The 53,953-nt window shown below is 39.5% G+C and carries 38 protein-coding genes and 3 pseudogenes; 7 read left to right on the plus strand and 34 right to left on the minus strand.

Annotated elements, in window-relative coordinates:
* The coding region (locus tag FTU80_RS11925) for a BapA prefix-like domain-containing protein (RefSeq protein WP_180085245.1) at positions 1 to 2,290 on the minus strand (2,290 nt) is incomplete at its 3' end.
* Between the two features lie 499 nt (positions 2,291 to 2,789).
* Positions 2,790 to 3,986, minus strand: coding sequence for a peptide antibiotic transporter SbmA (sbmA, locus tag FTU80_RS11930; protein WP_180085247.1), 1,197 nt, complete (start codon positions 3,984 to 3,986; stop codon positions 2,790 to 2,792).
* Between the two features lie 459 nt (positions 3,987 to 4,445).
* Here sbmA and FTU80_RS11935 point away from each other — a divergent pair, with 459 nt between their 5' ends.
* Entirely contained in the window at positions 4,446 to 4,640 is a 195-nt protein-coding gene (locus tag FTU80_RS11935; RefSeq protein ID WP_078193067.1) for a hypothetical protein, read from the plus strand.
* Positions 4,641 to 4,924: 284 nt separating this feature from the next.
* Here the strand turns inward: FTU80_RS11935 and FTU80_RS11940 are convergent, their stop codons facing one another.
* From FTU80_RS11940 to FTU80_RS11995, 13 genes are all read right to left on the minus strand, one after another.
* Positions 4,925 to 5,977, minus strand: coding sequence for an AbrB family transcriptional regulator (locus FTU80_RS11940; RefSeq protein WP_180085250.1), 1,053 nt, complete (start codon positions 5,975 to 5,977; stop codon positions 4,925 to 4,927).
* Positions 5,978 to 6,023: 46 nt separating this feature from the next.
* Entirely contained in the window at positions 6,024 to 7,523 is a 1,500-nt protein-coding gene (locus FTU80_RS11945) for a tripartite tricarboxylate transporter permease (RefSeq protein ID WP_180024037.1), read from the minus strand.
* A gap of 13 nt (positions 7,524 to 7,536) precedes the next feature.
* Entirely contained in the window at positions 7,537 to 7,983 is a 447-nt protein-coding gene (locus tag FTU80_RS11950) for a tripartite tricarboxylate transporter TctB family protein (RefSeq protein WP_180085252.1), read from the minus strand.
* Positions 7,984 to 8,037: 54 nt separating this feature from the next.
* A complete protein-coding gene (locus FTU80_RS11955) occupies positions 8,038 to 9,093 on the minus strand; it encodes a tripartite tricarboxylate transporter substrate binding protein (protein WP_180077340.1) in 1,056 nt (351 codons plus the stop codon).
* 35 nt (positions 9,094 to 9,128) lie between these two features.
* Complete coding sequence (tcuB, locus tag FTU80_RS11960) at positions 9,129 to 10,280, minus strand: tricarballylate utilization 4Fe-4S protein TcuB (protein ID WP_180085254.1); 1,152 nt, start codon at positions 10,278 to 10,280, stop codon at positions 9,129 to 9,131.
* A 3-nt stretch (positions 10,281 to 10,283) separates the two neighbouring features.
* Positions 10,284 to 11,678: an FAD-dependent tricarballylate dehydrogenase TcuA gene (gene tcuA, locus FTU80_RS11965; RefSeq protein ID WP_180024033.1), complete on the minus strand. Its 1,395-nt coding sequence runs from the start codon at positions 11,676 to 11,678 to the stop codon at positions 10,284 to 10,286.
* A 99-nt stretch (positions 11,679 to 11,777) separates the two neighbouring features.
* Positions 11,778 to 12,710 (minus strand): LysR family transcriptional regulator, encoded by a 933-nt coding sequence (locus FTU80_RS11970; RefSeq protein WP_180085256.1) that lies wholly within the window; start codon positions 12,708 to 12,710, stop codon positions 11,778 to 11,780.
* 345 nt (positions 12,711 to 13,055) lie between these two features.
* Positions 13,056 to 14,060 (minus strand): cytochrome d ubiquinol oxidase subunit II, encoded by a 1,005-nt coding sequence (cydB, locus tag FTU80_RS11975; RefSeq protein ID WP_078193076.1) that lies wholly within the window; start codon positions 14,058 to 14,060, stop codon positions 13,056 to 13,058.
* Complete coding sequence (locus tag FTU80_RS11980) at positions 14,053 to 15,483, minus strand: cytochrome ubiquinol oxidase subunit I (RefSeq protein WP_180085258.1); 1,431 nt, start codon at positions 15,481 to 15,483, stop codon at positions 14,053 to 14,055. Before FTU80_RS11980 ends, cydB begins: the two co-directional genes overlap by 8 nt.
* A gap of 259 nt (positions 15,484 to 15,742) precedes the next feature.
* The gene (locus FTU80_RS16440; protein WP_257221509.1) at positions 15,743 to 16,156 is read right to left on the minus strand and encodes a DUF2946 domain-containing protein; all 414 of its coding nucleotides are present in this window, start codon (positions 16,154 to 16,156) and stop codon (positions 15,743 to 15,745) included.
* A gap of 205 nt (positions 16,157 to 16,361) precedes the next feature.
* Entirely contained in the window at positions 16,362 to 17,234 is an 873-nt protein-coding gene (locus FTU80_RS11985) for an MBL fold metallo-hydrolase (protein WP_180085260.1), read from the minus strand.
* A 2-nt stretch (positions 17,235 to 17,236) separates the two neighbouring features.
* A complete protein-coding gene (locus FTU80_RS11990; RefSeq protein WP_078193079.1) occupies positions 17,237 to 17,653 on the minus strand; it encodes a DUF6691 family protein in 417 nt (138 codons plus the stop codon).
* Between the two features lies 1 nt (position 17,654).
* Positions 17,655 to 18,071 (minus strand): YeeE/YedE family protein, encoded by a 417-nt coding sequence (locus tag FTU80_RS11995; RefSeq protein ID WP_180085263.1) that lies wholly within the window; start codon positions 18,069 to 18,071, stop codon positions 17,655 to 17,657.
* 125 nt (positions 18,072 to 18,196) lie between these two features.
* Here FTU80_RS11995 and FTU80_RS12000 point away from each other — a divergent pair, with 125 nt between their 5' ends.
* Positions 18,197 to 18,508, plus strand: coding sequence for a metalloregulator ArsR/SmtB family transcription factor (locus FTU80_RS12000; RefSeq protein WP_120367942.1), 312 nt, complete (start codon positions 18,197 to 18,199; stop codon positions 18,506 to 18,508).
* A 40-nt stretch (positions 18,509 to 18,548) separates the two neighbouring features.
* Here the strand turns inward: FTU80_RS12000 and FTU80_RS12005 are convergent, their stop codons facing one another.
* The 4 genes from FTU80_RS12005 to dsbD all read right to left on the minus strand — a co-directional run bounded on the left by FTU80_RS12005 (position 18,549) and on the right by dsbD (position 22,538).
* Positions 18,549 to 18,911, minus strand: coding sequence for a YidH family protein (locus FTU80_RS12005; protein ID WP_180085265.1), 363 nt, complete (start codon positions 18,909 to 18,911; stop codon positions 18,549 to 18,551).
* Between the two features lie 88 nt (positions 18,912 to 18,999).
* Positions 19,000 to 19,752, minus strand: a complete 753-nt coding sequence (gene dsbG / locus FTU80_RS12010; RefSeq protein WP_180085267.1) for a thiol:disulfide interchange protein DsbG — start codon at positions 19,750 to 19,752, stop codon at positions 19,000 to 19,002.
* Between the two features lie 21 nt (positions 19,753 to 19,773).
* Complete coding sequence (locus tag FTU80_RS12015) at positions 19,774 to 20,616, minus strand: TlpA disulfide reductase family protein (protein WP_180085269.1); 843 nt, start codon at positions 20,614 to 20,616, stop codon at positions 19,774 to 19,776.
* Positions 20,613 to 22,538: a protein-disulfide reductase DsbD gene (gene dsbD, locus FTU80_RS12020; protein ID WP_257221507.1), complete on the minus strand. Its 1,926-nt coding sequence runs from the start codon at positions 22,536 to 22,538 to the stop codon at positions 20,613 to 20,615. The genes FTU80_RS12015 and dsbD overlap by 4 nt, the downstream gene beginning before the upstream one ends.
* Before the next feature lie 167 nt (positions 22,539 to 22,705).
* On the opposite strand from dsbD, the gene FTU80_RS12025 reads away from it, so the two are divergent.
* The 3 genes from FTU80_RS12025 to FTU80_RS12035 all read left to right on the plus strand — a co-directional run bounded on the left by FTU80_RS12025 (position 22,706) and on the right by FTU80_RS12035 (position 26,224).
* On the plus strand, positions 22,706 to 23,395 hold the full coding sequence (locus FTU80_RS12025) for a response regulator transcription factor (protein WP_180085274.1): 690 nt from the start codon (positions 22,706 to 22,708) through the stop codon (positions 23,393 to 23,395).
* On the plus strand, positions 23,374 to 24,735 hold the full coding sequence (locus FTU80_RS12030) for an ATP-binding protein (RefSeq protein ID WP_180085276.1): 1,362 nt from the start codon (positions 23,374 to 23,376) through the stop codon (positions 24,733 to 24,735). The genes FTU80_RS12025 and FTU80_RS12030 overlap by 22 nt, the downstream gene beginning before the upstream one ends.
* Positions 24,736 to 25,492: 757 nt before the next feature.
* Positions 25,493 to 26,224, plus strand: coding sequence for a Fic family protein (locus FTU80_RS12035; protein WP_180085278.1), 732 nt, complete (start codon positions 25,493 to 25,495; stop codon positions 26,222 to 26,224).
* Positions 26,225 to 26,337: 113 nt separating this feature from the next.
* On the opposite strand, the pseudogene FTU80_RS12040 reads toward FTU80_RS12035, so the two are convergent.
* From FTU80_RS12040 to FTU80_RS16325, 8 genes and pseudogenes are all read right to left on the minus strand, one after another.
* Positions 26,338 to 27,057 (minus strand): annotated as a pseudogene (locus tag FTU80_RS12040) (IS5 family transposase); the annotation flags it as partial.
* A gap of 99 nt (positions 27,058 to 27,156) precedes the next feature.
* On the minus strand, positions 27,157 to 27,621 hold the full coding sequence (locus FTU80_RS12045) for an SMI1/KNR4 family protein (protein ID WP_180085280.1): 465 nt from the start codon (positions 27,619 to 27,621) through the stop codon (positions 27,157 to 27,159).
* A 102-nt stretch (positions 27,622 to 27,723) separates the two neighbouring features.
* A complete protein-coding gene (locus FTU80_RS12050) occupies positions 27,724 to 28,077 on the minus strand; it encodes a hypothetical protein (protein ID WP_180085282.1) in 354 nt (117 codons plus the stop codon).
* Between the two features lie 2 nt (positions 28,078 to 28,079).
* A pseudogene (locus FTU80_RS12055) lies at positions 28,080 to 30,596 on the minus strand (hemagglutinin repeat-containing protein); the annotation flags it as partial.
* Positions 30,485 to 30,829, minus strand: a pseudogene (locus FTU80_RS12060) (transposase). The pseudogenes FTU80_RS12060 and FTU80_RS12055, both read right to left, overlap by 112 nt.
* Positions 30,830 to 30,962: 133 nt before the next feature.
* Positions 30,963 to 31,334: a hypothetical protein gene (locus FTU80_RS12065; protein ID WP_180085284.1), complete on the minus strand. Its 372-nt coding sequence runs from the start codon at positions 31,332 to 31,334 to the stop codon at positions 30,963 to 30,965.
* Positions 31,327 to 31,584, minus strand: a complete 258-nt coding sequence (locus FTU80_RS12070) for a hypothetical protein (protein WP_218949043.1) — start codon at positions 31,582 to 31,584, stop codon at positions 31,327 to 31,329. Before FTU80_RS12070 ends, FTU80_RS12065 begins: the two co-directional genes overlap by 8 nt.
* Positions 31,585 to 31,608: 24 nt before the next feature.
* A complete protein-coding gene (locus FTU80_RS16325) occupies positions 31,609 to 32,364 on the minus strand; it encodes a VENN motif pre-toxin domain-containing protein (protein WP_373685222.1) in 756 nt (251 codons plus the stop codon).
* Between the two features lie 88 nt (positions 32,365 to 32,452).
* On the opposite strand from FTU80_RS16325, the gene FTU80_RS12080 reads away from it, so the two are divergent.
* Positions 32,453 to 32,998 (plus strand): RNA 2'-phosphotransferase, encoded by a 546-nt coding sequence (locus FTU80_RS12080; RefSeq protein ID WP_180085286.1) that lies wholly within the window; start codon positions 32,453 to 32,455, stop codon positions 32,996 to 32,998.
* A 17-nt stretch (positions 32,999 to 33,015) separates the two neighbouring features.
* Here FTU80_RS12080 and FTU80_RS12085 read toward each other — a convergent pair whose 3' ends face one another.
* The 3 genes from FTU80_RS12085 to FTU80_RS12095 form a co-directional block, all read right to left on the minus strand.
* Positions 33,016 to 33,369: an SMI1/KNR4 family protein gene (locus FTU80_RS12085; RefSeq protein WP_180085289.1), complete on the minus strand. Its 354-nt coding sequence runs from the start codon at positions 33,367 to 33,369 to the stop codon at positions 33,016 to 33,018.
* Entirely contained in the window at positions 33,369 to 46,211 is a 12,843-nt protein-coding gene (locus tag FTU80_RS12090) for a hemagglutinin repeat-containing protein (protein WP_180085292.1), read from the minus strand. Before FTU80_RS12090 ends, FTU80_RS12085 begins: the two co-directional genes overlap by 1 nt.
* A 63-nt stretch (positions 46,212 to 46,274) precedes the next feature.
* Positions 46,275 to 48,011 carry a ShlB/FhaC/HecB family hemolysin secretion/activation protein gene (locus tag FTU80_RS12095; protein WP_180085294.1) on the minus strand — a complete coding sequence of 579 codons (1,737 nt, stop codon included), beginning with the start codon at positions 48,009 to 48,011 and terminating at the stop codon, positions 46,275 to 46,277.
* 522 nt (positions 48,012 to 48,533) lie between these two features.
* Between FTU80_RS12095 and FTU80_RS12100 the strand changes: the two genes are divergently transcribed.
* The gene (locus tag FTU80_RS12100) at positions 48,534 to 49,496 is read left to right on the plus strand and encodes a hypothetical protein (RefSeq protein ID WP_180085296.1); all 963 of its coding nucleotides are present in this window, start codon (positions 48,534 to 48,536) and stop codon (positions 49,494 to 49,496) included.
* Here the strand turns inward: FTU80_RS12100 and FTU80_RS12105 are convergent.
* The 4 genes from FTU80_RS12105 to FTU80_RS12120 all read right to left on the minus strand — a co-directional run.
* On the minus strand, positions 49,383 to 49,700 hold the full coding sequence (locus tag FTU80_RS12105; protein ID WP_180085298.1) for an MmoB/DmpM family protein: 318 nt from the start codon (positions 49,698 to 49,700) through the stop codon (positions 49,383 to 49,385). The genes FTU80_RS12100 and FTU80_RS12105 overlap by 114 nt on opposite strands.
* A 906-nt stretch (positions 49,701 to 50,606) precedes the next feature.
* Positions 50,607 to 50,969, minus strand: coding sequence for a hypothetical protein (locus tag FTU80_RS12110; RefSeq protein WP_180085300.1), 363 nt, complete (start codon positions 50,967 to 50,969; stop codon positions 50,607 to 50,609).
* Between the two features lie 139 nt (positions 50,970 to 51,108).
* Complete coding sequence (locus FTU80_RS12115; protein WP_257221508.1) at positions 51,109 to 51,984, minus strand: OmpA family protein; 876 nt, start codon at positions 51,982 to 51,984, stop codon at positions 51,109 to 51,111.
* Positions 51,985 to 52,011: 27 nt separating this feature from the next.
* Positions 52,012 to 53,953 (minus strand): YadA-like family protein (locus FTU80_RS12120; protein WP_180085302.1); only part of this gene is annotated, 1,942 nt, incomplete at its 5' end.

Raw genomic sequence — 53,953 nt, forward strand, 5'->3', positions numbered from 1 at the left:
CTAAATCCACTGGATTTTCTGTGCTGTCATCGACTCCATTTTCATTGGCATCGTTCACCGCTGGAATGGTGATATCCATCAACGCATCAATACGGTCTTGGAAACCATCTTTGGCATCTTGTACTGCTGCAGGCGCTGATGGCAAAGCATTCACCGCGTCTTGTGCCGCATCTTTGGCATCTTGTGCCGCTTTGAGTGCATCTTCAAGTTCGGCTTTTTCGGCTGGGGTAATTAAGCCGTTTGCATTGGCTTCTTCTAATGCATCTTCTGCTGCTTGGTACGCATCTTCTGCGGCTTTTACTGCCGCTTCTGCATCGGCAATTTGCGCATCAACGGTATCATCAATGCCATTACCATCTGCATCGGTCACAGGTGGAATCACGATATCCGTTAAGGCATCAATGCGATCTTGCAGTGCATCTTTGTCCGCGCTGTCTGGCAAGGCATCCACTGCATTTTGTGCTGCATCTTTAGCATCTTGCGCATCTTTTAAGGCATCTTCTAAAGCTGCTTTTTCTTCAGGTGTGATTAAGCCATCTGCATTCGCATCAGTGAGTGCATCTTCTGCTGCTTGATAGGCATCTTCTGCTGCTTCAACAAGATCTGTGGCTAAATCAACTGGATTTTCTGTGCTGTCATCAACTCCGTTTTCATTGGCATCGTTGACTGCTGGAATAGTGATATCCGTCAACGCATCAATACGGTCTTGGAAGCCATCTTTGGCATCTTGCACGGCTGCAGGTGCCGACGGTAAAGCATCGACCGCATCTTGCGCTGCGTCTTTGGCGTCTTGTGCCGCTTTGAGGGCTTCTTCAAGTTCGGCTTTTTCGGTTGGGGTGATTAAGCCGTTTGCATTGGCTTCTTCTAATGCATCTTCTGCGGCTTGGTACGCATCTTCCGCGGCTTTTACTGCCGCTTCTGCATCGGCAATTTGCGCATCAACGGTATCATCAATGCCATTGCCATCGGTATCGGTGACCGCTGGAATCTCGATATCCGTTAAGGCATCAATGCGATCTTGCAGTGCATCTTTGTCCGCGCTGTCTGGCAAGGCATCCACTGCATTTTGTGCTGCATCTTTAGCATCTTGTGCATCTTTTAAGGCATCTTCTAAAGCTGCTTTTTCTTCAGGTGTGATTAAGCCATCTGCATTCGCATCAGTGAGTGCATCTTCTGCTGCTTGATAGGCATCTTCTGCTGCTTCAACAAGATCTGTGGCTAAATCAACTGGATTTTCTGTGCTGTCATCAACTCCGTTTTCATTGGCATCGTTGACTGCTGGAATAGTGATATCCGTCAACGCATCAATACGGTCTTGGAAGCCATCTTTGGCATCTTGAACGGCTGCTGGTGCAGACGGTAAAGCATTCACCGCGTCTTGCGCTGCGTCTTTGGCGTCTTGTGCCGCTTTGAGTGCTTCTTCAAGTTCGGCTTTTTCGGTTGGCGTAATTAAGCCGTTTGCATTGGCTTCTTCTAATGCATCTTCTGCTGCTTGATACGCATCTTCCGCCGCTTTCACTGCCGCTTCTGCATCGGCAATTTGAGCATCCACCGTATCATCAATGCCATTACCATTTGCATCGGTCACAGGTGGAATCACGATATCCGTTAAGTTATCGAGACGATCTTGTAAGTCGTCTTTTTCAGTACTGTCTTTTAATGCGTCAACAGCTTTCTGAGCAGCATCCTCAGCGGCTTTGGCATCGGCAAGTGCTTGCTCAAGCTTGGTCTTTTCTTCAGGGGTAATTAATCCATCCGCTTGTGCATCGGTCAAAGCATCCTTTGCGGCTTTATTTGCATCTTCTGCTGCTTTTACCGCTTTTTCTGCCGCATCGAGTGCTTGATTTGAGTCGCCCGAACCCGATGAACTATCTGAATCATTATTTGCCCAAGCTAAAATGCCTCCAGCAGTAACTAAAGGAACTAACCACGTCCATAAACCAACTGTTGAATCTGAATAGAGTAAAGGATTAATTTCATCGATCGGATTATAGTTAATTTCAAATAATCCAGCTTCATTTGGATTTGTTTCTAATAGATATAATTTATCATCTTCTTCTAGTACAACATTGTTTTCATTTAGATTATCTGTAAAGTAATTCTCAATTATTAGTTGCTGTCCGTCTTTCATTTTTATAATTAAAGTATTTCCACTTCTCTCCATACTTAAAACATTTTCTTTTGAAGTATGTATAACAACAACAGAAGCCTCCTTTAATGAAATATTACTCGTTTGTATGTTTTCTAAAACAGAATGATGTTCTTTTGATACAACTTGGACTTGTAACATGATAATTACCCTCTGGCTTATTTATAAATATATGTTTTAAATAATTTTTTAAATCACATGCTTTATCTAGCTAATAAAAAGGCATGTGAATGGACATATAACAGTTCAGCAAAGTTAAAAAAAATATTAAAGTTTTTTTCTTTATCGCATTGTTAAGATGCTTCACGCCAAACAGAAAGAATGAATTTGCACACAAATACACACCAATACCCCAAAAATGTGATTTTGTTTGCACCTCAAATGTAAAAAAAAGCAAATAAAATGTGATAAAGTTCAACAAAAATGTAATTTTTATAAATTAATCATCGATATGGATACAATATACATACGTAAAATTACCAAAATTACATAATAAGTACTTTTATTTACATTTTTTTATAAAATCATGAAATAAGATCTAACCTCTTTAATTTATTGATTTTATTTATTTGTAATTCTCATTAATTAAAACCATAAAAAAAACCTGTAATTAATTACAGGTCATTTTTAAGATTAAAAATTAATTATTAATTGTTTTTTCAAATGCTTTTAAACGTTTGTAAATAGAAATCAGTTCAATAATGGTTGTCCACGAGGAAATCAGGTATTGGAAAGAATCACGTACACGCCCAAAGACATTTAAAATTTGCATTAATATACCGAGCGTGATTGTTCCCGCTGCAATACTTGGAAACAATACAAAGAACCCATAAATATTATCAAGCTGCATATACCAAATACGAACGAGGTTGAAATAAGCATAGTGAAAATACAGTCTAAAATAATTAAATCGGACTTTACCAAATAATTCTTTTAATGTGAGAGGGTCTGCTCGATCTGCATAATCTTCACCATAAACTAATTCTTTACGATACGCTGCTTCGACTTTTTGATTATTAAACTCCAAACCCGGTAGTTTATAACCCACAAGCATTAAAATAACCGTCCCTAATACTGCCCAAAGGACTGCCGCCCAAACTAATGCATAGGTGATTTCCCCCACGACAGGTAATTTCTTTACATGTGTTGATAAAGTTAACAACACCGGTAGAAATGCAATTAAGGTCATCACCGATTCAACCAAGCTAACCCCAAGTCCTTCTGTGGTTCTCGCAAAACGCATCGTATCTTCTTGAATACGCTGTGAGGCACCTTCGATGGTTCTCAGTTTTTTCCAATGTGCAGTATAAAAGTCATTCATAGCGGTACGCCAACGAAAAACATAATGACTAACGAAAAACAGGTTCAATACCGCCAGTGTGACATATACCATGGCCACATAGAGAAAAGTCAGCGTCTCTGAATATAGCGTCGCCACTTCGCCCCCACCACCTGAAAGCATCTTCTGGATCAGATCATAGAATGGGTTATACCAAGCATTGATTACGACATTACATTCCACACTAAACCAAACATTAAACAGGATAAATGCGGTTCCCCACACAGACCATCGTTGCCAAGGATTATCTGATTTAATCTTCCAAAAGGCTGCAAAGAGTGCCGTTGCTACAAAAAACCAAGCATAGAACCATAAAAATTTGGGGCTCCAAAATCGGCTAATACCAATAGGCAGCTCTGCTTGATGATAATTTGCAGGTAAACCAAACATCGTCCCCCAACTATTGCCACCGCTATACCACAAGACAATATTGATCACGAACCATATAAGGAATGATCCAAAAAACCATTTTGGATTTGGAAAAAAAGATTTAAACATTGGTCCTACATTTCCCTGAATCTTTGTTTTTAGATTGAGTTGCTGATAATAAGTTTTATTTCATTAATTTTCTTGTTCAGATTGAATATTTAACGCTGTTTAATCTGAAATTTAACAATCAAATACAAGACGACACATCTTTCGGTTAGCTTAAGGATGAAAACTGAAGTTCACCTTAAATTCATTATTGATCATGCCCTTTTGATGATCTGGTCATTGTTTGTGGAACAAAAAACACATCTTAGGACATATAATTACTGTTAAAAAGTTTTTCATATTTTAAAATTTTTTTTGATATCAACAGATTAAAAAACCTTAATTTATTTAACCATTATTTAAACTTAAGTTATGGAAAATTCTAAAATATTTTCTGCGATGGAGCTCACATCATTTACAAAACATGTTTCTTCACCAATAATATGCTAAGTTCAATTAACAACCTATGCTTGGGGAAGTAAAATGGAAAGTGCAATTGTTGAATTACTCAAACCAATTACATTAAATAAAGAAAATTGCAGTCCTTTGGTTTTTGAAACTGGTACCGTTCTAAAAGTGATTATGCAAACGCCAGAAGGTTTGTTGGTAAGCAATGATGATAAATTTAACTTTATGATTTCATTCAAAGATAAGAATGATGTTTGGCGCGAAATTTAATTTTGACGTTAAATCTTTAAATCTTCGAATTTTGCATAATAATGAAATTTAAAATTTACTGATTTAAAACGGCATTAAAATAATAAGGGACTGACGAGAGCAGTCCTGAATCAAATTGATCTCACTTACTCATCTTCACTTTCAAACCATCATTTAAGACCGTTTTCTCAACTATCTTTCATTAATCTCATATTTTTCTAACTTCTACTCCGCTGTATTTAAATGCCAAGCTATAGAAAGTATTCTTTTTAATTCATCTGAATCAAAGATTGAATTGGGGATAATTAAGGCTTATCTGTTGTTTTAAAAAATATTTTTTTGCTCAATTGATAAAAATAATTGGTCGTCAATATCACAAAAATCAGGCGTGATAGTTGAAATGCAACCACGATAGGCACAGCTAATCCAAGGGCTTTTGCCATTAAAGACATTTCTGCAATGCCGCCGGGAGATAAGCCTAAAACTAAAATCTTCCCATTAGCATGACTGATATACATCAAGAACAATGCAAACAGGATGGATAATCCTAATGCCAATAAATTAAAAATGGTCGTCATAGCGATAAATTTTTTATGGCTTTTTAAGAAGCTAAAAGGAAACTTTGTCCCTAATGACCAGCCTATACATATTTGTCCAAACGCCGTAAACCACGTCGGAAATTTTAGTTCCAATACTCCGAAAAATGAAAGTAATCCCACTATAACTAATGGTCCGAGAACCCATGCATTTAATACGTTGAATTTTTGAAATATTTTCGCTATCAAACAGGCCAAAGCAAATAAAAGAAAAATTTGGACAATTCCAAAGTGATCAATGATGTGTGGGTCTAGACTCACCCAATGAATATCAAATAATGCTGCTAAAACGATTGGTACAAGCACCACAAGTGCCACGATTCTCAAACTATGCGCAGCAACAACTTTATCCACTTGCGCATGATGATGTTCTGCGATATTCACCATTTCACTGGCACTGCCGATTGCAGAAGAAAACCACGCCGTTGCCCAATCTAAACCATTGATACGATATTGTAATCCTGCGATAAGTGTTCCCAAAATCAATGACCATAAGATGCCGAGTACGATAAAGATCCAATAGGCAGAAATAGCATGGACTAGCGCTGGGGTAAAATATAGTCCCAAAACCATACCAATAATGACTTGTCCCACTTTACGCCAATGCGGTGAACATGTGAGTGGTTGGCCTATACAACCAAACAATAAAGCCGCGAGTAATGGCCCGAGCAACCACGGTAAAGGCAGATGAAGCAAATTTGCGATGAGCGCACCGATCAGTGCATATACCAATCCTTTGGCATTTAATTTTATTATTTCCATATGATCTAACAGCAATGGTCAGACTCGCTGACCATTGCTTCTCCATTTAAGCTTTTTGCTTCTTAATGAATAGATATTTACGGACGATTGGCAAGATCAACAACAGTGCTGACATGACCCAAAGTCCCATACTGATGTTACTGCTCCACAGAATACTGAGCTCACCTTGAGAAATGGAGAGTGCACGTCGTAGATTTGACTCCATCAATTCACCTAGTACAAAACCAAGAATCAGAGGTGCCAATGGAAAATCAAATTTTCGAAGGATATATCCAACAATACCGAGCCCCATACAAAGCACAAGATCGAAAACAGTGCTATGAATTGCAAACACCCCAACAAAGCTGACGGTTGCAATAATAGGAATCAAAATATAACTTGGAATCGAAAGTAAACGCGCAAAGAAGCCAACTAAGGGTAAGTTCAATACCAATAAGATAATATTTCCCACCATTAAGGATGCAATCAATGCCCAAACCAAAACTGGTTGCTCCGTAAATAACTGCGGACCTGGAGTAATGTTATACATGGTCAAAGCCCCCATCATGACCGCAGTTGTTCCAGAACCCGGCACACCTAAAGTCAACATTGGGACAAAAGAACCACATGCTGCCGCGTTATTAGCACTTTCTGGCGCGGCCAAACCACGTAGATCACCTTTACCAAATTGACTACTATCCCCCGCCATTTTACGTTCAGTGGTATACGCCATGGCACTCGCTACACTGGCACCCGCACCCGGTAAAATCCCTGAGAAAAACCCAATCAAGGATCCACGAATCATGGTGGCTAAAGCACTCAGAAACTCTTTAACATTAAATAATGAGCGTTTTCCTTGTTCTAATACCACTTTTCCCATCGTGGTACGTTCAAGCAGCAGTAGAATTTCACTGATACTAAATAAACCAATCACCACAGTTGTAAAGGCAATGCCGTCACTTAAACCCACACTATCAAATGTAAAACGATAAACACCAGTAATCGCATCCATACCCACGGTCGAAATTGCCAGACCGATCAGCGCCATGATTAACGTTTTAAATGGTTGCGTGCTGACTAAACCCGTCAGGCAAACAATTGCAAAAACCATCAAGGCAAAGTATTCCGCAGGTCCAAAGGAAACCGCCCATCGTGCCAAAATCGGAGCAAATAAAACAATCCCAATAAAGGCAATCGTACTACCTATAAATGAGCTAACAGATGAAAGGGATAAAGCAATACCTGCCTTACCTTGCTGAGCCAAAGGATAACCATCTAAAGTGGTCATAATTGCACCCGCATCGCCCGGTACATTCAGCAAAATTGCAGAAATTCGTCCACCATATTCACAACCGAGATAAACAGCTGCCAATAAAATTAAGGCACTATCAACGGGTAATCCTAAGGCATAGGCAAAAGGTAATAAGATGGCAACACCATTGATTGGACCCAATCCCGGCAACAGTCCGACAATCGTTCCAATAAATGCACCAATAAAAGCAATGAGTAAGTTTTGTGGTTGTAAGGCAACTTCAAAACCTGTCATTAAGAAATTAAATATGTCCATGTCGTTGTCATCCCTAACCCAAGAAGCCTAGTGGCAATGGCACATCCAAAACACGGTCAAACAGATAGTAGGTACTCATACTCAGCACCAAACCCGTAATAATGACTGGCACTGTTTTACCGTTAAAAAGTTTCCCAACTGCGATGGTCATCAGTAGCGTTGCTGCGATAAATCCCAACCATTCGAAGCAAAGCGCATAAAGAGATAATACCAATGTGCATAAAACAAGTTTGCCGATTAAATGCTTGGTCCAACCTAGTTCAACAGGCTCGAACATCATGGCTGGGCGCACGGTTAAATAAATGGCACTCACTGTAATTAAGCCCATCAGTAAAATTGGAAAGGCTTTCGGTCCTACAGGGTCGTAGGAAATCGGCGCTTCAAAATTGCATGCGTAAATTAATAAGAAAAAGCCGCAGACCGCAATGATGGCCGTAAGAATCCGTTCAGATTTCATCATCTATCCTCGAAAACAAAAAACTGAGTTGAAAAGGCATTCAACTCAGCGTATTTGTTATTTTGATAATTTATATTCTTCTGATAATTGACGCATTTCAGCCGTTTGCTTATAGACATAAGCACTAATTTCTTCACCTGTTAATTCAAATGGCAACAGATCCTGATTTTCTCGAACGGCATCAAATTTCTGATTGGTCATCATTTTATCAAAGGCATTTTTCCACCAAGCATATGCCTCATCACTGACCTTTGGTCCCATGTAGAAACCACGAATCACAGGCCATTCCAAGTCGTAGCCTTGTTCCTTCGCAGTTAATAACTTAGAAAATTTACCCGCTAAACGTTTATCAGAAAACACTGCTAGAACACGGATATTACCCGCTTCGAGATGCGAGCCAATTTCACTCACATTCCCCACGCCCACTTGAATATGTTGACCTAACAAGGCTGTTAATACTTCGCCACCGCCTTCGAGAGCTACAAAACTCAAGTTGGCAGGATTTACCCCAGCCTTTTTAGCCAAAATTGCCGTTTGCATCCAATCTTGACCACCCACACTGCCAGCACCACCAAAACTGATCCCTTTTGGATTTTCTTTTAGCGCCTTCATCAGATCATCCAGTGTTTTTAATGGCGAATCCTTATGCACTGCCACTAAACCGTAATCAACAGCTACACCCGAAAGCCACTTCACATCCTTCTCAGTAAAATTACCAAATTTACCTTGAGCCAAATTCAGTAAAGAACCAGTTGAAAATGCGATGACCGCATTGTTATTTGCTGGATCATTATTCACGATTTTATTGTAAGCAACGGCCCCAACGCCGCCTGGCATATACGTCACACGCATGGGGTCTTTTAATACTTCTGTTTCTTTAAAGCCGGATTGGATCAGCTTACAGGTCATATCAAAACCACCACCCGGCTTTGCAGGTGCAATACATTCTGCACGTTTTGGATGACCAGGATCTTTTGAGGCATTGCCTGTGCCGCAGCCAACGACTGCTATACTGGTGCAAGCGACGGCTAACCATTTTAATTTCTTCATTGTTAAAATATCCTTATAACGTTGTAGTCCATTTAAAAATTCAATTTTCTTACCTATAGCCATCATCGACCTCCATGGTCCGGTTGTGGTTTGGGTGCTTACTTGGTTTTTGAATTCGTTTTAAGTTTTGCGACACGTTCTTCGACGGCAAATTTTAGTAATGCGGCACTTCGGTAAAAGCCGTGCGCAAACTTACCAAAAGGGATCGTCAAGAAGAAAGTCATAACGGTTGCAAGATGAACAATCAGCAAGAGAGCCATTGCGGAACTATCGCGAAATGCCAATAACGCCAGACCAGTAATGCTGATCAGCAATAACAGGAAGATAAAACCACGGTCCATTGGTTTTTGATTTGCATCGCCATGCATCGGATGTCGTTTAATATTGAGATGAAGCAGCCCGATCGGTCCAATGATCAGACCAATGCCACCCAATGTACCTAAAATCACCGGTAAACTGGTATAGGCATAAGGTGCTTCTAATCCTAAAAAGTAGTGATACATCGTCGCGACACTAGTTGCCATAAAGCAAAGTAAAAATCCATACATCGTGAAGTGATGGAAAACTCGGCGGATTTGTGTATAACGATCATCTTCCTCATTACAGCCTTTACCATGTCCACCATCTAAATATTTTAAGGTCAGGACATTTTTTGATGCTTGTAAAATATCAGGTTGAGCAACGCCTTCTGGAATAATTTTTGAAGTTTGTTTCCAAAATTTTGCTATTCCCAAGCCCAAAAGCATAAAAGCTAAAATAAATACAGAGCCAAATAACACGGCAAGAAAGTTATGCGGAAAAATTGCATAAAAATTCCCTTGATATTGACCAAAGATATTGGTGCCATTAAGCCAAACACCCAAGAGCATCAGTAATGCAAAAAATACCGACATCGCAGAAACTAGCGGAATTCCGGTCTTTTTATAAATCGCACCAAAAGATGCAGGAACTGCAAATTCTTGATAGGTTTCTAGGCGAACTTGTGCCATGGCTTGAGGAATATTGACGCCAAATTCATGCGGAGGCGCATACTGACAGGCATGTAAACATGCGCCACAGTTGTGACATAAATTTGCCATGTAATGAATATCGGCTTGCGTAAACTCAAGTCTTTTGGTCATTGCAGGGAAAACCGCACAAAATGTCTCGCAGTAACGACATGCATTACAAATCTGTAAAGCCTGTTTTACTTGCTGTTCATGATCCGAGAGCTGCACAACTGGTATTAAGTTTTTAACATTTGCATTCATTCTTTAAACTCCCAGTTTAAATGCAGCTTGAGCCGCATTTTTTCCTGCAATCCGACCAAATGTCGTTCCAATCGACATACCTACACCGGCCGTATAACCTTGCCCAAGTACATTGCCAGCCATCATTTCGCCTGCAACAAATAGATTTGGACTCGCGACATTTTCAAAGCGTACAGCGGCATCATCTTCGACTTTTAAGCCTAGATAGGTGAAAGTAATGCCTGGACGTAAAGCGTAGGCATAATATGGCGGTTGGTTTAAAGGAACAGCCCAATGTGTTTTTGCGGGGGTTAAATTCTCAGTATGGCAATTATCCAGTACAGTGTGATTAAACTCACCCGCCACACAGGCTTGGTTATAGTCCTTCACGGTTTGAACTAAAGTCGCAACATCTAGATTTAATTTTTCTGCCAATTCTTCGATCGTATCTGCCTTAGTACCTTCAAAGACTGGTGGCATAAAACGCCCAACAGATTTTGAATCAATAATTGAATACGCAATCTGACTGGGCTGTTTTGCAACTAAACGCCCCCAAATGGCATAACGTTTCGGCCAGAAATCTTCGCCTTCATCATAAAAACGTTGCGCATTTTTATTGACCACGATGCCGAGTGAAACACAGTCAATACGGGTGCAAATGCCACCATCGTACAACGGCGCGCGGGCATCAACTGCAACACAATGTGATTGAGATGGGTCGCCAATAATATCTGCCCCCTGATCAATCATGAACTTTAGTAAATTGCCTTGGTTAAATCGTGTACCTCGGATAATGAAATGATCTGCAGGCCATTCGCCATTTTCATTTTGTCCCCACGCTTCTTTTAACCATTCGCGATTGGATTCAAATCCACCTGCAGCTAATACACATGAAGCGCCGTCAAAACGCGTGCCATCTTCAGCAATTGCAGCAATAAATGTCCCATCTTCAATAATCAGTTCATTGATTTTTGTGTTGTAGCGAATCTCGACCCCTAAATCTTTTGCACTTCTAAAATAGGCATTCACCAAAGCTTTACCACCACCCATAAAAAAAGCATTGGTCCGTGCTACATGTAAGGCACCTGATAACGGTGGTTGAAAATTTACCCCATGTTGACGCATCCAATTACGGCAAGTTGCCGTGGTGCGAATCACTAAACGCGCTAAATGCTCATTGGTTTTACCTGCAGTTACTTTGAGTAAGTCCTGCCAATATTCTTCTTCTGGATAGGCATCGACTAACACATCTTGAGGTTCATCATGCATACAACGCAGGTTACGGGTATGTTGTGAATTTCCACCGCGCCATTCCTTTGGTGCTGCTTCTAGCAATAAAACTGAAGCCCCAGCCTCCCTTGCTGTCAGTGCTGCACATAAAGCGGCATTCCCACCGCCAATTACAATTACATCATGCATTCGATGTCTTCCCTTTCGAATTTGATGTAATTTAAGACCAAAACTGCCTAGCGCTGTGATAGGCAACTTTTAAATAGGTGTTTAGTAAAATTAAATAGGCTAAAAGTCTAATAGCTCTGCACTAGGCCAAAAACCATTGTTGATCAACTCTTTAACACAAATTTTAATTGCTACTTTGGTGGCGAGACTTGCAGGAGAAAGCTCTTCTTCAGCAATACTAATAAGATAATTAATTCGATCCAGCACTGGTTCGACTACTTTGAGTAAACAAATATCTGATTTGAGATAATCAAAATGTGCACTGACAGGTTGAATGGTCGCCATATTTAAGTTGCTGACACAGTTCATGAGTAAGTGTAAACCATCAACTTCATAATTTACGTCCAGCCCCTCAACCTTTTGATCTATGAATTTACGTAGTCCATGTCGTTGGCTTGGTAATACCAGAGGCAAACGATTCACATTTTCTAAATCAATTTTTCCATTTTCAATGCAGTGTTCAAAGCCATACTCTTTCAGTAAAGAACGATTTGCCATAAGAAACATTTGTTCTTTTAATAAGGGCTGTACAGCCCAATTGACATCCACATCTTGTGTGAAAATGATCGCGATATCTAATTGTCTCGAATTTACTAAATTGGTGAGGTTGCCAGATAAACTCTCTACAAGGTGGATTTTTATATCTGGATAACGCTGTGACATCAGCTGCATAAAGGGAATACCCAGAACTGACGCTATACTGGGTGAAAATCCAACGCTGACATGACCCGTCAGACGAGATGAGTGCGCCGCCTCAATGGCATATTGCACATGACGTAGAGAAAGTTGAGCTTGCTTAAAAAATGCTAAACCCGCTGGCGTGGGCGTCACACCTGTTGAGTTTCGCTGTAATAAGCGTGTACAGAGTTCATCTTCAAGTTTGGCAATCTGTTGACTGAGTGCCGATGTGCCAACCTCAAGTTTTTGTGCAGCTTTGCCTAAACTTCCAGACTCTACAATGGTGATGAAATATTTGAGCTGTTTAAGTTCCACTCACGCTCCTTAAGATTTTTTCAATGCTTCATGTTAGTTTTAACAATATAGAAGCTAAAAAAACAGAAAAATCATTCAAAAGAAGTATTGAATATAAAAAAATATATTTTATGTATTTCGACACTTTAAATTGTCATATTCTACCTACTCAATTCACCTTTAGTCCCTCAAAAAAATCCACTATCTTACCCGGCAAGATAGTGGATTCAGATTTAAGGAATAGGTTCTAGTAAGCCCACTGCACCAGCAGTCTAAAGAACCCTGCGACAAGCGCCAAACTCAAGACACCACTAAGCCATAGCACAATAAACCAGCCTGCTTGATTCAGTTTCATGATGATTCTCCTTAATGATAGCCATCATCGCCGACACGAACTTTGTCACGGAACACCCAATACGACAGTGCGGTATAGAACAAAATAATCGGTATCAGCACCAATGCTCCAATCAAGGCGAACAATTGACTGCTTTGCGGTGCTGCTGCCTGCCAAATGGTGACGGATGGTGGGATGATATTTGGCCATAGACTGATTAAGAACCCTGTATATGCCAGCACAACTAAGACAAGTGTATAAATAAATGGCGCAAATTCCTGACGTCTTTTACAGGCACGTAAAGCCAATAATGTGAAGATCAATACTAAAATCGGCACAGGACTAAAATAGTACAGTTGCGGCAAGCTAAACCAACGATTTGCAATCTCTGCATGTACCAATGGGGTGTAAATACTCACTGCAGCAAAAATCACAAATAAGGCGATAATCAGTTTTGGCATGAGGCTAAACATATGATTTTGAACACGTGCATCCGTTTTAAAAATCAGCCAACCACAGCCCAAGGTGGCATACAGCACCACTACAGCAATCCCAGTAAAAATTGAAAATGGGGTCAGCCAATCCAATCCGCCACCACTATAAATACCATTGGTGGTTTCAATCCCTTGGATATAAGCACCTAAAATCATACCTTGGAAGAATGATGCTAAGATCGAGCCCCAAATAAACGCTTGATCCCATAAATGTTTAGTGCGGTTCGCTTTAAAACGAAACTCAAAGGCGACACCACGGAAAATCAGTGAGATGACCATTAAGATAATCGGCATATACAGCGCAGAAAGCACAGTCGAATACACCAATGGAAATGCCGCAAATAAGCCTGCACCACCTAAAACCATCCAAGTTTCATTGCCATCCCAAACTGGTGCAACGGTATTCATCATCACATCGCGTTCTTGGCGATCTTTTACTAAAGGAAAAAGGATACCAATCCCTAAATCAAAGCCATCGAGTACCACATAAATCAGCACACCTACAGCAATGATTACTACCCAAATTAAGGATAAATCAATCATGGTTTTTCTCCTGTGGTTGTACTTCAAGCGACTCATCAATCGTACTCATTGGACGATTTGATGCACGAATGACCTCACCATCGCTATGGGCTTGAGAATGAATGAACTGTGGTCCTTTAACCATCAATTTGAGCATGTAATAAATCCCAATACCAAATACGATGCAGTACACGATCACAAAGATTATTAAGGTTAAACCGACTTGTTCTGCCGATACTGGTGACAAGGCGTCTTTGGTACGCAGTACGCCATACACGACCCAAGGTTGACGACCGACTTCTGTGGTAAACCAACCAGCAAGCAGGGCAATAAAGCCTGAAGGTCCCATACATAAGGCAAATTTGTGTAGCCATTTTGACTCATAAAATTTCCCAGTTTTACGCAACCATGCACCCATCAGAGCAAGCAAAATCATCAAGACTCCCATACCGACCATAATGCGGAAGCTCCAAAATACTATGAGCGAGTTTGGTCGATCTTCAGGGGCAAAGTCTTTTAAGCCTTTCACCTCTCCCTCTAAGGTGTGCGTCATGATCAGACTACCAAGGTTCGGAATGCCAATTGCATACTTGGTTTCTTCCGCCTCCATATCAGGAATACCAAACAAATATAACGGCATGCCATGATCTTTATTAGTTTCCCAATGTCCTTCAATTGCAGCAAGTTTCGCAGGTTGATGTTCTAATGTATTTAGACCATGCATATCCCCCACAAATACCTGTAAAGGTGCAAGTGCGAGAATCATCCACATCGCCATAGAAAATGATTTTTTTACTAAGGCATCACGGCGACCTTTGAGTAAGTGCCATGCTGCAGTAGCAGCGACCAATAAGCCAGATACAAGGAATGCTGCTAGAGCCATATGCGCTAAGCGATATGGGAATGATGGGTTAAAAACGATAGCAAACCAATCTTGCGGCACTATAATGCCATTTTCAAAGCTGAAGCCTTGTGGAGTTTGCATCCAGCTATTGGAAGATAAAATCCAAAACATGGAAATACAGGTGCCAATTGCCACCATCAGTGTGGCAAAGAAATGGGTTTTAGGACCCACTCTTCCCCACCCAAACAGCATAATGCCTAGGAAACCCGCTTCTAAGAAGAAGGCACTCAAGACCTCATAACTGAGTAAGGGGCCAGTGACACTACCCGCAATACGAGAGAATTCACTCCAGTTGGTGCCAAATTGGTAGCTCATGACTACCCCTGAAACCACTCCCATTCCGAAAGACAATGCAAACACCTTGATCCAAAATTGGAACAGATCACGGTAAACGGGATCTTGTGTTTTTAGCCAACGCCATTCTAAGACCGCAAGAAAACTTGCTAGCCCAATGGAAATTGCAGGGAAAATAATATGAAAAGAAACTGTAAAAGCGAATTGAATTCGCGCCAATTCAAGTGCTGTCAAACCTAAATCCATGTCTATCACCTTATTGTGGAATTATGCGGTGAACCACAAACGGCCCATAATTTCGGGACTGCTTTAGGAAAGATAGATCAGTACGAAGACGCAGACTGTTGTGAATCTGTTGGGATTTGATCAATTGTTTTAGCCTAATGATATAGGCGAACCGATTCTGTTCGCATCCGCTAAACGGTGCAAAAATATAAAGTTTCATAAAATCACTCTTTAAATACCGAGGTAAATCAACAATTCAAATTGTTGGTCTGATTAGGATTTAAAGTGTGTGTGGAGGTGCCCTACCTTGTGGAAGTAAGTAAAGCCTTTGCAGTGAGAAATATACATGTCGGAAAGCATCTTTATAGAAACTTAGACGGACTTGAATCTTATCGATGATTTCAAATATCTCAAAATCAAAAGGTAGGACAACATCACTATAGACGGTACAGTATTGGCATTGATGGTTATGTCCATTGTGATCGTCGTGATTATGATCGTGGGTCAGATGATGAACAAGTTCGTTATACGTCTCATGTACGTGTTTGTGCTTTTCTGGGGACAGTAAATTATGTGTAATAGAGAGACATACCGGAGCAATTTGAAATTCTTCGGGTAATAGTGGTTGTAAATATACTGCGATTTGCAAAACTAAAGTTAAAATTGCAAAAAACATTCCACTCTGTCTTAGCAACATATTCTCTCAACAGATGCCAACGAAAGCAAAAATACTTAAAAAGCCGTGCTTCCTTGAAATCCGATCATACAAGTCAGCTTTATAGAATAAATATACCTAAAATACCAAGATCTTTAAAGTGAATATTCACTTTAAAGATATAAATATGAATTTTTAAGATAAAGACATAAATAAATCTTTAATAATTTGAAATACAATATTTTTAGGTTTTAAAAAAATTAAGCGGTAACTTTAAATACGACACCCCATTTGCTTCAGGCTCAGGAAAATGCCCTGCAAGCATATTGATTTGAATCGAAGGCAAAATCAGTTTGGGCATACTCAAGGTAGCATCTCGCTGATTACGCATCTGCACAAATTCAGATTTTGTAGTTCCCTCATGAATATGAATATTGTGCTCTTTTTGCGTTTGAATATCGGTTTGGCAGTGATATTCATCACGCGTTTTTGGCAAATAGTCATGGCACAAGAACACCCGGGTGGACGCTGGCAATTGATACAGTTTTTGCACCGAATCAAATAAGGAATCTGCACTACCACGCGGAAAATCACAACGTGCTGTGCCATAATCTGGCATAAATAATGTATCACCGACAAAAACTGCATCACCCACTACATAACTTAAACATGCAGGCGTATGACCTGGTGTCGGGATGTTATAGGCCTCTAGCTCACCAATATGAAAATGCTCATGATCATCAAATAAATAATCAAATGGTTGTTGAGCATTAAACTGCTTGATATCTAAATTATAAATGGCACTAAAGGTTTCTTGCACCAAGGCAATGTGATGACTCATGGCAATTTTGCCACCGAGTACAGATTTTAAATACTGTGCTGCAGTCAAATGATCGGCATGCACATGGGTTTCCAAAATCCAATCTACTTTTAAATCTTGTACTTTGACATATGCAATGATTGCATCAGCATGGGTGGTCGAGGTGGTTGCCGAAGCCGCATCATAGTCCAAAACACTGTCAATGATAGCGCAGCGCTTGGTTACCGGATCACTCACCACATAACTAAATGTATTGGTCGCTTGATCAAAAAAATCCTGAACAATCGGTTGTTGCATAGTTAAGCTCCTGACCATTTACGGTGAATCAACACGCCTGCAAGCATCGCCACTATAAAATATAAAACTTGATAATGCCCTAAGCCAATTAAGGTGAAACTTGGCGCTGGGCAAATGCCGGCAATCCCCCATCCTGCACCAAATATTAAGGCACCGATAATAAGCTTTGAATCAATTTTATTGTTACTTGGTAAATCAATCTGCTCATTAAATACTGTGGTTGGTGCACTGCTACGTACCGCTTTTTGGAATGGAATAAATGCCACAGCAATTGCCCCCATCATGACAAAGGCAAGGCTTGCATCCCAATTACCAAATATGTCTAAAAAATCGATCACTTTTTGCGGATTAGACATGCCAGAGAACATCAAACCTACTGAAAAAAGCGAACCAAATACAAAAGCTAAAAAGTTTTTCATTTTACAATGCTCCAATCAAGTGACGAACGACATATACAGCAATAAAGCCTGCAAACATAAAGGTCATAGTTGCAATGATGGAACGTTTAGATAATCGGCTGATCCCACAAATACCGTGACCACTGGTACAACCAGAACCTAAGCGGGTACCAAAACCCACCAGTAAACCAGCAATAATCATCATTAATGGGCTAGCAGACACGATAATCTCTGGTTGTACAAAAAGACCATAAATAAATGGCGTGATGATCAAGCCTGAAAGAAACCACACTGCAGGCGTTTTAAAAATCGTCTGTGGATTCAGTACCTGCGCAATCAAGCCACTGATGCCTGCAATACGCCCATGGACATACAAATAACCCACCACTGCTATACCCAACAGAGCACCACCAAGAAACGCTGTCACAAAATCATGCATAGTTAACGCGCCATAAACAATATTCAAACTTATATTATATATCTTTGTATATTAATCAAGCCATTTTATGTTATTATCTCGACATACTTTGCTCTTTTTGCTTTTTATGATTCGGGTTAGACGTTATGAACATCGCAATCGATAACTTAAAAATTGAATTTACGCAGGTTGATACCGTTTCCAATTGTTTGAAAGTATTATCAAATCCGGACCGTTTAAAAATTTTATGTGTGTTGATCAATGGCGAATTAAATGTTCAGCAAATTGAGGAATGTACTGATATTCATCAGCCGACCCTATCACAACAATTGACCGTTTTACGGAACAATAAAATTGTCTCGACACGTCGTGAAGGCAAACAAATTTTTTATCAATTGGCAGACCCTAAAGTGCTGGGTATTATGCAAACGCTGTATCAATTGTACTGTCAGGAATAAACATTTTTGTGCATGCTTTTGTATGGAAGCTCAGCCAAGTTTAGTAAATCCAAAATGAGATGATCAGCAAAAACCCAGTCAGCATGGTCAATAAATTCAGCCACACGGGATGTTGGGTCTGATAATCCGCAATAAATTCCTGTTCGGTTAATGAGCTTAATCCTCGACGATATTGCAAAATTGAGGCAAAGTTCACCAATAAACCAAACACAATCACGGCAATGCCAAGCCACTGTCCATAGATAATTTTGTGCTGATATTCCTCAGGGTGCAGTAGTTGTAGCAATACATTTGATTTTTCAATCACAAAACCAAAGGCTATCAGGGCTAAACCACTGCGGTTCCATGCCAATGCTGTACGTTCCAAAGCGAACAATACGCGTGGATCTTGTAAATTTGACATTGCGCCCCCTGATGTTTAAGTCGTTGACGTTGAGCTTAGCATGATCTTAGACGCGCTGTTGTGTTGGCTTGGTGAGCATCTATTTTCCTTATTTTTCAAATATTTCTTTGAGATCACTCGGCATCCCTTGTGCAGACTGGAAGTTCCCCTTGCTGTCACGCCAAGCAATGGATGGTGTTGAGAAGAAACCATATTTGCCCATTAAACTTTGGTTAAAATCAATTTTTTCTGCAATCTCTAAAGGAATATTTTCAGCTGGTTTAAGACGATTTTTGCCACGATTGATATTGATATCATGAAATACCGCTGTTGGATTTTTTGACATCAGCAAAGTTGCCACCTGAGCACGGCTTTCTTCACGAATCACACCCACTTGAATATGACGTAATTGAACCTTGCCTGACTCTACCCAAGGACGTGCTTCTTGCCAAAATTTATGGCAATACGGGCAATTTGGATCAGAGAACACATAGACGATACGTGGTGCATCGCTTTTGCCATCTTGAATCCAAGTTGAACCTTCTAATGTTTTCCATACATCATCCAAAATGGCTTTTTTCATATGGGTTTCAATTTGGGTGTTTGAAAGATTATTGCCTTGGGCATCAAACAACTCACCTTTTATATAATATTTACCATCTTTAGAAATAAAAATGGTATTGGAATATTGGTCTTCATGCCCCACCCAACCTGTTAAACCTTCGGGTGCAGGAATTGGTTTTACAAATTGAAAGCCTTCTTTTTTTAGTTGTTTTTTAATGGCATTCGGACTAGCACTGACACCACATGCCACCGTCAACAGTGTTCCGATAACTAAACTGGTTTTAAGTAAAGTATTCATGACACATATCCTATGATTAATTTATGGGTTAATTTTCTTGAGATATTGTTGCAACATCGCTTGACTGAGTTCGCCTTGATGACGCGCAATCAACTGACCTTGTGCATTGAAAAATAAGGTAGTGGGTAAACCTAAACTGTTCACTGCTTGTGGCATTTCACCCTGCATATCGAGCAAAATATTTTGAAAACTGAATTGATGTTTTGTGAGATAAGTACGGACGGTATCGACCTCTTCCCCTTGATTGAGCATGACAAAATGCACCTCAGGATAATGATCCTGCGCACGCTGTAATACAGGCATTTCACGATGACAAGGCGGACACCAACTCGCCCATAAATTCACAACCGTGGGCTGACCTTGAAATTGTTTTAGCGCAATCATTTCTGACCGACCTTGACTGGCTAGGTTCAGACTTGGAAAACTCAAATTTGGATAATGGCTATCTTGATGCATGATTTTTTGTACTGTCCATCCTGCCCCCATAAGCAGGACAAAGATCAGTAATAAAATGGCCTTGGCTTTTTTTGTCATGGCTGAGTTTTTCCACCAAAACCACGCACTTCCTGTCAGCACACCGCCTATTAGATGAAAACCTTTGTCTTGAATTTTCAGCATATCAATGGGCGATGCGAGATAAGATTCCAGATTTAATCCAATAAAGATCAAGCGTGCACCGAGTAATCCGATCCAAACACTGCTCCAAATCGAATCTTGGAAACGCTGTTGAATCTCGGCTGACCACTGTGCTTTTTGCCCGACTTTTCGTCCAATCATGGCACTGACCAGCAAAGCCAACACCAAACACAACAGTCCCCAAGGCAACATGAATGGTCCAAGATGCAAGGCTTCATTCGAAATCATCGCTGTGCTCCTACCTTAAGTCGGTTCAAGAGTTGCTCTGCACTAAAGGTACCCGTCAAACGTAGATTGCGCTGTTCCTGATGCTCTGTATCTAAGAAAATTAAGGTCGGTGGCCCTAAAATTTGCCATTGTTTTAGTATGACATCCTGACTTACTTCGTATTCTGTTAAGTCGAGTTTGATCCGAGCAACATGTGCTAAACCAGCTTGTACATCGGCACGAGGCATCACCTCTTTTTCAATCGGCTGACAAGCCACACACCAATCAGCATACACATCTATGAGTACTGCTTGTCCTTTGACTTGATTGAGGGCCTGTTCAAGCTCGGCTTGGGTACGTACTTTTTGCCATGCGACTAATGATGTGGCTTGTGTCGTACTCAGTTGTGACCATGCTTGCGTGATATACCATCCACCGGATATTGCAGTAGCTAAGCTCATAACAATGAACAGCAGTTGCGTCGGCATTTGTGAAATATGCGGACGAATCTTCCATAAAATGTAAACCGTGATACCGATGAATAAGAGTCCCATCAACGTCAAATAAACCACACTCGGCAGTAAAGGACGCAGGAAATACACCGCCAACAACAGCATGACAAAACCGAAAGTGAATTTTAGACGATCCATCCACACGCCCGGTTTGGGTAAGTACTGTGCACCAAACACACAGGCAATCAACAATGGTAAGCCCACACCTAGACCTAGAATAAACAGGTAACTAGCCCCCATCCACGGTTCAGGCAATTGCGCAACAAACAGCAAAGCCCCTGCCAATGGCGCACTCATACAGGGTCCGACAATTAGCGCAGAGATCATGCCCATAATGAATGAGCCCCATAAGGTTCCACCTTTTTGTCGTTGTTGCCATTGATCTAAACGCTGTAATACACCTTGTGGTAAAGACAACTGGAATACGCCAAATAAATTCAATGCAAACAGCAAAAACATGACCGCAAATAACCCCATAAAGATGGGACTTTGTAACCAACGTTGGAAGTTATAGCCAAGTCCTGCCACAGCTAAACCCATCAAGGCATAAATCAATGCCATTCCGACCACAAAGACACCTGCAATCATGCCAGCACGATAGCCACGATGACGTTGTACCAAAATACTGGATAAGATCGGAATCAGTGGTAAGGAACATGGTAAGAATGCGAGCAATACACCTAAACCTAAAAAAATGATCAGATTCAGTGCAATATTGTCTGTTGAAAGTAAATAAAAGAAGTACTGGTCGTTGTTCCAATCGATCTGCTTCGTACGCTGTTCAGCATTCGTTGTAGTCACAGATTCAGAACTTGCCTGCATCATCAAGGCATCATCTAACTCTGGCGCACTGGCTTCGCTAGGTTCTGTTAAAGCAGTCACTTCAGAAGAGGGACTTAAACCATTTTCATCCTCTTTGACTTCTGCTGTATTTGCTGGCGTTACAACTGTTACAGTTTCAGTGTTTTTCGCCTGTAGTTCTACAGGTATTGCAGTATTGGGTAATGACGACGATGTGACTGCATCTAATAATTTCTTTTGCGTTGTACTTTGCTGACTCAGCTTGCTTTCAGGCAATAATCCATCGGCATCGGTTTGAATGGTGGTGCGCTGAACTGGATAACATAAGCCACTTTCGGCACAGCCTTGCCATTCAATTTTATAGCTTTGCTTCGGTTGCATGGCGACAGTTGCTTGCACTTGTCCATAATGCACTTCGGTCATGCCGAAATTGGGGTCATCTTTTTGCTGTGGACGAGGCAGTTGCAGTGATAATGCTTTGCCATTTTCAATGACTTTAAGCTGATCATGATATAGATAATATCCATCAGCAATACGCCACGTGAAGATGGCTTTGTCTTGCGCTGTGGATACAGCCTGAAAAGAAAATGCTTGATCAGGAGGTAAAAAATCAGCGGATGCTGTTTGCATACTCAAAATGCTGAATATTCCACACAACCCTGCTAACCCTATACGCATAGATGACTTCCAATACCCGATACGAATCTATTTTGGTTGATTATGCAAAAGCATAAATTAAGGGAGCATTAATAAGATAAATCATTTATAAAATACAGGTAGGAAGTCAGGAAAACGCTATGTTTGTTGTTTTGGTTGAAGATGATCCATATATTGCCTCAAGTATTTGTGCCACATTGGATTTTTTAAATATTTCAGTAGAACATGTGAGTCATGCGCGTGATGCGGATTATTTTATCCGCCACAGTGCGGTCGATCTATGTTTACTTGATTTAGGCCTACCTGACCAAGATGGTTTAGACTTACTGCGATCATGGCGCAGAGATCAGATTCATGTTCCTGTTTTGGTTTTAACCGCACGGTTACAGACCCAACAATGTGTTGAGGCATTAAATGTCGGCGCTGATGACTATTTAACCAAGCCTTTTGAACTGGATGAACTGATTGCACGGGTTCATGCACTCACCCGACGTCATCGCGGTTTTTCATCGAATGTCATTCAATTTGACCACTTAAAGCTCAATAAAGACACTCAAGAAGTCCATTATCAAGATCAGATGATTCAGCTTTCACGCCGTGAATACAGTTTGCTTGAAACCTTGATGAGCCATCCAAATCAAGTACTTAAAAACGAAGTGCTGTTAGACAAGTTATACGGCTTTCAAGATAGCATTGAAAGTAATGCCCTGAATGTCCATATTTATCACTTAAGGCAAAAATTGAATGCGGACTATATTCAAACCATTCGTGGTGTCGGTTATATGTTTAGAATTGCTGAGTCAATCCCATGCAAAAATCACACAGCTTAAAATGGCGCTTGGTCAGCAGTCTTTTGGCCTTGATGATCGGCTTATGGAGTGTAGTATTTGTTTGGCTGTATATCGACTTACAAAAACGTCTACAGGAGACTCTAGATCAACGTCTACATGCCTCCGCACAAATGGTGGCACGGCTAATTCAACAATTACCAGTGCAAAGCTTGGATGAGTCTGCCTTAGCCCAACAACTTCATTCCACAGACCAAGAACAATTGATCGCGTGCGAAGTATCATTATTTAGCTCTGACATCAGTGTAGGACAGCATGTCATTGCCAAAACACGCGGTGCACCGAAAGATTTAAGTCAGCAAGCAGTTGGTTTTAGTACTTGGCAACAAGGTGAGACGCAATGGCGCAGTTATGTGTTACGCCGTGGTGAGATTCAAGTGGTGGCTGCAGAGCGTATGTTTTTGCGGGAGTCTTTGCTAAAACAGATTTTGCAATCGGTCTTAATTCCGCTGATCTTGTCATTATTGTTGTGTATCGGCTTAATTGTTTTAATTGTTCGTCGAGAATTTAAAGCCTTGGATCAGGTTGTAAGCGATTTAAGTCAGTCTAATTTATCGCTCAATGAAGCAAGCCAATATTTAACGAGCTTAGATGCCAATACCATGCCCTCAGAGGTCTACCCTTTTGTGCAAAATTCGAATCGCTTAGTCCATAAACTGCATCAAAGTCTTGAAAATGAAAAAGTCTTTAGTGCATACGCGGCGCATGAATTACGGAGTCCTTTAACCGCAATTAAAACCAATGTGCAATTGGCACAACTGATGGCAAAAACGGACGGCAATATGAAATTGCAATATAGCTTGGATCAAGCAAATCAAAGTGTCCGTCGCTATGCTGATTTACTTGAGCAATTACTGATGTTATCGAATACCGATCAATCTATTGAACAGATCAAAGCAAGCATTCAGGTACAGCCCATTATTGCCAAAGTACTTGATGATTTAGCACTAATTTATCCTGAAGCAACAGCTAAAATTCAGGTCGATTGGCACAGTCTTGGTAATTTGGCATTACCTGAATTTGCCTTGTATTCTGTTCTTAAAAACCTGCTTGAAAATGCCTTATTGCATGCAAACGCTGATGTGATTGAGGTGAAAATGCAGGAAAATACGTTACGCATTCAAGATAACGGCCGACATTTAAATGCCGAAGACATTCGTTACTTAGGGCAACGTTTTTGGCGTAAATCGGCTCAGCAGAAAGGTCATGGACTGGGCTTATCTTTGGTCAAAATAATGCTGCAACAATATGCTTATACCATCCAATTTGAACCGAATTTTCCTAAGGGATTAAAGATTACACTGTTGTCTCAAAAGAGTTGAATAAAGCAGATTATTATTTTTAGATCATGGCTATTTATTCTTTGATTCTCAACGACCACTTTAAAAAATAGCTTGATATATTTGTAATAGACTGACTTGTAATACATTTATTTCAGTTCAAGGGCAAGCTCTCTTGCTTTCTTTAAACTCTCCCTCAGGATATAGACTGAATGAGTCCGACTTACGTTCACCATGAACGGTATAGCATACATTTCTTTATTTTTGTTCAATGGGTATGATCAATAGTGATGAGCCATTTTCATCTGACAGACGGTAATACTTATCTTGGGCCTATGTTTTTCTGCATCTCATATCTATGAGTTAATCTATATACCCATTATCTAGACTAAAAATTAAATGGAGAAATTGTTCAAATAATTACCCTTAAAAGGCAAAAATTGAGGTGCACTGCTTAAGAGAAAAGCAATACAGCCAATAAAAAAAGCCTTTAAACATTAAGCTTAAAGGCTTTTTTAGGAATTTGGTGGAGATGGCGTCAATTGAACTCAACTCCTAAACTATTGATTTAGTGAACCATAAAGTCAATAGCATTTTACCTGTACCCATTTTTTACCCAAATTAGATTTAGCGCATTGAATCACAAAATTTATTTTGTTCAAATCCATTAACAGGATTTGAAATAGTGTACTGATTTTAACACGTATGCATTTAATATTAAAAGAAATGTTATAACATTTCTTTTTTATATTTGTTTTTTTCATGTATCATTTAAGAATTCAACTGCAGCGAAAAAGTTATGTTTGAAAATATTGATGCTTTAAAAACAAAATTAGATCAACATCGTCCTCTTTCTCCTGCAATTGTAAAAAATCTACAAGAAGATCTTATTGTTCGCTGGACATACCATTCAAATGCAATTGAAGGCAATACACTTACATTGCTAGAAACTAAAGTCGTTTTGGAAGGCATTACCGTTGGTGGAAAAGCATTACGAGAACACTTTGAAGCAATCAACCACAGAAATGCCATCTACTATGTCGAAGACATTATTCGAAAAGAAGAACCTTTTTCTGAATGGCAAATTCGGAATATCCACCAGCTTATTCTAAAAAATATTGATGATGACAATGCAGGGCGTTATCGCCAACAGAATGTATTGATTTCAGGTGCCACAACTACGCCACCCGACTATACAATATTGAATGACAGAATGGCTCAGTTAGTCGATTGGTACAATACTGAGGCACATAAGCTACATCCTATTGAACGTGCAGCTAAAGTACATGCAGACTTTGTAGGCATTCATCCATTTATTGATGGGAATGGTCGTACATCACGCTTATTGATGAATCTCGAATTACTTAAAGCGGGATATCCGCCTTGTGTGATTACAGTAGAAAATCGTTTGGCTTACTATGAAGCTTTAGATCAATGGATGGCTTATGGAAAGACTGAAGCTTTTATTCAGTTGGTTTCTGAGGCTGTATTGGAAGGGTTTAAGCCTTATCAGGTTGTTTTAGGTATTTAAGACCTGATTGTGCGGTGCCTTGATCGCAGTAATAGTTAGAACAATTACATCTAAAATCAATGGCTTTGTTGAATAAAGATTTGAAAGGCTGAGCTCCCCTAAGTGAGCTAAATTTAAGAGACAACTTGGGTATGAGGGCGACCTAATTTTGTCAATCCGTTGAGTACTGCTACGCGTGCATGAATCTCATTTACCTGACTAGAAAAACTCCTTGTTGTTAATTTATCGCCTAATAACTTTATGCAATGCATCTTAGTTTCAACCAAACTTCGCCGATGATAGCCTGACCATTTTTTCCATAGCGTCCTACCTAAATGTTTAACAGTACGAAGTAATTCATTTTGCTCTAGCGAGCTGGTCTTTTTATCTTTCCATGGTTTCGCATTTTTTCTAGGTGGAATCACCGCATATGTATCTAGATCTGAAATGACTTGTCGGCAGTGCTTTGTGTCATAAGCGCCATCGGTATAGACCGAATCAATTTGTTCATCCAAGGGAATTTGAGAAAGTAAATCACCAAGTACTTGCGAATCGCTCACATTATTTGTAGTGAGCTGTACTGCGCGTATTTGCAAGGTTTTAGCATCTATACCAATATGTAATTTACGCCATTGGCGACGATATTTAGGTCCATGTTTCTTACGTTTCCATTCACCTTCACCTAAAAACTTCAAGCCAGTGGAGTCTACGAGTAGATGTAGCCCATTGCTACTTTTTTGGTAGCTAATCGCAATATCAATATGCTTTTGTCTTCTACAAAGCGTACTGTAATCTGGTGCTGTCCAATTTAATCCGCAAAGTTTAATCATACTTTGAACAAAACCTGTGACCATAAGGTTCAGGCTTCTTCATTTAGAAAATATTTTGCAGAAGAAGCCTTTACAAACTGCTTTGTGAAACAAAACCTTTACTAACGTACTAACTATATGATTTTACAATGATATCGCATTAATTACACGATCATAAAAATAATAACCAAAATCATCATAGTAAGGTGTAAAAGCCTTTTTTTTATCAAAAAGTCCAGGATTCCATAACACAACTTTTTTATCAATCAACTCATTACAATCCAATGCAATATAATCACCATCACCAGTTTCACCAATCAATACATAATTATTAGGAAGTCTTGATTCCAACCTTTCTTGTAATGTTATCCAAACAGCATCAGGAATACTTGAATTAATAAAATCTGAATCAATAATTCCAAAAAACTCTTGTCCAGCAATATCACCGCATCCAAGTTCTTTGAGAAAAAGCTTATAATCTTCAGGAAAATTAACATTGAGTGTTTTTTCTGCAAGAACAATTAAGCTTTCTTCTTTCGCACCATGAAAATCAGCATCTTGATGCTGATTTATTATAGACATAGTCTCTTTAACGTATTGAACTGTCATAACAAACCTATTTTTTAAAACCTTTTACGCGATCTTTCCAATAATTAGATCTCCATTTATTAAAATTAGTACGATTGATACCCGATGGAATATTATTTAACTCTATAAAGTCATCTGAAATAGATTATTTAACTCTTTTACAGAGACTGTAATATAGTCCTCATCATAAACATCTAAAATTTTTTGAAAAAAATTTCGATCGTTTAGCAATAAAGTTGGAATTTGATTTGTAGCTGATTGGTTACGCAACGCAATTGCTATCTGTAAATATTCATACATCTCATTGGTATACAAATTACTTTCAATTAAATTTAATAAATAAACCAACTCTTCATAGGCATCTTCACCAGATAAAACAATCACATTATCACTAATAAAATCAGATAAATACCATTCATCAACTTCATTGCCTGACTTTAACTTTTCAATGAATTTATTTAGATTTTCTTTAAACATATTTAATCCTTAAATTTAAAATCAATTGTTTTACCAGATTTTATATTTTCTACATAATGAATTTCTACACCATTGACATTCTGAGTTCGTTTAACCCATCCATCTTCATGATATAGTTTATTTTTAGAATCAGTCATCTTAGGCATTCTAGGTGGTGTTACACCTTGTGGATTTGATTTCACCTGTTCCATTGCTAATTTCTCTTCTAAATTTTTAGCAGTTGTGCGACCAGTACTTATCTTTAACAATCTCTCATTTTCAATTTGGATAGTGAAATTTGAATTCTTTCTCGTGGCTTGACTGACCTTAATATTCTCTAAAACTTTCTCCGCTTGTTTAGCATCACCGAATTTAGCAATAACTTTTCCTGCTACTTTGCTAACAATACTTACACCTTTTCCCATAGGAATTAATTCATATGGCTCTGTTGGCACAATAATCATGGCTAATTCTTTAGCATTTCCTAAAATCCTTTGCCCTGTCCATTCACTACAATGCCCAGCAGCTATACCACTTTGTGCACACAGATCATTGTACTGTTCTGTTTTTTTCTTAGCATATGCACCTGCAATGGAAGCATTTTCATCCACCGCATTCTGAGCAACACCGCCGCTCTGAACGGTACTTGCAACATCTTCTGTTGTAGCACCTAATGCACTGCCCGCTAAACCTACAATCGAACTAATAGTAGATTTTTCATCTGCTGTTAAATCTTTTGTCTCTTTGCCATACAAATAGCTTGATAGTAAAGGTGCCGATGCTTCCGCTCCACCTGCTGCCAAACCTGCTGTTAAAGCATCATTTCCACCTGCTGCTGCAACCGCTGCACCCAATAGCGTATGTGCAAGAATATGCGCTGTACTTCCTTCTACATCATTAGATTTAAAGTATTGACCAATCTCGTAACTTGCCGCAGGGCTTAATGTAGCTGCTGCTATGCCTAAACCTGAACTCGTTGGTGCTGACAATCCTGTTGAAATTGTATCGAGTAGCACACCAAGCTTTTGATAGTTATCAACCTTTTCATTGTATGTATTAAGTTGATCTTTCTCTTGTGATGTTAAGAGTTGTCCATTTTTTTCTTTATCTAAAATAGATTGATTTTCTTTCTTCACTTCATCAATCTTTTTATTAATCTCAGCCTTAGCTTCCTGACGATTAGCATCAAACTGCTTCGTCACATCCATCTGCAAATTAATTTCACTTTGAACTTTTTCTTTATCAAAGTTGTTCTTCAGCGCACCACTATTTTCTCGTGCTGTATCAGTTGTTACATCCGTTAAAATTTCAGATTTGATTTGCTCTGCTGTTTTACCTGTCAGCTCTTCCTGACGAATTGTTTCTCGTATCGTAATATTTGAAGTATTGACTCCACTTCGAGTCACACTACTATCTTTATCACTGTCTAGGCCAAAACCAATCGACTTACTTACACCTGTAATACTTGATGCATGTTGATCGATTTCACTTGCCGATGAAGGCACTGTATTCGGTTGTTTTTGTCCTGTTGAATCAGTTCTTCCTGCGTTAAATCCTGCACTTAAACTGATACCTTTCGCATCGTATTCACTTTCATTTTGAATGTTTGAATAAGTCAAAGTCCCTGTATCAAGGCTATTTTTCTTTAAATCTTCAGCAGTTTGTGTAGATGTAATAATGGCACCTTTTAAATCTGTGTTGTTTTTAACATTGATTTGGTAGCCATCATCACCTGCAAAGATGCCTGATTGTTCATTCACTGAGGCATAATTGGCATTGACATTCGATTTACTAAAGCTTCCTGATACATTACCGCCATTTGTCCCTACACTGATTTGGCCTGAAATATCTTGCTGTTTGCTCTTATAGGTCGCTTTATCTTGTAAGCTTTCAATATTCAGTTCATTGGCATCTACCTGAATGCCCTTACCTTGAACTTGCCCACCAATAATATTGGTCGCATTGCCACTACTGATTGTCGTTAAACTGTCTTTTGAACCAACATGACTATTTACATAGCTTGTATCAGTTCCATTGCCTTTGCCTTTTCCAAGATTACCGCCTGCTGTAACCCCAAGTCCTGTTTGGTTGCTGATGGTGACACCTGCATTCCAACCTGAACTCTTATTGTTTGACTCTTCAATCACTTTTTGTTCTGCAGCTTTAATATTGACATCGTTGTCTGCTGCTAAATGGGTACCTTGTAGACCCACAACATCAGAACCAATAATATTGATGTTGGAATCTTTGCCTGCACCTGTCACTACAATATTGGTTTTGCCAGCTGCGTAAATTTGGCTTTGACTCGCAGTATTACTTTCTGTATGGCGCGTTTCTTTACTCTTCTGCTCACCATACGTTAGGCTCACCCCAACCTCTAACGATTGGTTCAATGCGGCAGTACCAGTTAGAGCGTCTTTTAATTTCCCTATGGACTGTCCTGCTTTATAGGTATCAAAGCCCGCATTGGCTGCTGCCATTGCATTGACTCTGTCATTTTTACTTTGGCCAACTTGCTTCGCCGATTCAGCATTAGACTTTGAACAAAACCTGTGACCATACGTAAAGAAAGACGAAAGAGAGATTTAATCATTAAGCAACATTGAATCGCTGTATTGGAATAGGTTTGATTTCGACCTTACTTACCTTGTAATTGTGCATACCACTGAGTATTAGGATCTAACTAAATGGAAATATTTCCTCAGTTTATTAATGCTCTGTTATAGGAGGACCAATTGGTTATACGATAGGGTTTAGGTGCAGGCTTATTCATTTGAAAATTATAGGCCTGAATAAGCCTTCTATACTAGATTTGTGCAACAAAGCCGTGGTAACTCAACAGATGACTCTAGTCCTTATTCAAATTCTTAGACTTGATTTTGGTTATTTAACATTAACGTTTGTCATTACTCTGATATCGGAATACCAAAAATCCCACAAAATTCAATAATATAATTTCTACTATTCTCCTCCATAAGAGAAAGAATTGTATTTTTATCTTCGTTTTTTGCATTAAAATAAAGTGATTCTATGAGGCATGTTGCAATAATATCACCTATAACTTCAGAGCTATATCCCTCTTCAATAATAGTGAATAATTTTCTAGTAATTTCATCATTATGAAATCCTATTTTTAGTATTTCTCTACCCAAATCGCTCATAAAAATTCCCATGTTCAATTCATCAGGTAAATAATCATTTATCTCTTTTTGATAAAAACCTTCTAACATTGGTATCAATTTAAATAATTTATTTAAAAATATATCATAATCACTCATTTACTTTCCCTTTAATGCATTTTGCAAATCTCGTAACATTAGTTGTGCAGTCATTTTCCGAAACATTAGGATTATTTTGGTTGTTTTTCAACCAAATCTTTAAGCCTATAGAATAGTTTTCAGCTTTTTCAAGATGCTCTTTACCTCCAACCATTTTCCCCATAGCCTTTTCATAGCGCACAGCTGCAGCCGTACTGCCATTACCTATTTTTGCATTTGCTCTGAACATATCATCGGTAATATTTTTCAATTTAGCATCATTAACCAATGGCTTTTACATTTGAGCTGATAGTTTATCAAGCAATTCTTCTTTAGCTTTAGGGGTTGTATAAATATCCTTTAAAGCATCATTTACGGCTTTCGTTGCTTTTTGAGTATCACCTGCTTTTTTAGTTGCTTTATAAGCATCTATTGCTGCTTCAACTTTTCGTCCAGGATTTAATGTTTCTAATACAGATATTGCACAATCAGCAGATATCCCGCTAGCACAATCTATTATCGCATTAACACCAATCATACTTGATAATGTATATATTGCCTCTTGTTCATCTTTACCTAGATCTTTGTAAGCAACTAAACCGCTTAAACTTTGCGCACCAGACTCTCTAGATCCACCTTGTGATAAACAATTTTTGTGTGATTTACCTTTCCCTATATTAAGTCCATTATTCTCCACCGCATTCTGCCCAATCACACCCGCTAATTGTGCGTTATAACTCGAGTCTCCTGCTGTTCCACCTATCACTGCACCAATCCCTGCTGTTAAATCACGTATCTGTGCTTTTTCAGCTTCTGACAGCAAGTTCGCTTGGAACTCGCCATTTACAAAGTACTTAGGATCATCTTTATATTTTTCTGCAAGTTGGTTGGTTAAGTAGCTCGCTGCCGCTTCACTTGCAACCGCCGCACTTCCTCCTGCAGTCGGGTCTCCACCATTAATATAAGCAAGTGTTGCACCTAATATCGCGTGAGACACTAATTGTGCTACGGTATTCTTGACCTCTCCATGGCCAAATTCTTGCCCAATCACTTGCGCTGCATATGGTGCAAGGGGATTGGATGCTATTTTCAGATTTGTATAATATTCTTACGAATTCTTAACGATGAAAATTTACAAAATGAGCGAGAAAGAAATTAGTCAATATTTAAGTTTCATCCTGCGGCATAAACCAGAAGAAATTAATCTTGAGTTAAATTCTGAAGGTTGGGGAAATATTTCTGAGTTGATTGAAAAGTCTCAACCAATTAATAATACAAAATTAACTTTAGAAATTATCCAAGCAATTGTGAAAAATAGTGATAAAAAACGTTTTCAAATTTCAGATGACGGCTTAAATATTCGAGCTATACAAGGCCATTCTAATGTTAACATCCAACGTAAGTTTACTGAGAAAACACCTCCAGAGTTTTTGTACCACGGCACAGCTACTCGTTTTTTAGACTCTATAAAAAAGCAAGGTCTAGTCCCCAAGGATCGGCAGCACGTACATCTCACTGAATGTAAAGATACTGCTTTCTCCGTTGGAACTCGTTATGGTAAACCTCAAATTTTAATAATTAATGCTTGGCAAATGCATGATAAAGGTTTCCAATTCTACGAAGCAGAAAATAATGTATGGTTAGTTAAAAACGTTCCAACGGAATTTATTAGTTTTTCATTTTAACAATTTTGAGGCTTTCACTAAAATGTGGAAGCCTTTTCGAGCCATTCTGAAAAATCTTTAAAAATTATATGATATGGCATATCGCCTAAATCAAATACATAAACCATAGGATTACCTGTTGTATCCTCTCCATCAAAATATGCTGCCCAATCAAAATAACGTGCAAAGGGAATTAAATTTAAACCATTCTTTTTTCTCATCTTATAAGATAATTTACCACCCTCATTTTCAGAACTAATAAACCACCATCGAAAATTGGGTATTGTACTTAAAGAAGAAGTATCTTTTGACAATGCCAAATACTCGCTCGGATATTTAAATCCTTGAGGCAAAATATCACTAGAATATGGTGTAAAACTCTCTACTTTCATTATTTACTTACCTTAGGATCATAAATACTACCGTGCGGGAACTTGATTTCCCAACCTTTTTCAAATTGACTTTGTTTTGCAATACGTAATTTGATCGCTTCCCCCCAAGTCTTAGGAATTTGACCACCTGACTGAAAACGGTCTTTTTCAGCAGAGGTTAAAGGTGTATTAAAATCTCTAACTTTAGCTTTAACGCTTACGTTTGCTTCACGCGCTGCAAGAATACGAGTATTATCCATACTCGTTGCTGTACCATTTGGCATGATTACAATATCAACAGGATCGCCATTCCATCCATCCTTTTGCATACTTTTAACCATACTCTCATAATTATAATGTTTTCCTCCTTTCTGATAAGAAACAGTTGCTTGAGAAAATGAAAGCTTAGTTGGATCTAAGGAAATTGTTTTCCCGTAATTAAATGCTTCTGTAATTGAATCATTATCTCGATAAAAATTATTAGTAATTGTAGCAGCAGTCTTAGGGCCATATTTTTTCCCAATATTTTCAATTGCTTCATCCGTTAATTTAATAGGACCATTTAAAGTCCTGGAAAAACCTAAACCAAGCATTGCAACTTTTGCTTCTTGTATTTCCTTTGGAGTCAAACGCTCCTTAGTTATTGGGTCATATTCTTTACCCATAGCAGCTGCTAACTGCCTTATTGTTAAATCATTAATAACCAATAGAGTTTTTTCACCCAAAGTTTTCTCGGGTATCGGACAAACATATCCTGTCGGACAAGACCATTTTTCTTTTTTATTTTCTTTAACTACCTTTCCATAATTCTCATCAATAATCGAAAACCCATTATTCTCCACCGCATTCTGCCCAATCACACCTGCCAACTGAGCGTTATACGTTGAATCTCCTACCGCTCCACCAATGACAGCGCCAATCCCTGCGGTTAAATCTCGGATTTGTGCTTTTTCAGCTTCTGATAGTAAATTCGCTTGGAACTCGCCATTTACAAAGTACTTAGGATCATCTTTATATTTTTCTGCGAGTTGGTTAGTTAAGTAATTGGCTGCCGCTTCACTCGCAACCGCTGCACTTCCGCCTGCAGTTGGGTCGCCACCATTAATGTAGGCGAGGGTTGCACCCAAGATCGCATGAGATACCAACTGTGCTGCCGTGTTCTTATCCGCTCCATGACCAAATTCTTTTCCAATCACCTGAGCTGCATACGGTGCTAGGGTATTAGTCACCACTTGTAAGTCGGTTTGTCCACCCAATGCTGCTGTAATCGCTGTGGTCACGGCATTCAATGCTCGACTACTATTACCACCCATGCCCCATGTTTGCGCTTGGTCTGATGCGTCCTTGTATGCTGGTAAAGCATTTTTCAGAAGATTTTGTTTCGTTACATAATCATCTGTGCTGTTATATTTTTCCCAATCTGCTCCGCCTTCTGCTTTGAGTTTTTCTATCGCTTCTACTTCTGCTGCTTGCTTTTGCACTTCTGCTTCGGCTTGTTTGTTTTGGCTATAAGTACGTGTTGCCGCAACAATCGTCGATGTCGCATCCGATACAATCTTCTGCTTGTCTAAGATGGCCTGTAAGTCAGGAATATCAGCGACTTGTTGGTTCGCGGTATTGATATCGCTATGGATACCCAGTTCTTGAACTGTAGTATCTTTGCCGCCAATATTAATATTGCCTTCGCTGATCGTGGCATAAGTCGTACTGCTGTCACTGTCTTTATCTTGCTGTGGCAAGGTCGGACTGAATGTGGTGCTGTCTCTCCAATTCACATTGTTGGTGTATTCTGTACCTGTACTGTCTTTGCCCTTCTCTTCACCAAAGCGTGTGCCGCCAGACAGTGCAACGGTCGTTGCATTGTGGCTGCTTTCATTTTCGATGTTGCTGAATTTTAGACTGTTCGTTGTGAGGTCATTGTGTTCTTTCGAAGCTGTAGAGGCAATTGCGCCGCCTTGTAAATCAACGTGATCTGCTTTGACATGATAGCCGCCTTCCCCGGCAAATAATCCGCTTTGTTCGTTAACACTCTTTGAATTGCCTTTGGCGCTTGAGTTATTGAAATTACCCGATGCATCCCATGCTGTGCCTGCCGAGACTTGCACTCGTGCGCCTACACCCATTTGTTTGCTGTTTTGGTCTAAGGTATCTTGCTCGCTGATGATATTAAGCTTTCCACCGACATCTGCATCTATGCGGTTGGCCGTAGCTTGTGCACCTTTCAGCGTGGTATCGCCTTGGCTCTTGATGCTGATTTTGTCTGCATTCAGTGTGGTGTTGTTATGTGTGGTGCTTTCTAAGTGATTGCTGCCTTTACCATAACCTGCTTCTGCATAGACATAGACACCTGTTTGTGCACCTACCGATACACCCACGCCGACTTGTGCGCCTGCATTACTATTTTTGCCATCTGCATATTCTTTGCTTTGTCCAGACTCAAGTAAGATGTCTTTGGCTGCATCCAGACTGATTTTGTCTTTGGCATTTACTTGCGTATTTTTAAGGTGAATGTCTCCCTCTGTACTGGTCAGGTTAATGTTGCCGCCTGCATTGAGTACATTACCTTGTGATGCTGAGTAGCTGTTGTCTTGATTGTTCTTACTGGTGCTAAAGCCTATGCCTGCTTCAGCTTTAAACAGTGCCGCTTTTGAGGTTACAGCATCTGAATTTTGTGCAAGTGCGGCAATGTCTTTTTGTACATTATTAATTGTATTGGCGGTTTGGTAGGCTTGAGCGCCTGCCGCAAGGCCTTGCAGGGCTTGCGTACGGTCATCCGCTTTACTCTTGCCGGCATTGTCTACAGCATTAATCAAATCAATGAGCGGCGATGTAATTCGGCTAAATACACCTACTTTGAGGTCTTTGCTCGATTGGCTGTCACTGCCGGTATTCTGGTCATCGACGATGCTGATATTTTTTGCGGTAATGTTGATATCTTTGCCTGCAACGACATCGGCTACTTTTTGGTTATAGTTATTACCTGCTGTAATGTTGACATTGCCATCCAAGCTGCCTACTTGACTGCGCTCTTGGCTAACACTTTCATTATTCGCCTTGTTTTGGTTAGCCATGTAGCCGTCAAAGCGTTCTGTATCTGAGATCTGCGCGCTTCCCCAGCCTTTGCTCTTTTTATCTTCACTTTGGTTAAAGCTGTTTTGCGCTGATTTGATGTTAACGTCTTTGCCCGCATTCAGGACAAGGTCATTTGTAGAGACCACTTTACTGCCCACAATATTAATGCTGCCATCATCGGCTTTTATTGTGGTTTTGCCACCTACAGAAAGTTCTGTACCTACACTTTGTACCAAACCACCATTGGCTTTTTCTTTGTCATTATAAACGCCAAGCGGGGCTATATGATCTCGGTTGTCGATACTAAAGCCTTTACGTTTAGAGTCCGCTGTTTGGCTTTCAGTATTTTGGGTAGCTAACAAATCAACATTGTTTTTGGCATGTAGCAATGCATCGCCTTCGGCCGAGATTTTCGCGCCTTGACTACGGATATCCCCCTCAGTGGCAATAATATTTAAATTCCCGCCAGCTTTGACTTCTGTACCTACAGATTGAGTTGAACTCGTATCTTTAGTTTTGGTGGTTTTTTGGTTATGTGCTTGGAAAACAACAGGTGTAGTTGCTGCCATCGTCGCTTTACGCACAGTTTCTGCGCTGGACATGATTTTGCCAACTGCACTGTCCGAGAAGTCATTATTGTCTTGGCTCTTTTTCGCAGAGGCTGCTGCTGCCGCTACACCGCTATAGGTGAAGCCAATCGAGACACCTGAACTCTTACTCTCAAATTTTGATTGAGTGTCCTGCTGGACATCCGCAGCATCAAGGTGGACATTTTTACCTATCAGGTTGATGTCTTTACCCGCTTCTATGATTGAAGCTACTGCATTTAAATCTTGACCGGCAATAATGTTGGTATTGCCATTTACACTACCCACTAAGCTTTGTGTGAGCGATGTTGATTGGGATTTGTTATCTTGTTTTATATTTGACTTTCCATAGCCAACACTTGCTACACCATCTGAGAAACTTGAAGTAAATCCAGATTTTTTAATGCTATATTCTGCTTCATTCGCATACTGGTTTTCTGCAGCACTGATCTTGATTTTTTCTTTCGCTTGGATTTGCGTCAGCTCGTCTGAAACGACACTACTGCCACGAATATCAATATTGTTTGCATCTAAAATAACATTTTTACCATCAACGGTACTGGTAATCGCTTCATCACTCATGTTTCGTACATGACCTTGGCGCACTGTAGTACTTAATGTACCTTTTTCCTTAACTTTAAATGCTTGCTCTGAATCTGATAACTTTCGACCCTCTGAAATATCAATATTTTGCTGGGCTGATAGTATGGCCGATCCTTGTTCACTGGTAATTTGTGAACCTTTCACCGTGATGTTTTCAGCTTGTAGGCGTGTATCTCCAACACTCTGAATCACTGAACCAATATCTTCCTGCTTTTTCTCGTAATTGAAATTATCTTTATTTGCATAGCCACGATTGTTAACCGAGGTGTTTACACCACCAATATTTAAGTTACCCTCGGTTTTAATAATACTCGAACCTGAGTTGTTCACAATTTCTGAACCTTTCAGTGTCGCATCTCCACCTACTCGTATGGTCAGTGTAGTACTTAAGTTCTCTGTATTACTATTGACTTGATTCAGCGGTGCCCCTGTAATATAAATCCCTGCTTTACGATCAAATCCTTCGCGGGTAAATTCACTTTCTCCAACTTGGTTTGCTGTCTTTTGTGTTGTGCTGCGCTGGTTTAAATTACCAGCAATATTTAAACTCGCAGAATTAACAGCAGTGATCGTTCCACCAATATTGTTTAAATCTTTTGTCGTCTTTAAATCAATCTGGTTTGCCTGCATTCGACCACTCAACTGAGTAATGTTATCCGCTGAGATTTGTATCACTTCACGCCCAGCAATAGTTGCATTATTAAGAACATCACCTTCAACTTGGATTTTGACTTGATCTGCACTGATCAGTGTGCCATCACCTTTTAAATCTCCTGCTCTTGCCTTCACATAGACTTGAGGAACAAGAGCTGTCGTCGTTGTACCATCAGCAAGCTTGACAGTTTTTTCTTCTAACCAAACTATATCTGTCGTCAATTGTGCAATCTGTGCTGCAGTCAATGTAACCCCAGGTCTTAAGTTATAAAGTTTGGCAAAGCTTAAGGCATTGTTCATCAATGCCTTATATTGTTCTTCATCATTACCATAGCCTTGTAAGAAACGGTGTCCAGTCAGTTGAGCAATTTGATCTTGAACCAAGCGTTGTTCATAGTAACCATCACCCAGACGTTTTTGCTTCATCGCTGGATCAATATTCATGGCATCCAACATATAGTCCGAAGATAACCATTTTTTATAGTTGCTAAATGCTGGGTCTGTTTCGACTAAATATTGTGCCTGACTGTCTTGGGTTGTACTAAATAATGCATTGCTTGGTAAATCAATGAAATCCATCGACACAGAACGAATTTTGATTTCATCCTGGCCTTTGGTCGCTGAAGTATTTGCATCTCCTGCTTGTAGATTTTTTGCCGTATCAACAGATTGAACCTGTTGTTGCTCAGCGTCTATTTCTTGATCACCTTTAGACTTCACATCTAATTGATTCGGCGAATTAGGTACATTCGCCATTTGACCATTTACCGAAGTGCTTTGACCACCATCAACGGTCACTTGATTAGATTGACCTTGTTGCTGACGATCCACTTGCTGCTCTGGTCCCACCACTGCAATCGTATCAGTCGTTACTGTCCCAGCTGTGACATTTGAAATATTCTGATTAGACATATGATTTTTGACATTTCCCAGCCACTGATTCACAGGTAAATCAATTTCTGTTATTTCATCAGCTGGATTGTAAGCAATTTTATCTCCCCATTTACGCTGATGATATCGTTTAAATCCACCACGCCATTTGGAATAGGTATACTGACTCGTGCCCGCTTGCTGGGTGATTTCAACACCCTTGCCATCAATTTGTTCTACATCTTTATTCAGTTGTACATCCAATGTACCACCAGCTAGTACAACGCTCTTATCGTTTTTAAAGACATCACCATAGAGATGAATATCCCCACCAGCAACGATTTCTGCCGGTGCCGAATGGCTAACCTCACTTTTTAGGTGGGTTTCCTTAACTTCGTATTGCGTCCATTTCTTTACTTGTGTATTACTAAATTGTTCATTATAAGCATCAATGGCATCACTTAGGGCTTGATAAGCCGATTCATCCGCCTCACCCCATGCTTCTAAATCCTTTTTATATTGTGCTAAGCCAAGGACATACGCTTCTTTATCTTTTTCATATTGTGTATAGGCCGTTTGATAGGCTGCACATGCAGCGGCATCATATCCAGCACCTGCCTCACAACTTGCTTGCCCAGTTGGCGCCACAGGCTCAACCATCGTAGGTGCTTCAGGTGCATCTTTTGATGGTGCTGTAATATTAAAATATGCCCAGACAGCATCATCTTTCTTGTAATTTACATTACAGCTTTCATCTTCCCCCTCTCCAACACAATTGATTGACTCCACCTCAGGTATTGGTGTCTCACCCAACACTACATCTTCAGGTAAAATATTCGGTGTTGTATCGTATTTATATAAGCCAGCCCTACTCCAACTTTTCCAAATTAAGTTTTCTTTAGGAATCTTTGTCGTTTTACCTTCAGGTTGAATATAAACTTTATTTTCAACATCACCGATCTGTACAATTTCAGTCTGGAAATTCTGATTAATATTATTGATCGTGTTTGCGGTCAACGTTATATCAGCGAGGGACTCAATACGTGCACTTAAGTTATTCAACGTATTAGCACTGCCTTGCGCTTTTAAATTCCCGTCCAGACTCCCGCCAATATTTAAATCACCAGAACTAAAAATCCATGCATTATCACGCGCGCTTTCCTTAACTACACCACCTGATTGGTTATTGAGCGTTCCAATACCTAGATCCATATCCCCACGAGATGCAATCACTGCACCTGTACCTGCGGTATTGGATTTATTGTCTAAGGTGTTGGCCTGAATTGAAACTTGTGTACCATAAATACGTGCACCATCATTCCATACTCTATCCGCTTGAATATGCGTCAACTCACCATTGATTAAACCTTGGTTATGTACGGTATCTTGTGCTGTCAAATGCGTTTCATTGGATGAAATGCTTGCTCCTGCTTCATTCTTAATATTTTTGGCACTTAATTCTATTTTTTGACCCGCTGTTAATTCTGACTGATTCACTAAATCATTGTCAGTATTCAGCTTCAATGTACCGTTAGCAGAGATTTGATCATCTTTGGTATGGGTATAGCTTTGTTTTAGGTCAATATCGACATTGCCTTCACTAATAACTTTCCCTTTATTAATTAACTCATTGGCTTTCAGATTGAGTTGGTTTTTTGCGAGTAATTCACCACCCGTGTTATTTACATTCAGGGTTTTATCTGCTGTTCCAATATTTAAGGTATTTAAACTACTGATCGAACCTGCTTGGTTACTCAGTTGTTTACTAATATTTAGATTTGCTTGATCCGTTCCACGAATCACCCCAGATTGGTTATCGAGTACAGTTGCATTGACCTCAATATTTTTTGCATCTAATCCACCCAGCACAGTTGCGTCTTTATTTTGTGAGTTGATGACGTTGTTCGCCGTTGCAGTCAGTTTTTCACCTGCAATAATATGGCTACCCACCCCAGTATTATTAATCGTGTCTGCATTCAAGTTCACATTTTGCTGTGCCTGAATTTGCCCAGCCACGTTATCAATACGACCACCTGAACTTTGCTGTTGGATGCTTAAATCTGTTTGACTGTTGATTTGACCTTTATTGTTATTCAGATTTTGTGTAGCGATATTGGCTGAGCCGACTGCTGCAATATAACCGCTGATATTATCCAGCTGTGAAACATTTGCAATCTCAAGGCTTCCTTGGCTGAGAATACCTGCCTGATCGCCTGAGTTACTATTCAGCAAGGCATGATTTTGGGTATCAACTTTAACGGATTGTTCACCTTGGACTAAACCTGTTTGGTTGTCCAATGTTCCTGTTTTCAAATCTACAGTTTTGGCAATGATTTTACCGCTTTGGTTACTGAGTTGTTGTTGATTGGTGTCAACATTCAATTGATTTTGTGAAGCAATTTGTCCAGCAGTATTCACTAAGCCATTGCTATTTATGCCGAGATTGTGCGCAGCATAAATATCACCTTGCTGGTTGATCAATTGACCTTGTGCATTGACGGTTAAATCTGCTTGTTCAGAACGTAAAGTACCTTCGGTATTGTCCAAGGTACTACTTTGCACATTCAGGCTTTGCCCTGCAACCAATACGCCTTTTTGGTTTTGAATATCACCTTGTGCCGTGACATTTGCAGCACCTGCTGCATAGACTTGTCCTTGTTGGTTATTCAGTTGCCCTGCTGTTAAATCAAGCTGATTTTTAGCGTAAATGGTCCCTTGTTGGTTGTTCAGTGTGGTCGCATTCAGTTTGGCATTGCTGCCTGCAAAGATTTCACCAGACTGGTTATCTAGGGTTTGCTGTACATTTAAATCCAGTTGATTTTGTTCTGAACGGATTTTGCCTGCGTTGTTGTTTAAATTCTTCGCTTGAACTTGTACTTTCTGATTGGCAGCTAGAGTACCTGACTGGTTATTGAGGTGATCTGTAACATTCAGGTTAAGTTGATCTTGGGCGTAGATTGTCCCTGTCGTATTGTCAATCTGCTGAGCTGTTGTATTGAGCGATGTCCCTGCAATCACTTTACCATTTTGATTACTGAGTGTGTTGACATTGAGTTCAATCGCTTTATTTGCAGATATTTCACCTGCCAAATTACTCAAGTCATTTTCAACATTCAGCTTCAATTGATCTTGTTGTGAACGGATTTGTCCTGCATCATTGATCACTGAACCCACTGTTAAATCAGCCAGTTGTTCTGCCGCCACTACGCCTTTGCTATTGTTCAACTGACCTATAGCATTGAGTTGTAATTGTTCTGCTGCGTAAACGACACCTTCGGTATTGTCTAAATGATTCACTTGGACGATAGCATTGGCGCCTGCTTGCAGCTGACCTTTTTGTGAATCAACGTCTTGAGCTGTCAGATTTAAATCTTTTGCCGCTGCAATCAAACCTGTATTGTTGGCAATATCTTTCGCTACAGTCAGCGTGGTATTGGCATTTTCTGAACGGATTTGTCCTGCATTATTCAATAATTGTTGTGCATTTAGATTGAGGTTTTGCTCAGCAGCCAACATGCCTGCACGATTATCCGCTGTTCCTGAGACTGTTACATCTAATTGTTTTTTAGAATAAATCGTACCTGCTTGGTTATTTAGTTCTGCCACGTTAAGTTGGCTATCTGCACCCGAAATCAATTGCCCAGATTGGTTGTCTAAATGTGGACTTTGTATATTCAAGACTTGTGCAGATTGAATACTGCCTGACTGATTATTAATACTTTGAGCGAGCTTTAAAGTAACATCGCTTTGTTCGGATTGGATTTGTCCCTTTTGGTTATTGAGATTTTGTCCAGTTAAGGTCAATGCTTGTTGTGATGCAATTAAGCCTTGTTGGTTTGCGATGTTTTGTGTTGCAACAATATCCAATTTGCCATCGGCATAAACTGTCCCCGTATCGTTGTTCAGTTCACTCACTTGTAAATTGGCATCACGTCCTGCAATGATCTTACCTGACTCGTTGTCGAGTTTTTGACTGCTGATCTTTAGGTCTTTGCCAGTCAGTGTTTGAATCACACCTTGTTGGTTGTTTAAATCAGCCGTATTGAGGGTAGCGTTCCCTGCTGCACTGATCACACCTGCGGTGTTATTGAGATTCTGTGCAACATTAAGATTCAACTGCCCATTGGCATCACTTTGAATCAATTGTCCTTGTTGATGGCTCAGTGTTGTTGCATTAAGGTTAATATTCTGAGCAGCAGTCGTGGCATTGTCTAAATTAGCAATGCCCAATTCGAGTTGTAAATTGCTGTTACTTTGGATTTTACCTTGTTGCCCTTGTAGGTTTTGTGCAGTGATTTTAAGTTGTTGATCACCTGCATGGAGGATTTCACCCGCAACAGAATTTAAATTTGTAGTTTTGATCTCAGTTGTATGGGCATTACTGATGATCTTGCCCGCATTGTTATCAATCCGATCTGCAACATTCAAAATAAAATCATTCTGCCCTGTATGCTGAATCAAACCTTGATCATTGTTCAGTTGTGCAGTAGCAATATTGATTTGCGAAGCACTGTATTGACCTTGTTGATTATTGATACTTTGTTGCGCTGTTAAATCAAGTTCTTGATGAGCAATGATTTTTGCATTCGATGTATTCAGTATTTGGGTATTGGCCTGAATATTTTTGGCTTGTGTAGCACTTTGGCTCAAATCAACACTTTTTGTTGCATTGATTGTAAGCGATTCACCCGACAAAATCGTGCCCGCGATTTGTACTTGTTGTGCATCGATATTCAGGGTTGCAGTACTATTGCTCAGTTGACCGTCTTGCTCCAGTCCCGATGCCCAAATTGCATCTTTGTTGCTCGTAATATTGTCAGACTGTACCTTGATTTTATTCAGTGCTGCCAATTGACCATCTTGCTGTAGTTGTTTCACCGTTAAATCAGCAGTATCTCCTGCATAGATTTGTCCAGTGCTATTCAGCTGTTGTGCGGTGACGCTAAGATTTTTGTTAGCCGTGAAATTTCCTGCTGTATCTTGCGCACGACCATTATCAATCTGGTCAACTTTTAGGGTTAAATCACCCGTTTTGGCTTGAATGGAGCCTTGTTGGTTATTTAATGTTTGCCCAGTGAGTTGTACGTTTTGCGCTGAAATTTCGCCATTATTGTTATTTAAACTAGTGAGGTTTAATGTTGCATCGCCATTGACTGAAGCAATGACACCTTCAGTATTATTGGTATTGTCAGAATTCAAGATCAAAGCATCAGTTGCAAGTATTTGACCTTGGCTATTGTCAATTTGATTCGATGTTAAATTCAGTGCTTTGGCACTTTGTATGCGCCCTTGATTGTTATTGAGTTGTTGTGCAGTTAAATCAAAGCTTTCTGTAGCATTGATTTCACCTTTTTGGTTGTTGGCATTTTGCGCAGTGATATTGATCACTTTAGCTGTAAATTTACCCGCTTGGTTTTCAAAGTTTTGACCATTGAATTGCAATTCAGGCAGTTGGATTTCACCGCCATTATTCTTAATACTGTTCTGAACATTTAGTGTGATATCTGCATTATTTAAAATTTGTCCTGACACATTGTGAATGTCTTGCGCAATTTGAATTTGACCTGCATCAAATGTTTTTGGCGTTACATCAGTCGGTTCAGCAACTGTGATCGAACTGCTATCTTGCGCAGAGGAGTTTTGTTCTGGGTTTGTCACAGGCGGTGCAGTTGTGCCTGTTTGAGTACCAGTTGTCTTATCTTGAGTCGCCTGTCCAATCACACCTTGGCTATTATCTAAAGTTTTCGCTGTGATGTTAAGTTGTTGCTGACCTGTTTGCTGTATTTGACCTTTGTCATTGCTGAAATTCTGTGCGCTCAAATCAATACGACCAGCATTGATTACACCGTCATTATTATTGATGTTTGCTTGTGCATTAAGTTTCAATTCATCACTGGTCGCAATCAACCCACTATTCTGAATATCTGTCGCATCCACTTGAATTTTGCTTTTTGTGCTGCTGATGTTGCCGCTGTTCGCCACATTATGCGCTTGGATGTCAATTTGGTCTTTATTCGCAATGATGTTGCCTGTATTGACTAAATCACCATTAGCATTCAAAGTCAGCTGATTTTCAGAGGCATTGATCGAGCCTGCATTACGCACACCCAAACCTTGCTCTGTGCCCACCAAGAAAATTTTGCCCGCATACATACCGCCCAGCTGTGCAACATCCAGCGCGAAATCAGGCTTTGCAGTCTGTGCAGAAGACTGACCATTAATTGCGTTAACATTAGGCGCAGTCTGGTCTTTGACATCAATATCATTTTGACCCAGCACCGTAGTCAGCTCATTGGCATACAGTCCAGCATTGACATTCAACGCACGTGCGTAAATGTCAGTATACGGCGTTAAGCTGCCATTGAGGCCTTTTCCTTCAATGGTCACTTGTCCATCACGTACACGGAATGATTCCAAATAGCCCTGATTCACCACGGCTTGGCCCGCAGCCAAGCTGAAGCGGTCAGCATTAATCACGCCGCAGCCGTCACAGACCAAACCCGATGGATTGGCTATCACCACTTGTGCAGACTTCCCCGCTACTTCCAAATAGCCTTTCAGTTGGCTCGGATTGCTGCTGTTCACTTCATTCAGAATAACTTTGGCTTCGCCTTTTCCAAGCCAGGGGTTGCCCTGCACCCATCCGCCCAGCTGGGTCTGCACATTATTGCGTGAGTTGTTTAATATCGCGCCTTCTTGCCCGACATCAAACTGTGTATAGGTGTTGCGGGAAACCCCGCCAGTGCTTGGTGTTTGAATATTGACTTGAGTGAGACCATTACTGCTGTTCAGAATGGTCGCCTGCTGTGAGCTAGGCGCGGACTTGTCAGCAATAATTTGCGTATTAGCGATACTGTTGAGTGGTACGGTATACACCACTGCACCCAATAAACTGACCACAGCAAAATTCAGCGGATTGAGTTTTTTTAAAGTTTGAGGGGTAAATTGCAGCGTATCTGCAGCGCGGATGGCCTCACTTTGCCCAGTAGTCTTGCTGCGGCTTTTTACAATTTCTGCAACAGCAATAAACATGCCGCGCGCTTGACTAAAAATAATACGATAGCAATTCTTATTCACAGCAATTTACCCTTCAATCTTTATATTTTTTTCAATGTTTAAAAAACAGCTTGGACTAAAAAATCAGTACATCCAGTTCAGGCTAAAGCCCGTAGTGTAATCATCCGTTTTAAAGCCATCTGGTTTTTTCAGCGGCGCGCCAGCAAAAACGTCATAGCTGACTGATTTCAGTACTTGACCGCGCAAGCCCACGACAGCGCCCATCAGACTGGTACCCACTAAAGGATTCGGTTCATAAGCGGTTTGCCCGCCCACTTCGCCATAATCAATACCCGCATACCATTGCATTGGCAGCTTAGGAATCGAGCCACTTAATTCATTTCGCACTAAAAAGCCGTTATCGGCCATCAAGGTTTGTTCACCGTCAAAACCGCGCACGGTATAGCGGTTACCGATCGAGAAACGGTCTTGCGTGGTCAACGGTTTTTGGCTGTGCTGCATGCGCCATTCTGCCAAATACTGCAGGTTTTGATTGCCCGCTTTGAACGGCACTTGCAGGCTGGCATTGGCTTGCCAAATGCCGACATGCGTATAGGCTTCACCAAATTCTTCTTCTGGCGCCGCCATGGCTGAAAATGCACCCGTACCGCGCTTATAGGTCACTGCGCCATTCAATGTTGCATTGGAGAGATATTCGGTATGCGCCAAGCTGGCCTGCCAACCCGCTGTTTGACGGCGCTGTACCTCCACTTCGACATCTTCAATAAAGTTTTTAGATTCACGCGCCCAGCCGCCAAAGGAAGCGGTCGTTTTACGGTGTGCATCACGGTAAATCACACGCGATAAGTCTGCGCTGATCAGCCTGCTTTCGCCGCTGTATTCGTAGCTTTGATTGGCACCTGCCACAGTCTGATGATAATCCGACTGGCTTAAGCTGGTACTGAGCAGCCAATAATTCAGCGGTATGCTGTAGCTGAGGTAATAACCGTCTGTACCGCGCTTGCCCAAATCCCCGCCGCCTAAATCATGGTTATAGCTGGCAAAAAATAGGTCATGTGCCGTTAAAAGATGGTCTAAAGATAGTGTTGCTGTGCCCTGATATTTACCTATCGATTCTGAACCTGCATCATCAATCCCTAAGTGAATGCGGTAAGGTTTGGACTGCTGCCATGCCAGCTCCAAGTCGCTATAGCCTGGTTCACTGCGCTGTGCAGCAGGCTGAATTTTAAAATCAGCTTCAACAGTTGGCACACGTTTAAAGTTTTCTAAGCCCTGTTCAATATCACGTACATTTAAAATATCGCCAGATTTGAGGGGCAGTGCATTGAATTTATGCGCACGTTTTGAGGTACCTTCGGCAAATTGAATTTGATCAACTTTACCTGCAATGACCTGCAGCTGAATTTCACCTGAAGCAATATTTTGCTGCGGCAGCAGTACGCGTGTGGTGACATAGCCGCGGCTGATGATTTTGTTTTGAATCAAATCCAGCGCTTGATTCAATCCTTTCACGCCAATGCAGCGGCCAATTAAATTATATTCACCCTGAATGACTGGACGCATGGCAAAGGTAAATTCACGGGCATCTTCCCCGATTAATACGAATTTTTTTATTTCAAAACAGATATCTTCGCTATGAGATTTTAAGTATTGCAATTGAGGTTGCGTTTGCAGCTGTTTTTCAAGCCCAGTCTGTACTTCACGAATCGGTTGTAATTGTTTTTCTAAAGCATCATCTCGTTGTTGTTGTCTATGTTGGTGATCTGCATTTATATCTTTTAATTCTGCAGCATGTGTGATGCCACCTAAGATTGCTATAAAACAAGTTAGAGTAAATTTGTATCGCTTTGAATTTTGCATAATAATTTAATGTGACTTATGTCACATTAAATTATTTCAAATCTATGAAATTTTGTAAATAGCATAAAATATAAGTGATACTCTATACTTAGATTATCTTTAATGATTGATTGCATTTTAAAAATAGTCAGTACCCCCCCAAAAAATAAATATGATTTCGATACTGAATTAAATTTTTATTCGATGATGCCTGTAATTCAATGGCTTAATGGTGTGCTCTACGGTATAAGTCACTCTTCGCATGTTGATGTATTTATCTATACTGACACCATCACAAGCATGAGCACCAAATACACAAAAAAAAATAAAGCATGGAAAGATGATCTTTGTAATGGATCATATTGATCAAAAGTTTGCTGAACAGTGGGCTTAGCAGGCGTTAAAATTAAACCGATACTAAAGGTAAAGTGATTTTAACAAAATTAAGCTTAGCGACTTATATTGTCGCAGATCAAAGAACAACCTATTTATTATTCTACATCTATCCACCATAGTTTATTTCCAAAAAATTATTTGTAAGGAATGAACTTTGATGCCCCCCCAAACACTACAAAACCAAATCTTCAACTTGATGATTTTTCCAAGTATTTATCGCTATTGTTTAAACTCGGTACCTTTCTAGGCGCACTTTGCTTCGTCCTCTATTGTCACAACCTGAATTACTTTCCAACAGGAGTGAGCATTAGTGATAGCCTACTTTTCATCATTTTTGCTGGAAGCTTTTGTTTAATTTATGGTTTCATGATCGTATGCTTATTATCACTTGGCGTATGCATTACTTACTTTTTAAAACCATTGTTTGAATTTATCCACAAATACTATAAACAGTATAAATTAAACAAAGGAGTACTAGAAGTTCCTGATCCTATTGAATTTGTTAAACCTGAAATGATTCATGCCCTTTTAGCTCTGTTAGGTGTTCTGTTCATTTACATCATGTACAAATATGATTCTGATCCGACTGTTCTCTTAAGCTTACTCGCAACCACATTTTTTCTTTCGGTCATTTGGGCGGGTTATCATGATCATCGTCTGAAGCCTATCAATTTTACTCAAGAAAATAATGAGCTGTCCCTTGCTCAACAACATGAAAATATAAAAAAAACAAAATTGACTTTATTAGCAACTATGATCATTATCCCCCTTCTCGTTGGAGGTGTATCCGGTCGAGTTTTAGAGGCAGGAATGCGGTTTTCTAATCTAAATATTGGAGTATCGTCTGTACTGGTTAAGCCAACTTATGACAAAGCCATACCTGAGACATATAAAGATCTGAACCCTATATATGCTGAAAATGGATTCATCGCATTTAAAAATATTGATGTTAAATTATCTGGTATTGGTCAAAAAACTGTAGTTCAATTTATGCCTTTAACAGGAACAAAACCACAAACATTGCCTATCCCAAATGATAGGATTATTGTCCTTCCATCCGACTGTGAAACTCTCATCTGTTTCGTCAATGTTTCCAGAAATACTGATTAAATTGATGTGTATCTCTTGCAGATCCCAAGTCCTGCCCAAAATTTCCTCGACAGATTCTTTGCGAATAATCAGCTGACCTGGGGCATCAATTTTCACCATCGCCGGATAGTATTCGATTTTTGCTTCAGGGTTGTCCTGTTCTATCGTTTCAATAATTGGACGGATATCATCATTGGTTTGAAAGGCCATAAATACATTTTTCATGCGGCAGCTCCCTTTGCAACTAAGCCAATTTTGCTTAAGCGTTTTGCAAATACTTCATCAATCAATGCAATATCACTTTCATCGGCATCTACCAATTTAAGGAGTGAAATCGCAACTGCTTAACCTCTACTTTTAACTTCGGTTATTTATGGGAGGATTACCGTAAGAACACAACTGCAGAGAAAAATTTAAGTTTGCATGTATTGATATATAAAAAAAATTAGTAATCGTAATCTTATTTCTCATGCAATTTTAAGAAGCTACAAGTAGATGTTAATGTTCGTTAGGTGCCGAGTCTATCCCATAAATTCTATTGAAGATTATAACTGGCAATGCTAGATACAAAAATTGTTTTGTAAGTACAAACATATGACTAGAATACTTGGTTTTGTTACAAACAGTGGCACTGAGTTTTGTGTTAAGGTGGTATAGAATAATTGTAAATTATATATAGCAGTCAATGACATTGATCATACGACGAAAAAAGCTGCGTCACCATGAACGAATGGGATTTGATAACGCTTTTATAAAACAATATTCAGGTGTTTATTTAATTACGTTTAGAAAGAAGCTTTGCATCTCGTTGTATGAATTATACGCTCATCTAGACGATTGGCTACAATTTAATAATACTTAGCGAATTCATCAAGGAAAAGATATATTGTGGTCATATACCACTTGAAATTTTAATTGGTTAAAAATAAATTTGGGCTGAAAAGTATCTAGCCCAATATAACCTGAAAGACACAATAAAAAATAGGTAATTGTCAGACTAGGTTAAAACTAGCAAAATTTATAATAATTTTACCTTCCAAACTTTTGTGCAACTAAGCTATTTATAAAAATAAAAAAAAGTCCAAGATAAAAAATCACATCTTGGACCAAGGAGTATTCATAATACTATTATTAACAATTCATATGTAATAATTTTTCAAGCCACTTTAAAGTAGAGTATTTATCTTTTCGCATTTTTTTTAACTCAACTAAACTATCAGCATTAATAAAAATACTCTTTTCATAAAATTTATTTTTATCAACTTCAGGTAAATAGTAATCATTTATAAAATAGGTCTGATAGGTACCAATTGATTCATATTTAAATATAATCTTATTGATTAAAAGCCAATCTATTGCATTAATAATCTTAGACTCAGATATTTTCAACTCAAATTCAATTTTCTTTAACGACATTTTTATACTTCTCTTATGCTGATCAGCCATAAGTACAAGCAATAAAAAAACACTTAAAAGAGTAATAGAATCTTTCATAGTAAGATCACAATAATTTAATTGAAATTTAGAATCCTTAAAAATTAAACAATTTAATTTAGAGAATTTTGAAATTTTGTTTTTCATACAGCTACATCTAGGGGCAAGCACTAAATATGCTTGACCCTAATCAAATGGATTATTTTTGAATACCAATAATTTCTACAGTCACTCGTCTATCTGGTTGTAAACACGAATGCAATTCATCCTTTGCTTTAATTGAAAAACACCCGTCAGTTAATGGTGATTTTTCGCCCATACTTGAATAACTAATTATTTTGTTAGATATCCCATGCTGGCTTAGATATTCTCGAACAGTGCTAGCTCGTGCCAAACCAAGCTGAGCATTGTAAGATTCACTTCCTAGTCTATCGGTATGACCAACAAGATGAATTTTACTAACATTTGAATAAACAGTATTAAGTTTTGAAGCTAAATTATTTAGCTCAATACGTCCTTTTGATAATAAATCTTTTTGTGTTGAACCATCAAATTTAAATAATGCATCTGCACTTAAATTAAAAATTTCAGTTTGTGGCTCTTTAATTTGTTGAATAATTGTATTTGTATTTGATGGATACATAAAATTATTACAATCTTCACCTCTCCAAGATAAACGTTCAGCTAAATAATCTTTATCAAAATCAATCCTTAGCTGACAACGCTTATAATTTTGTGTATTTGGAATTCTGATATCTAAAACATAATTCCATTTTTTAACAAAAAATACACTTTCATTAAATTGAGGATTACCTAATAAATGGCGAAATTGATCTTTTGTTAAACCAATATCTAAACGACTTACATCATCATATTCATAACGTTTAACTTGTTTTAAATAGCTTTCCTTTATTTCAGGAAAATCCACTTCATCAGTAACTTCAATTTTTTCGATTGCTTTCCCCTGACTAGCAAAAAAAACTAAAGAACTTAAAATTAAAAACTTAAATGACAATTTCATAATAACAATCTCTATATATTTTTGATCATAAGTTGCAGAGAATATGCCCTGCATATCCTCTGCTTTTTGATAGACATTTAATTAGTCAATCACGCCACTAATACCTATACGGAAACTTGGATCACCTTGCGACGCTGCAGCTATACCACTAGTTAATGACCATCGACCATTGTCAGCAGTTTTTCGTAATGTCACACCAACTGCATTTTCGCCGCCATGATGTGCAGCAGCTGCTGCGTATGTCCATTTACCAGCAACGTATGGAGCTGTTTCTAAAGACATTGCTGCAGCAATACCAGCCATCGCACGTTTTTCCACATCATCAATACGTTTATTAGTTGTATAGAATGATTGTTGTAATTGATCACCTAAGTTCGTAATCTTCTGATCCAATTGATTATCTCTTTGATCTAACGCATCAAGAGCATCACCAACATTATGTTGAGTCCCACCCCCAACGTTATAAGTAGGGCCGGTATTGGTCTCATAATTTGCTCCACCACCTAAATAGTTATAGATATTGGTATTACTTGCATGTAACTGCGAACCATTGATAGCGTCTTGAGATGTTGAGTTAATTGCACCATCCGCTACATTAGTTACTTTATTACCGCCTGCATTAATACCAGCTTGATCAATCGTTACATTACCTACTGATACTTTGCTGGCATTAACATCACCTGCAGTTACAGAATCAAATGTCACATCTTTATTAGTCGCAACTTGATAGTTTGTACTGCCATCATCATTTTGAGTTGATGTAACGGTAATATTATCGCCTGCTGTTACAGTAGATTTTGCAGCAGCTGCAGCCTGTGCAGCATTCTGTGCAACTTGTTTAAGCTGATCTTCTGTAGCGGCTTGACCTGAAGTAATATTGTCTGGATTCCATGTTGTATTGGTTAAACCATTTACGGTACCAGCATCACCATTTACAGTAACTTGACCTGCAGTAATGGTTCCTGTTGATCCATCAATTTTCACATCGCCAACTTCAATCGTTCCTGCATTACCATCAATAGATACAGCGTTATTACCGGAACCCACTTTAATTTGATCACTCAAACCAACTGTAATGTCATTACCATTATTGCTAACAGTCACACCACTAGCGGAATCACCTTTAACATTAACGGTGTCCCCTGGTTTCACAGTACTTGCTGCAGATGCACCTGAATCTGTAGCAACTATCCAACCTTGATTCGCATTAGCTGCTTGATCATTAACATACTTAATCGCGTCATCAATATTTGATTGACCAGTACCGCCAATGTTATTCCAGCTAATTTGGTTGTTTACATATGTCGCATTACCACCAAACAACTCTGTAACATTATTTCCAAGTGCATATAGCTGGCTACCATTTACAGCGTCTTTAGAATTTTCACTAATTTCACCATCGGCAACATCAGTAACTTTTTTACCGCCTGCATTAATACCATCTTTAGTAATGCTCGGACCGCCAGCAATCTCAAGGCCATCCGTTGTGATTGATGTATCACCTACAGTAACCTTAGTGAAATCAACTTCATCTTCTGTTGCAACCGTATAGATCGTTTGACCGTCGGCACCTGTCACTGAGCTAACAGAAATATTTTTGCCTTCAGTTACCTCTGTTTTTGCCGAAGCTGTTTTGCCATCGACATAGGTTTTATTGGTAATGTGATCGCCATTAGTGATCGGACCGGTATATGTTGCACCGCCATTGTTCACTGTGAAGCTATCACCCAACTTAGTTTCGCCTGTTGCAGTGAGATTTGTCGTTGTTACGCTGTCACCATTGATAACCGTATCGCCTACAGTCACACTATTTAGATCAGTAAGATCTTTCGACATAACTAGATTCAACTTGCCATCTTTCGAATCAACTCGAAGATTTGCACCTGTAGCTTCTGCGTCTGCTGCTAAATCACCAGTGATATCTAATTGCTCATTGAGTTTCTTCGCAATCACGTCACCTGTATTACCACCAAACTTCATACCGTCATTTAGTGTTGCAACTTGCTGTTCTTCACCAGGTTGT

Origin of the sequence: Acinetobacter sp. YH12145 (assembly GCF_013418335.1) — a bacterium.
GTDB lineage: Bacteria > Pseudomonadota > Gammaproteobacteria > Pseudomonadales > Moraxellaceae > Acinetobacter > Acinetobacter amyesii.

What these genes read in the sequence shown, in the direction of transcription:
- sbmA (WP_180085247.1), bottom strand. Translation starts at nt 3,986, where the DNA reads ATGTTTAAATCTTTTTTTCCAAATCCAAAATGGTTTTTTGGATCATTC.
- FTU80_RS11935 (WP_078193067.1), top strand. Translation starts at nt 4,446, where the DNA reads ATGGAAAGTGCAATTGTTGAATTACTCAAACCAATTACATTAAATAAA.
- FTU80_RS11940 (WP_180085250.1), bottom strand. Translation starts at nt 5,977, where the DNA reads ATGGAAATAATAAAATTAAATGCCAAAGGATTGGTATATGCACTGATC.
- FTU80_RS11945 (WP_180024037.1), bottom strand. Translation starts at nt 7,523, where the DNA reads ATGGACATATTTAATTTCTTAATGACAGGTTTTGAAGTTGCCTTACAA.
- FTU80_RS11950 (WP_180085252.1), bottom strand. Translation starts at nt 7,983, where the DNA reads ATGATGAAATCTGAACGGATTCTTACGGCCATCATTGCGGTCTGCGGC.
- FTU80_RS11955 (WP_180077340.1), bottom strand. Translation starts at nt 9,093, where the DNA reads ATGGCTATAGGTAAGAAAATTGAATTTTTAAATGGACTACAACGTTAT.
- tcuB (WP_180085254.1), bottom strand. Translation starts at nt 10,280, where the DNA reads ATGAATGCAAATGTTAAAAACTTAATACCAGTTGTGCAGCTCTCGGAT.
- tcuA (WP_180024033.1), bottom strand. Translation starts at nt 11,678, where the DNA reads ATGCATGATGTAATTGTAATTGGCGGTGGGAATGCCGCTTTATGTGCA.
- cydB (WP_078193076.1), bottom strand. Translation starts at nt 14,060, where the DNA reads ATGATTGATTTATCCTTAATTTGGGTAGTAATCATTGCTGTAGGTGTG.
- FTU80_RS11980 (WP_180085258.1), bottom strand. Translation starts at nt 15,483, where the DNA reads ATGGATTTAGGTTTGACAGCACTTGAATTGGCGCGAATTCAATTCGCT.
- FTU80_RS11985 (WP_180085260.1), bottom strand. Translation starts at nt 17,234, where the DNA reads ATGCAACAACCGATTGTTCAGGATTTTTTTGATCAAGCGACCAATACA.
- FTU80_RS11990 (WP_078193079.1), bottom strand. Translation starts at nt 17,653, where the DNA reads ATGAAAAACTTTTTAGCTTTTGTATTTGGTTCGCTTTTTTCAGTAGGT.
- FTU80_RS11995 (WP_180085263.1), bottom strand. Translation starts at nt 18,071, where the DNA reads ATGCATGATTTTGTGACAGCGTTTCTTGGTGGTGCTCTGTTGGGTATA.
- FTU80_RS12000 (WP_120367942.1), top strand. Translation starts at nt 18,197, where the DNA reads ATGAACATCGCAATCGATAACTTAAAAATTGAATTTACGCAGGTTGAT.
- FTU80_RS12005 (WP_180085265.1), bottom strand. Translation starts at nt 18,911, where the DNA reads ATGTCAAATTTACAAGATCCACGCGTATTGTTCGCTTTGGAACGTACA.
- dsbG (WP_180085267.1), bottom strand. Translation starts at nt 19,752, where the DNA reads ATGAATACTTTACTTAAAACCAGTTTAGTTATCGGAACACTGTTGACG.
- FTU80_RS12015 (WP_180085269.1), bottom strand. Translation starts at nt 20,616, where the DNA reads ATGATTTCGAATGAAGCCTTGCATCTTGGACCATTCATGTTGCCTTGG.
- dsbD (WP_257221507.1), bottom strand. Translation starts at nt 22,538, where the DNA reads ATGCAAACAGCATCCGCTGATTTTTTACCTCCTGATCAAGCATTTTCT.
- FTU80_RS12025 (WP_180085274.1), top strand. Translation starts at nt 22,706, where the DNA reads ATGTTTGTTGTTTTGGTTGAAGATGATCCATATATTGCCTCAAGTATT.
- FTU80_RS12030 (WP_180085276.1), top strand. Translation starts at nt 23,374, where the DNA reads ATGCAAAAATCACACAGCTTAAAATGGCGCTTGGTCAGCAGTCTTTTG.
- FTU80_RS12035 (WP_180085278.1), top strand. Translation starts at nt 25,493, where the DNA reads ATGTTTGAAAATATTGATGCTTTAAAAACAAAATTAGATCAACATCGT.
- FTU80_RS12045 (WP_180085280.1), bottom strand. Translation starts at nt 27,621, where the DNA reads ATGACAGTTCAATACGTTAAAGAGACTATGTCTATAATAAATCAGCAT.
- FTU80_RS12050 (WP_180085282.1), bottom strand. Translation starts at nt 28,077, where the DNA reads ATGTTTAAAGAAAATCTAAATAAATTCATTGAAAAGTTAAAGTCAGGC.
- FTU80_RS12065 (WP_180085284.1), bottom strand. Translation starts at nt 31,334, where the DNA reads ATGAGTGATTATGATATATTTTTAAATAAATTATTTAAATTGATACCA.
- FTU80_RS12080 (WP_180085286.1), top strand. Translation starts at nt 32,453, where the DNA reads ATGAGCGAGAAAGAAATTAGTCAATATTTAAGTTTCATCCTGCGGCAT.
- FTU80_RS12085 (WP_180085289.1), bottom strand. Translation starts at nt 33,369, where the DNA reads ATGAAAGTAGAGAGTTTTACACCATATTCTAGTGATATTTTGCCTCAA.
- FTU80_RS12095 (WP_180085294.1), bottom strand. Translation starts at nt 48,011, where the DNA reads ATGCAAAATTCAAAGCGATACAAATTTACTCTAACTTGTTTTATAGCA.
- FTU80_RS12100 (WP_180085296.1), top strand. Translation starts at nt 48,534, where the DNA reads ATGAACTTTGATGCCCCCCCAAACACTACAAAACCAAATCTTCAACTT.
- FTU80_RS12105 (WP_180085298.1), bottom strand. Translation starts at nt 49,700, where the DNA reads ATGAAAAATGTATTTATGGCCTTTCAAACCAATGATGATATCCGTCCA.
- FTU80_RS12110 (WP_180085300.1), bottom strand. Translation starts at nt 50,969, where the DNA reads ATGAAAGATTCTATTACTCTTTTAAGTGTTTTTTTATTGCTTGTACTT.
- FTU80_RS12115 (WP_257221508.1), bottom strand. Translation starts at nt 51,984, where the DNA reads ATGCAGGGCATATTCTCTGCAACTTATGATCAAAAATATATAGAGATT.